This is a genomic window from Kitasatospora sp. NPDC022785, assembly GCF_055561295.1.
On sequence record NZ_JBVHHB010000023.1, the window covers coordinates 1 to 57671 of the forward strand.

Annotated in this window: 47 protein-coding genes (1 of these 47 running past the window's edge); 13 read left to right on the plus strand and 34 right to left on the minus strand. The window is 73.2% G+C overall.

Annotated elements, in window-relative coordinates:
* Nucleotides 1–276: 276 nt before the first annotated feature.
* The 3 genes from ACZ3YO_RS29410 to ACZ3YO_RS29420 all read right to left on the minus strand — a co-directional run bounded on the left by ACZ3YO_RS29410 (nt 277) and on the right by ACZ3YO_RS29420 (nt 2156).
* Nucleotides 277–1080, minus strand: a complete 804-nt coding sequence (locus ACZ3YO_RS29410) for a DUF3710 domain-containing protein (RefSeq protein ID WP_396323725.1) — start codon at nt 1078–1080, stop codon at nt 277–279.
* Between the two features lie 69 nt (nt 1081–1149).
* Nucleotides 1150–1617: a dUTP diphosphatase gene (gene dut, locus ACZ3YO_RS29415; RefSeq protein WP_396323726.1), complete on the minus strand. Its 468-nt coding sequence runs from the start codon at nt 1615–1617 to the stop codon at nt 1150–1152.
* Entirely contained in the window at nt 1614–2156 is a 543-nt protein-coding gene (locus ACZ3YO_RS29420; RefSeq protein WP_465575404.1) for a PaaI family thioesterase, read from the minus strand. Before ACZ3YO_RS29420 ends, dut begins: the two co-directional genes overlap by 4 nt.
* A gap of 207 nt (nt 2157–2363) precedes the next feature.
* Here ACZ3YO_RS29420 and ACZ3YO_RS29425 point away from each other — a divergent pair, with 207 nt between their 5' ends.
* Nucleotides 2364–2813, plus strand: coding sequence for a DUF3093 domain-containing protein (locus tag ACZ3YO_RS29425; RefSeq protein WP_465551916.1), 450 nt, complete (start codon nt 2364–2366; stop codon nt 2811–2813).
* 280 nt (nt 2814–3093) lie between these two features.
* On the opposite strand, the gene ACZ3YO_RS29430 is transcribed toward ACZ3YO_RS29425, so the two are convergent.
* From ACZ3YO_RS29430 to ACZ3YO_RS29445, 4 genes are all read right to left on the minus strand, one after another.
* Nucleotides 3094–3393, minus strand: coding sequence for a DUF4193 domain-containing protein (locus tag ACZ3YO_RS29430; protein ID WP_148642658.1), 300 nt, complete (start codon nt 3391–3393; stop codon nt 3094–3096).
* 539 nt (nt 3394–3932) lie between these two features.
* Nucleotides 3933–4916 carry an acyl-ACP desaturase gene (locus ACZ3YO_RS29435; protein WP_465575189.1) on the minus strand — a complete coding sequence of 328 codons (984 nt, stop codon included), beginning with the start codon at nt 4914–4916 and terminating at the stop codon, nt 3933–3935.
* A gap of 255 nt (nt 4917–5171) precedes the next feature.
* Nucleotides 5172–6473, minus strand: a complete 1302-nt coding sequence (locus ACZ3YO_RS29440) for a sensor histidine kinase (protein WP_465575192.1) — start codon at nt 6471–6473, stop codon at nt 5172–5174.
* Nucleotides 6474–6537: 64 nt separating this feature from the next.
* A complete protein-coding gene (locus tag ACZ3YO_RS29445; protein WP_148642660.1) occupies nt 6538–7191 on the minus strand; it encodes a response regulator transcription factor in 654 nt (217 codons plus the stop codon).
* Between the two features lie 453 nt (nt 7192–7644).
* Between ACZ3YO_RS29445 and ACZ3YO_RS29450 the strand changes: the two genes are divergently transcribed.
* The gene (locus tag ACZ3YO_RS29450; protein ID WP_030301315.1) at nt 7645–7830 is read left to right on the plus strand and encodes a hypothetical protein; all 186 of its coding nucleotides are present in this window, start codon (nt 7645–7647) and stop codon (nt 7828–7830) included.
* A gap of 210 nt (nt 7831–8040) precedes the next feature.
* Here ACZ3YO_RS29450 and ACZ3YO_RS29455 read toward each other — a convergent pair whose 3' ends face one another.
* Nucleotides 8041–8844, minus strand: coding sequence for an inositol monophosphatase family protein (locus tag ACZ3YO_RS29455; protein ID WP_465575196.1), 804 nt, complete (start codon nt 8842–8844; stop codon nt 8041–8043).
* A gap of 19 nt (nt 8845–8863) precedes the next feature.
* Nucleotides 8864–10021 carry a ferrochelatase gene (locus ACZ3YO_RS29460; protein ID WP_465575198.1) on the minus strand — a complete coding sequence of 386 codons (1158 nt, stop codon included), beginning with the start codon at nt 10019–10021 and terminating at the stop codon, nt 8864–8866.
* A gap of 128 nt (nt 10022–10149) precedes the next feature.
* Here ACZ3YO_RS29460 and ACZ3YO_RS29465 point away from each other — a divergent pair, with 128 nt between their 5' ends.
* Nucleotides 10150–11406 (plus strand): MFS transporter, encoded by a 1257-nt coding sequence (locus ACZ3YO_RS29465; RefSeq protein ID WP_465575201.1) that lies wholly within the window; start codon nt 10150–10152, stop codon nt 11404–11406.
* Nucleotides 11407–11509: 103 nt separating this feature from the next.
* Nucleotides 11510–12832 (plus strand): D-arabinono-1,4-lactone oxidase, encoded by a 1323-nt coding sequence (locus ACZ3YO_RS29470; RefSeq protein WP_465575204.1) that lies wholly within the window; start codon nt 11510–11512, stop codon nt 12830–12832.
* 103 nt (nt 12833–12935) lie between these two features.
* On the opposite strand, the gene ACZ3YO_RS29475 is transcribed toward ACZ3YO_RS29470, so the two are convergent.
* Nucleotides 12936–13850, minus strand: coding sequence for a hypothetical protein (locus ACZ3YO_RS29475; RefSeq protein WP_465575207.1), 915 nt, complete (start codon nt 13848–13850; stop codon nt 12936–12938).
* Nucleotides 13851–14367: 517 nt separating this feature from the next.
* On the opposite strand from ACZ3YO_RS29475, the gene sepH reads away from it, so the two are divergent.
* Nucleotides 14368–15444 carry a septation protein SepH gene (gene sepH / locus ACZ3YO_RS29480; protein ID WP_396323735.1) on the plus strand — a complete coding sequence of 359 codons (1077 nt, stop codon included), beginning with the start codon at nt 14368–14370 and terminating at the stop codon, nt 15442–15444.
* Nucleotides 15445–15610: 166 nt separating this feature from the next.
* Here the strand turns inward: sepH and ACZ3YO_RS29485 are convergent, their stop codons facing one another.
* Nucleotides 15611–16471 (minus strand): sulfurtransferase, encoded by an 861-nt coding sequence (locus ACZ3YO_RS29485; RefSeq protein WP_465575209.1) that lies wholly within the window; start codon nt 16469–16471, stop codon nt 15611–15613.
* Between the two features lie 155 nt (nt 16472–16626).
* On the opposite strand from ACZ3YO_RS29485, the gene ACZ3YO_RS29490 reads away from it, so the two are divergent.
* Nucleotides 16627–17379 (plus strand): VOC family protein, encoded by a 753-nt coding sequence (locus ACZ3YO_RS29490; RefSeq protein ID WP_465575212.1) that lies wholly within the window; start codon nt 16627–16629, stop codon nt 17377–17379.
* Nucleotides 17380–17389: 10 nt separating this feature from the next.
* Here the strand turns inward: ACZ3YO_RS29490 and ACZ3YO_RS29495 are convergent, their stop codons facing one another.
* The 4 genes from ACZ3YO_RS29495 to ACZ3YO_RS29510 form a co-directional block, all read right to left on the minus strand.
* Nucleotides 17390–18046 (minus strand): thymidine kinase, encoded by a 657-nt coding sequence (locus tag ACZ3YO_RS29495; protein ID WP_209415384.1) that lies wholly within the window; start codon nt 18044–18046, stop codon nt 17390–17392.
* A gap of 51 nt (nt 18047–18097) precedes the next feature.
* The gene (locus ACZ3YO_RS29500; protein WP_465575216.1) at nt 18098–19282 is read right to left on the minus strand and encodes an alkaline phosphatase family protein; all 1185 of its coding nucleotides are present in this window, start codon (nt 19280–19282) and stop codon (nt 18098–18100) included.
* A gap of 78 nt (nt 19283–19360) precedes the next feature.
* Nucleotides 19361–19960 (minus strand): DUF5998 family protein, encoded by a 600-nt coding sequence (locus tag ACZ3YO_RS29505; RefSeq protein WP_396323740.1) that lies wholly within the window; start codon nt 19958–19960, stop codon nt 19361–19363.
* Between the two features lie 94 nt (nt 19961–20054).
* Entirely contained in the window at nt 20055–22973 is a 2919-nt protein-coding gene (locus ACZ3YO_RS29510; protein ID WP_465575407.1) for a bifunctional acetate--CoA ligase family protein/GNAT family N-acetyltransferase, read from the minus strand.
* Between the two features lie 428 nt (nt 22974–23401).
* Between ACZ3YO_RS29510 and ACZ3YO_RS29515 the strand changes: the two genes are divergently transcribed.
* The gene (locus tag ACZ3YO_RS29515) at nt 23402–23683 is read left to right on the plus strand and encodes an HPr family phosphocarrier protein (RefSeq protein ID WP_396323741.1); all 282 of its coding nucleotides are present in this window, start codon (nt 23402–23404) and stop codon (nt 23681–23683) included.
* 120 nt (nt 23684–23803) lie between these two features.
* Here the strand turns inward: ACZ3YO_RS29515 and ACZ3YO_RS29520 are convergent, their stop codons facing one another.
* The 3 genes from ACZ3YO_RS29520 to ACZ3YO_RS29530 form a co-directional block, all read right to left on the minus strand.
* Nucleotides 23804–24997, minus strand: coding sequence for an RtcB family protein (locus ACZ3YO_RS29520; protein ID WP_465575219.1), 1194 nt, complete (start codon nt 24995–24997; stop codon nt 23804–23806).
* Nucleotides 24998–25318: 321 nt separating this feature from the next.
* Complete coding sequence (locus ACZ3YO_RS29525) at nt 25319–26686, minus strand: M16 family metallopeptidase (protein ID WP_465575409.1); 1368 nt, start codon at nt 26684–26686, stop codon at nt 25319–25321.
* A gap of 20 nt (nt 26687–26706) precedes the next feature.
* Nucleotides 26707–28080 (minus strand): M16 family metallopeptidase, encoded by a 1374-nt coding sequence (locus ACZ3YO_RS29530; RefSeq protein ID WP_465575222.1) that lies wholly within the window; start codon nt 28078–28080, stop codon nt 26707–26709.
* 224 nt (nt 28081–28304) lie between these two features.
* Between ACZ3YO_RS29530 and ACZ3YO_RS29535 the strand changes: the two genes are divergently transcribed.
* Together ACZ3YO_RS29535 and ACZ3YO_RS29540 are read left to right on the plus strand one after the other, a co-directional pair.
* Nucleotides 28305–30755 (plus strand): DNA gyrase/topoisomerase IV subunit A, encoded by a 2451-nt coding sequence (locus tag ACZ3YO_RS29535; protein WP_465575224.1) that lies wholly within the window; start codon nt 28305–28307, stop codon nt 30753–30755.
* Between the two features lie 88 nt (nt 30756–30843).
* Nucleotides 30844–31746 carry a sucrase ferredoxin gene (locus ACZ3YO_RS29540; RefSeq protein WP_465575226.1) on the plus strand — a complete coding sequence of 301 codons (903 nt, stop codon included), beginning with the start codon at nt 30844–30846 and terminating at the stop codon, nt 31744–31746.
* Nucleotides 31747–31791: 45 nt separating this feature from the next.
* Here the strand turns inward: ACZ3YO_RS29540 and ACZ3YO_RS29545 are convergent, their stop codons facing one another.
* From ACZ3YO_RS29545 to ACZ3YO_RS29555, 3 genes are read right to left on the minus strand one after another with little or no spacing between them, the layout of a single operon-like run.
* The gene (locus ACZ3YO_RS29545; protein WP_465575228.1) at nt 31792–32868 is read right to left on the minus strand and encodes an ABC transporter substrate-binding protein; all 1077 of its coding nucleotides are present in this window, start codon (nt 32866–32868) and stop codon (nt 31792–31794) included.
* Between the two features lie 48 nt (nt 32869–32916).
* Nucleotides 32917–33816, minus strand: coding sequence for an ABC transporter permease (locus ACZ3YO_RS29550; protein ID WP_465575231.1), 900 nt, complete (start codon nt 33814–33816; stop codon nt 32917–32919).
* Nucleotides 33806–34669, minus strand: a complete 864-nt coding sequence (locus ACZ3YO_RS29555; RefSeq protein WP_465575234.1) for an ABC transporter ATP-binding protein — start codon at nt 34667–34669, stop codon at nt 33806–33808. Before ACZ3YO_RS29555 ends, ACZ3YO_RS29550 begins: the two co-directional genes overlap by 11 nt.
* A 385-nt stretch (nt 34670–35054) precedes the next feature.
* On the opposite strand from ACZ3YO_RS29555, the gene ACZ3YO_RS29560 reads away from it, so the two are divergent.
* Together ACZ3YO_RS29560 and ACZ3YO_RS29565 are read left to right on the plus strand one after the other, a co-directional pair.
* Nucleotides 35055–36770, plus strand: coding sequence for an ATP-binding protein (locus ACZ3YO_RS29560; protein ID WP_465575236.1), 1716 nt, complete (start codon nt 35055–35057; stop codon nt 36768–36770).
* Nucleotides 36770–37459: a response regulator gene (locus ACZ3YO_RS29565; protein ID WP_465551954.1), complete on the plus strand. Its 690-nt coding sequence runs from the start codon at nt 36770–36772 to the stop codon at nt 37457–37459. The genes ACZ3YO_RS29560 and ACZ3YO_RS29565 overlap by 1 nt, the downstream gene beginning before the upstream one ends.
* Before the next feature lie 81 nt (nt 37460–37540).
* Here ACZ3YO_RS29565 and ACZ3YO_RS29570 read toward each other — a convergent pair whose 3' ends face one another.
* The 6 genes from ACZ3YO_RS29570 to ACZ3YO_RS29595 form a co-directional block, all read right to left on the minus strand.
* Nucleotides 37541–39250 (minus strand): solute symporter family protein, encoded by a 1710-nt coding sequence (locus ACZ3YO_RS29570; protein ID WP_465575240.1) that lies wholly within the window; start codon nt 39248–39250, stop codon nt 37541–37543.
* Nucleotides 39247–39582, minus strand: coding sequence for a DUF485 domain-containing protein (locus ACZ3YO_RS29575; RefSeq protein ID WP_465575243.1), 336 nt, complete (start codon nt 39580–39582; stop codon nt 39247–39249). Before ACZ3YO_RS29575 ends, ACZ3YO_RS29570 begins: the two co-directional genes overlap by 4 nt.
* 430 nt (nt 39583–40012) lie before the next feature.
* Entirely contained in the window at nt 40013–40744 is a 732-nt protein-coding gene (locus tag ACZ3YO_RS29580; protein ID WP_465575246.1) for a response regulator, read from the minus strand.
* Nucleotides 40714–41874, minus strand: coding sequence for a sensor histidine kinase (locus ACZ3YO_RS29585; RefSeq protein ID WP_465575248.1), 1161 nt, complete (start codon nt 41872–41874; stop codon nt 40714–40716). The genes ACZ3YO_RS29580 and ACZ3YO_RS29585 overlap by 31 nt, the downstream gene beginning before the upstream one ends.
* Nucleotides 41875–41908: 34 nt before the next feature.
* Nucleotides 41909–42394: a DUF1453 domain-containing protein gene (locus ACZ3YO_RS29590; protein ID WP_465575251.1), complete on the minus strand. Its 486-nt coding sequence runs from the start codon at nt 42392–42394 to the stop codon at nt 41909–41911.
* A gap of 160 nt (nt 42395–42554) precedes the next feature.
* Complete coding sequence (locus ACZ3YO_RS29595) at nt 42555–44666, minus strand: DNA gyrase/topoisomerase IV subunit B (RefSeq protein WP_396323757.1); 2112 nt, start codon at nt 44664–44666, stop codon at nt 42555–42557.
* 594 nt (nt 44667–45260) lie between these two features.
* Here ACZ3YO_RS29595 and ACZ3YO_RS29600 point away from each other — a divergent pair.
* The gene (locus ACZ3YO_RS29600; RefSeq protein WP_465575255.1) at nt 45261–45494 is read left to right on the plus strand and encodes a DUF7455 domain-containing protein; all 234 of its coding nucleotides are present in this window, start codon (nt 45261–45263) and stop codon (nt 45492–45494) included.
* 263 nt (nt 45495–45757) lie between these two features.
* Here the strand turns inward: ACZ3YO_RS29600 and ACZ3YO_RS29605 are convergent, their stop codons facing one another.
* From ACZ3YO_RS29605 to ACZ3YO_RS29635, 7 genes are all read right to left on the minus strand, one after another.
* The gene (locus ACZ3YO_RS29605; RefSeq protein WP_465575412.1) at nt 45758–46564 is read right to left on the minus strand and encodes a S1 family peptidase; all 807 of its coding nucleotides are present in this window, start codon (nt 46562–46564) and stop codon (nt 45758–45760) included.
* A gap of 417 nt (nt 46565–46981) precedes the next feature.
* A complete protein-coding gene (locus tag ACZ3YO_RS29610; protein WP_465575258.1) occupies nt 46982–48631 on the minus strand; it encodes an RNA polymerase sigma factor in 1650 nt (549 codons plus the stop codon).
* 462 nt (nt 48632–49093) lie between these two features.
* Complete coding sequence (locus tag ACZ3YO_RS29615) at nt 49094–50026, minus strand: FadR/GntR family transcriptional regulator (protein WP_465575261.1); 933 nt, start codon at nt 50024–50026, stop codon at nt 49094–49096.
* A gap of 153 nt (nt 50027–50179) precedes the next feature.
* Nucleotides 50180–51097, minus strand: a complete 918-nt coding sequence (locus ACZ3YO_RS29620; RefSeq protein WP_465575264.1) for a hypothetical protein — start codon at nt 51095–51097, stop codon at nt 50180–50182.
* Between the two features lie 3 nt (nt 51098–51100).
* Nucleotides 51101–52870: an ABC transporter ATP-binding protein gene (locus ACZ3YO_RS29625; RefSeq protein WP_465575267.1), complete on the minus strand. Its 1770-nt coding sequence runs from the start codon at nt 52868–52870 to the stop codon at nt 51101–51103.
* A gap of 276 nt (nt 52871–53146) precedes the next feature.
* Nucleotides 53147–53905 carry an NUDIX hydrolase gene (locus ACZ3YO_RS29630; protein WP_465575270.1) on the minus strand — a complete coding sequence of 253 codons (759 nt, stop codon included), beginning with the start codon at nt 53903–53905 and terminating at the stop codon, nt 53147–53149.
* 277 nt (nt 53906–54182) lie between these two features.
* Nucleotides 54183–56375, minus strand: coding sequence for a glycogen debranching N-terminal domain-containing protein (locus ACZ3YO_RS29635; RefSeq protein ID WP_465575415.1), 2193 nt, complete (start codon nt 56373–56375; stop codon nt 54183–54185).
* 759 nt (nt 56376–57134) lie between these two features.
* Here ACZ3YO_RS29635 and ACZ3YO_RS29640 point away from each other — a divergent pair.
* Nucleotides 57135–57671 carry the 5' end (the start) of an alpha/beta fold hydrolase gene (locus ACZ3YO_RS29640; protein ID WP_465575273.1) on the plus strand. Its footprint extends 777 nt past the window's final position, so only the first 537 of its 1314 coding nucleotides appear in the window; its start codon is at nt 57135–57137; its stop codon lies beyond the right edge, outside the window.

Here is a 57671-nt window from a genome sequence, read left to right on the forward strand (position 1 = left end):
ATATCTGGCGTTGACTTTTGGCACGCTGTTGAGTTCTCAAGGAACGGACACTTCCTTCGGACCGCCTTCCAGCGGGCCCTCCGGGCGCTTCGTTCTTTCGTGTTTGAAGCTTATCAGACGTTTTCCGCTCCGTTTTCCGGAGTTTCATTCATCGGACTTGCTTTCCGCCGCGCCTCTCGGTGCGACTCCGGAACTGTACGGGGACCGCCCCGCCACATGCAAATCGCCCCCGCCCGGGCATCCGGACGGGGGCGATCAGGAGAACTTCCGGCCTGCTCAGCGGACCTCGGTGATCTCCGGGCCGCGGGCGAACGGGTCGAGCGCGGTGCCGCCGAAGCGGTTCTCGCTCTCGCCGGCGGTGGCGGCCGCCCCGCCACCGTCGGCGACCATCTGCGCGTCCTCGGGGAGCTTCAGCACGATCGGGTCGCGGGGGGCCATCGGGCTCTCGCCACGGACGACGACCGTCTGCTGGAAGACCTGCTCCAGGATTCCGGCCATCTCGGGCTGCACGGCGGCCTGGCCCGAGATCACGCCGCGGAGGAACCAGCGGGGCCCGTCGCAGCCGACGAAGCGCACCAGCTGGACGCCCTGCGTGCCGTCCGGCAGCTGCACGGGGACCTGGGCGCGGAGGTGCCAGCCGAGCGGGCCCTCCTCCTCGTCCACGATGCCGCCCTGCGAGGTGATGCCGTTGGCGATCTCCTCGCGGACCTCGCCCCAGATGCCCTCGGACTTGGGGGCCGCGAAGGCCTGCAGCTGAATGGCGCTGTTGCCGAGGACCAGCGTCGCGGCCACGATCGCGTCGCCGGCGACCTCGACGCGCAGTTCCATGCCCTCGACACCGGGGACTAGCAGGCCCCCGAGGTCCACGCGGCCCTCTTCCGGATTCTCCAGCTCGGAGTAGTCCCACGGACCGTCCGGCCGCGGGGCCGGCGGCAGCCCGACCCGGTCCGCCGGGTCCAGGTCGGTCTCGTTCTCGCTCTCGGCGGAACCTTCGACGTCATCGGCCGTCTCGTCGGCGCTGATGGCGTCGTCGGCGAGCTGCTCGACAGCGTCCTCGCTCTTCTGGCGACGACGGAACACGGTCACTGTCCTTCCCGGTCCAAGACCGATGCGAATACCTGCTCGGCTTCCTGCGAGGCCGCGGGCAGCCTAGACCGCGGCGTGGCCGCCGGTCGACCCGAACCCGCCCTCGGCCCGTGCCGACCCGGGAAGTTCGGCCACCTCGTGGAAGCGGGCCTTCTCGACCTGCTGGATGACCAGCTGGGCGATGCGGTCCCCTCGACGGAAGCTGACGGCCTCGCGCGGGTCCAGGTTGACGACGATCACCTTGATCTCTCCACGGTACCCGGCATCGACCGTCCCTGGGGCGTTCACCAGAGCAACTCCGCAACGAGCTGCGAGCCCGGAGCGGGGGTGGACGAAGGCCGCGTAGCCGTCGGGCAGCGCGATGGCGATCCCGGTGGGCAGGACGGCCCGCTCTCCGGGGGCCAGCTCGGCGTCGACGGTGGTCCTCAGGTCGGCACCGGCGTCACCGGGCTGCGCGTAGGCGGGCAGCGGCAGCTCCGCGTCGATTCGCCTGATCAGAACGTCGACGGGCGGACGGGGGGTCGTGCTCAAGGGTTCACCTCAAAGGCTCGGGCGCGCTTCATCAGATCCGGGTCGTCGAGGACCTTCTCGATGTCCTCCGGACGACCGTGCTTGGTGAAGTGTTCCAGCTTCACCTGGATGAAGAGCGCCTGCGCACGCACCGCGACCGGCCCGTCCGGGCCGCCGATCCGTGCCTCGGCGGCGCTGTAGATCTTGCGGCCGTGCACGCCGGTGATCCACGCCCGCACGTGCAGCACCGAGTCGACCGGCACCGGGCAGAGGAAGTCGGTCTCCAGCCGGCCGGTGACGGCGGGGGCGTGCAGCAGCCAGTTCAGCGTGCCGAGCGTCTCGTCCATCGCCGTGGTCAGCAGGCCGCCGTGGGCCAGGCCTGGTCCGCCCTGGTGGGCCGAGCGGACGGCGAACTCGGCGGTGACGTCGAGCCCCTCGCCCGCCACCGCGTCGATCCGCAGGCCGCCGGGGTGCTGCGGGCCACAGCCGAAACAGTGCTCGTAGTGCGAGCCGAGCCGGGTGCCCGGGGCCGGGGCCTCGGGGGCGCGCGTCGGCAGCACGGCCTCCGGCGGCGGCGTGGTCGGCGACGGCGACCCGGCGGGCGCCGGCGACGTGGTCGGTGCCGGCGGCGTACTCGGCGCCGACTGGGCGGACGGGGAGGCGGGGGCGATGGAACCGGTCACGGCGCCCAACCCTACCGACCGGTAGGCGTAGGGGGGCCGGGGGTGCCGTCCCGGGCCGCCCGTCACGGCACCCACAATGGGGGCATGTACGACGAACGCCTCACCGTGCCGCGCTCCTGGTGGTTGCTCCCGGTCGCGATCGGGCTCACGCTCGCGCTGATCCTGCTGCGTCTCAGCGCGGTCGGCGCGTTGGTCGGGCTGGTGGTCGGCATCGCCGCCGGCGCGGCCGCGATCAGCAGCTACGGCTCCGCCCGGATCCGCGTGGTGCAGGGCTCGCTGGTCGCGGGCCCGGCCCGGATCCCGGTCGACGCCCTCGGCTCCGCGCACGCGCTCAGCCCCGCCGAGGCGGTGGCCTGGCGCGGGAGGAAGGCGGATCCGCGCGCCTTCATGCTGCTGCGCAGCTACGTGCCGACCGCCCTGCGCGTCGAGGTCAGCGACCCGGCCGACCCGACGCCGTACCTGTACCTGTCGACCCGCTCGCCGATGAAGCTGGCCGAGGCGCTCGACGAGGCACGCCGGGGCGCCCGCGCCTGACGGGGAGGGACGGACGCGCCCGGGCGTCCCCGGGAAACGGAGAGGGACGGTTCCGCGATGCGGGACCGTCCCTGTTGTCTCCGTGCTGCACGGGGTGCCGCCCGAGGTGCGGCACCGCGCGCAGCACAAGGTACTGCGCTGGTACTACCTGACTCCGTACTGCCGGTGCGGCCGCCTCGGCGGCCGCCGGAACTGCCGTCCGGCCCCGCTGCCCGGGGCCGGAAGGGGCGGTGTGCCGGTCTCGCTGGCTGCGAGCGCCGGACCATGGCCGCCCTCGTTCTCAGGCGCCGCAGTCCCGGCAGATCGGGTTGCCGTTCTTCTCGCTGTACAGCTGGCTGCGGTGGTGCACCAGGAAGCAGCTCATGCAGGTGAACTCGTCGGCCTGGCGCGGCAGCACCCGGACGGAGAGCTCCTCGTTCGAGAGGTCGGCGCCAGGAAGCTCCAGGCCCTCGGCCGCCTCGAACTCGTCGACGTCGACCGAGCTACCGGTCTTCTCGTTCCGCCGAGCCTTCAGTTCCTCGATGCTGTCCTCGTTGAGGTCGTCATCGGTCTTGCGTGGGGTGTCGTAGTCCGTTGCCATTTTTTCGCTCTCCCCCTCCGGGTTTGTGCGGTGTGTGCGGTATCTCCAGCGCACGTAACGCATGGGGGGTCGGTCTTGTGCCCGACCCGAGGCGGAGATTTTGCCTTACTTCAAGCCCTGTTACTCAATCGACACTCAGCCAGGGGTCCGTTGGGGTGATCCGCTCGGGGACGGGGGGCCTCACGCTGGGCCATCACCGGCCCGCGATCGGGGCCGCCCGGCGGACACGGACAGTGATCGGCGACCGCGGGGGCGTCCGCCCATTCCCTTGCCCACCAGGGGCGCCCGCCAATCCACCGGGGCGAAACGGGCCGCCGATTCCCTCACGGACGGCGACCGGGACGCCGTTCACCATGATCACGCTCCGGGGTCGGGCCGCCCCGCGGAGCGACACGGTGTGAGCTTGCTCACGTTCTGAATCTTCCGGGGCAAACCACGGAAAATCCACCCAAGCGGAGCGGCCGGATCCACGACCCGCCGTGCTTGCGGTTCGTGTCCGGCCACTACCGGGCACCCGGCGACGGCCGGGCCGCCGTCGGCTACTGGGCGGCCTTCCGCGCGGCCCGGCGGGCCAGCAGCGCGGCCTGCCGCTCGTCGAACCTGGTCGCCTGCGCGTCCAGCCCGCCGAGGAAGACGCCGAGCTCGTCCTGGGCCTGCTGGCCGTCCGGGCCGAGGCCGTCGATCTCCATCACCCGGAGGTGGCGCAACACCGGCTGCAGCACGTCGTCGTGGTGGATCCGCAGGTTGTAGACGCCGCCGATGGCGATCTGGGCGGCGGCCCGCTCGAAGCCGGGGATGCCGTGGCCGGGCATCCGGAAGTCGGTGACCACGTCGGCGATGGCCCGCATGGCCTGGTCGGGGGCGATCTCCAGGGCGGCCTTCAGCAGGTTCCGGTAGAAGACCATGTGCAGGTTCTCGTCGTTGGCGATCTTCGCCAGCAGCTGGTCGCAGAGCGGGTCGCCGGCGTGGTGGCCGGTGTTGCGGTGCGAGATGCGGGTGGCGAGCTCCTGGAAGGCCACGTACGCGACCGAGTGCAGCATGCTGTGCGCGTTGTCGGACTCGAAGCCCTCCGACATGTGGCTCATCCGGGCCCGCTCCAGCTCATTCGGGTCGACGGCCCGGGTCGCGAGCAGGAAGTCGCGGATGGCTATGCCGTGCCGGCCCTCCTCGGCCGTCCAGCGGTGCACCCAGGTGCCCCAGGCGCCCTCCCGGCCGAACATGCTGGCGATCTCGTGGTGGTAGCTGGGGAGGTTGTCCTCGGTCAACAGGTTGACCACCAGCGACACCCGGCCGAGCGGGGTCACCTGGGACTGCTCCACCGACCAGGCCTCGCCGCCGAGCACGCCGTCGAAGTCGCGGCCCTGGCTCCACGGGATGAACTCGTGGGGCATCCAGTCCTTGGCGACCTTCAGGTGGCGGTTGAGCTCCTTCTCGACGACCTCTTCGAGGGCCATGATCAGCCGCGCGTCGGTCCAGGCGCTCGATCCGAGGGAGGCGGTGCGCTGCACGGGGGCGATGGTCACGGTCTTGCTCCTGGGGGAACGGTCACGCGCGGGACGGGCGCGATGGGCGGGCACGTCGGGGACGACGGTCGGGCTGCACTTACGGTTGCGTAGGTTACGTAACCGTAAGTTGCTCGGGCCGGAAATGACAAGCCGCCCCCGCCAGGCCTTATGTCGTCTTGACAGGCCTGACGGGGGCGGCTTGAGATGGTCGGCGCACGGAGCGCGGGGACGCCCGAACGGCGTAGCGGGCCGAGGACGGCCCTGGGAGGCCGGTCAGGCCCCCGGGATGCGGACCCGCATGGTGAGGCCGCCACCGGCCCGCGGGGTGGCCTCGATGGTGCCTCCGTGCGCCCGGACCACCGAGCGCACGATGGAGAGGCCGAGTCCGACCCCCTTGTCGCTGCGGGTTCGGTCGGCGCCCTTGACCCGGCGGAAGGGCTCGAAGATGTGCTCCAGCTCGTAGCCGGGGACGACCGGGCCGGTGTTCGAGACCACGAGCTCGCCGCCACCGCCCGGCACCTCGGCGGTGGTGATCTCGACCCAGCCGCCGGCGGTGTTGTAGCGCACCGCGTTCTGCAGCAGGTTGAGCGCGAGCCGCTCCAGCAGGACGCCGTTGCCGCCGACCACGGCCGGGGTGAGCGTGGAGCGCACCTCGACCTCGCGCCGGTCGGCCTCGGCCCGGGTCTGCTCCAGGGCCCGGCCGGCCACCTCGGAGAGCTCCACCGTGCGGCGGTCGGTCAGCTCGTTCTCGCTCCGGGCGAGCAGCAGCAGGCCCTCCACCAGCTGTTCGCTGCGCTCGTTGGTGGCCAGCAGGGTCTTGCCGAGCTGCTGGAGGTCGGGCGAGGCCGCCGGGTCGGAGAGCTGGACCTCCAGCAGGGTGCGGTTGATCGCCAGCGGGGTGCGCAGCTCGTGCGAGGCGTTGGCGACGAAGCGGCGTTGGGAGTCGAAGGAGCGGTCGAGCCGGTCGAGCATGTCGTCGAAGGTGTCGGCGAGCTCCTTGAGCTCGTCGTCCGGACCGTCCAGCTCGATCCGCCGGTGCAGGTCGGAGGAGGCCACCTCGCGGGCGGTGCGGGTGATCCGCCCGAGCGGGCGCAGCACCCGGCCGGCCATGGCGTAGCCGGCGACGAAGGCGATCACCGCGAGGCAGACCAGCACCGTGAGGGACTTGCGCAGCAGGGTGTTGAGGGCCGCGTTGGAGGCGACGTCGTGCCGGGCGGCGAGGTACTGGTTGAACTGCTCGCTGGTCATCGGCACGCGGTTGACGGTGACGTCACTGCCGAAGACGAACGGCGGCGGCGCCACGTCGTGCAGGGCCTGCCGGACGAAGAAGTACATCAGCAGCAGCAGGACCACGCCGGCCATCAGGAACATCCCGCCGTACAGCAGGGTGAGTCTCATCCGGATGGTCGGGCGGAACGGCAGCCAGGCGAGCATGCCGTCGCCGGGGACGTAGGCGTCGTTCGACGCCTGGTGCAGCCGGGGCGCGCGGGGCGGTTGCACGGGCCTGGGCGGCACGGCGCGCGGGCCGCCGGCGGGCGCGCCGGAGGGCCCGCCGGCCGGGGGCGGGGTGGTCATGGTGTTCCTCTCGGAGCGTCCGCCGGAAGCGGGCGCGGAAGGCCGGCCGCGGGGGCCGGAGGGATCAGATCCGGTAGCCGGAGCCCGGGACGGTGACAATCACGGGCGGGTCGCCGAGCTTGCGGCGCAGCGTCATGACGGTGACCCGTACGACGTTGGTGAACGGGTCGGTGTGCTCGTCCCAGGCCTTCTCCAGCAGCTGTTCGGCGGAGACGACGGCGCCGCCGGCCCGCATCAGCACCTCCAGGACGGCGAACTCCTTGGGGGCGAGCTGGACGGGGCGCCCGTCCCGGATCACCTCGCGGCGGCCCGGGTCGAGCGAGATGCCCGCGCGCTCCAGCACGGGCGGCAGCGGAACGGTCGCGCGGCGGCCCAGCGCCCTTACCCGGGCGACGAGTTCGCTGAAGGCGAACGGCTTCGGAAGGTAGTCGTCGGCGCCGATCTCCAGGCCCTCGACCCGGTCGCTGATGTCACCGGAGGCGGTCAGCATGATCACCCGGGTGGCCAGCCCCTGGTCGACCACACTGCGGCACACGTCGTCGCCGTGGACCAGCGGCAGGTCGCGGTCGAGGACCACGACGTCGTAGTCGTTGACCGCGATGCGCTGGAGCGCGGCCTCCCCGTCGTACACCACGTCGACGGCCATCGCCTCGCGGCGCAGGCCGGTGGCGACGGCCTCGGCGAGCAGCTGCTCGTCCTCGACGACGAGAACCCGCACGGTCGTTGTCCCTTCTCCAGGCCGGCCCCGGAAGCGGACGCACGGCTCCGACGGTGCCTCCATCCTGCCTGGTCCTGCGGTAAAGCAGCGATAAGCTGCCCCGGGGGCACGGCCGTCCCGACGGCGCGATCATGGGGGAGAGCGCGGTTCGTACCGGGAACACTCCGGTTGGACTGTGACACAGGCAACTTTCTCGCCCCGGGAGGTTTCTCCCGTCCGGGGGTGGGGAGGACAGGTGCACACCCGCGATCTGGCTGTTGGCCGATCGCACCCACCCGCCGTGCGTTCATCCGCGCCGGCCCTGGGGCTGGGGCGTCACCGGGAGCGGCCGAGGGCCGTCTCCGCGCCCGACCGGAGATCTCGACCCGCCGGATCGGACGCTTCCGCTGACCACCACGACCCCGGGGCGGGGGACGCACGAACGTGCACGTCCGACACAGTAAGGGGGCCCGTATGGACGCCTTCACCGCCGGAATCCTGCAGCGCATAGCCAACGCCGAGCAGGACCTGCACCGCGCGATCGAGGCCGGGGACGAATTCCTGGCCGAGGTGGAGCAGTCCGAGCTGGACGATCTCCGCCGGCTCGCCGCCGAACACGGCGTGGACACGGTGCTGGAGCGCCACCGCACCGCCGCCTGATCCACCCGTCCCGACCGACCCGACGCCGGACTTCCGGCACCAGCGGCCCTCCGGAGGCCGTGAGCAACCTGCGAAACCCAAGCCCTGGCATCCCCTGTATGCCAGGGCTCTTCCTTGCCCGGCCGCCGACGACCGGCCCCGACACCCGCCCGACCGGCCCGGACACCCGCCCGTCCGGCCCCCGGCCCGTCGGCAGGGGGCCGCCAGGACCTAGTCCGCCCAGGCGCGCAGCCGCGCCAGCCGGTCCTGGAGCGGCTGGTACACGCCGGGCGCGGCGGCGACGGTGAGCTCGCCGTCCGGGCCGTGGCCCGGGCGGCCGCCGACCATGGCGCCGGCCTCGGCGGCGATCAGGCAGCCCGCGGCCCGGTCCCAGGGGGCGAGCCCGCGCTCGTAGTAGCCGTCCAGCCGCCCGGCGGCGACATCGCAGAGGTCCACGGCTGCGGCTCCGCCCCGGCGGATGTCACGGACCTCCGGCATGAGTGCGAGCAGCACCTCGGCCTGCCGGATCCGTACCTGCTGCACGTAGTTGAATCCGGTGCCGATCAGCGCCTGCCCCCACGGCGGGGCCGGGCGGGCGGAGACCGGCCGGCCGTCCAGGTGGGCACCGCGGCCGAGCACGGCGTGGAACAGCTCGCCGCGGGCCGGGGCGTACACCACGCCGACGACCGCCTCGCCGTCCAGCTCCGCTGCCACGCTGACGGCCCAGGACGGAAGCCCGTACAGGTAGTTGACGGTGCCGTCGAGCGGGTCGACGACCCAGCGGACCCCGCTGGTGCCGGGCCGGTCGGCCCCCTCCTCGCCGAGGTAGCCGTCGGCCGGGCGGCGGGCGCCGATCAGCTCCAGGACCAGCTTCTCGGAGGCGAGGTCCATCTCGGTGACGACGTCGACCGGGCTGCTCTTGGTGCCCGCCACGCCCAGGTCGGCGGGCCGGCCGTCGCGCAGCAGCGCGCCCGCCTGCCGGGCGGCGTCCAGGGCGACGTCGAGCAGTTCGTCGAGCAGTTCGGGGCTGGGCACGGGCTCTCCTCGGAGGGGGTCAGCGCTCGGCGGCGGCCGGGCGCGGGGTGCGCGGGTTGGGGCAGCAGGCCACCGCACAGACGTCGTGGCTGGGGCCGAGCGCGCCGAGGGCGCAGCGGGTCACGGCCTCGCCGCGCTCGGCGGCGGCCCGTTCCAGGACGAGTTCGCGGACGGCGGCGGTGAACCGGGGGTCGGCTCCGACGGTTGCGGCGCGGGCGACCGGCAGGCCGAGTTCGGCGGCCTTGGCCACCGCCTCGGTGTCCAGGTCGTACTTGACCTCCATGTGATCGGAGACGAAGCCGATCGGGACCATCACCACGGCCGGCGCGCCGTCGGCGTGCTGGGCCTCCAGGTGGTCACAGATGTCGGGTTCCAGCCACGGGATGTGCGGGGCGCCGCTGCGGCTCTGGAAGACCAGCTCCCAGGGCCGGTCCGCGACGCCGGTGCGCTCGGCGACGGCGGCGACGACCAGCCGGGCCACGTCCAGGTGCTGGGCGACGTACGCGCCACCGGGCCGGCCGCGGGCCGGGTCGTCCGGGGCACCGGAGGTCTCGGCCATGGTGTCCGGGACGGAGTGGGTGGTGAACGCGAGCCGGGCGCCAGCCCGGACCTCCTCGGGCAGCCGGTCCAGCGCGGCCACGGTGGCGTCGGTCATCGGCCCGACGAAGCCGGGGTGGTTGTAGAAGTGGCGCAGCTTGTCGACCCGCAGGGCGGGCTGCCCCTCCTCGGCCAGCTGCGCGAGCGCGTCGGCGAGGTTCTCCCGGTACTGGCGGCAGCCCGAGTACCCGGCGTAGGCGCTGGTGGCGAGGACGGCGACGCGGCGGTGCCCGTCGGCGGCGATCTCGCGCAGGGTGTCGACCAGGTAGGGCGCCCAGTTCCGGTTGCCCCAGTAGACCGGGAGGCCGAGACCGTGGTCGGCGAAGTCCTTGCGCAGCGCGGCCAGCAGCTCGCGGTTCTGCTCGTTGATCGGGCTCACGCCGCCGAACATGAAGTAGTGCTTGCCCACCTCCTTGAGCCGCTCCTTGGGGATGCCCCGGCCTCGGGTGACGTTCTCCAGGAAGGGGACGACGTCCTCGGGGGCCTCGGGCCCGCCGAAGGAGAGCAGCAACAGGGCGTCGTACGGCTGGGCCGCGATCGGAGCGGCGCCGGAGGGTGAGGGATTGCGCACGTCGGACATGCGACCGATCCTGCCATTGAGGGGCCGGACCACGTCGGCTGGGCCGCACCGGGCGACCGGAAAATACTGTTTGCCAACGTACGTAAGCTGTCTGGGCCAGCCCCGTTCCTTACCCCTGCGGAGCCACCGTGCTGTCCAGCTACCGCCAGATATTCGCCGCCCCCGGCAGTCTGGCCTTCTCCTCCACCGGCTTCATATCCCGGCTGCCGATCTCCATGACCGGCATCGGCATCGTGACCATGCTCTCCCAGCTGAGAGGGTCGTTCGGGGTCGCGGGCCTGGTGTCGGCGACCCTGGCGGTCTCCGCCGCGGTGCTGGGGCCGCAGGTCTCCCGGCTGGTGGACCGGCACGGGCAGCGCCGCATCGTGCTGCCGGCCATGGCGATCACCGTCGTCGCCGCCGTGGGGCTGCTGCTCTGCGCCCGGTTCGAGGCCCCCGACTGGACGCTCTTCGTCTTCGCCGCCGGCATGGGCGTCATGCCGAGCACCGGCGCGATGGTCCGCGCCCGCTGGGCCCACCTCTACCGGGACGAGGCGCCCAAGCTGCACACCGCGTACTCCTTCGAGGCCGTGGTCGACGAGGTCTGCTTCATCGTCGGCCCGATCCTCTCCATCGGCCTGGCCACCTCCGTCTTCCCCGAGGCCGGGGTGCTGCTCGCCGGGCTCTTCCTCGCCGTCGGCGTGCTGCTGTTCGCCGGGCAGCGCTCCACCGAGCCCCCTGTCCACCCGGCCGCCCGGCACACCGGCAGCTCGGTGATCCTCAACCGCGGGCTGCAGGTGCTGATCCTCACCTTCGTCGCCACCGGGGCGATCTTCGGCTCGGTGGAGGTCGTCACCGTCGCCTATTCCAAGGCCCAGGGGCACGAGGCCGTCTCCAGCGTGATCCTGGCACTCTGGGCGCTCGGCTCCTGCCTGGCCGGGGTGGTGTTCGGCACCCTGAAGCTCACCGGGTCGATGGCCGGCCGCTTCTTCGGCGGCGTCCTCTTCATGGCGCTCAGCATGGCGCCGCTGCTGCTGGTCGCGGAGTCGGTGCACGGGGTCGGCGGGCTGGTCGCGGTCGGCGTCGCGCTGCTGGTCGCCGGCATCGCCATCTCCCCCACCCTGATCACCGCGATGGCCCTGGTCGAACGGCTCGTCCCGGCCGCCCAGCTCACCGAGGGCATGACCTGGACGACCACCGGGCTCGCGCTCGGCGTCGCGCTCGGCTCCTCCACCGCCGGCTGGGTGGTCGACGCGGCCGGGGCCGCCGCCGGCTACTGGGTGCCGCTGACCGCCGGGGCGTTCGGCGTGGTCGCCGCCCTCGCCGGACTCGGCCGCCTGAGGGCCGGACTGTCGTCCGCCGAGGCCGCCCAGCCCGCCGGACAGACCGTAGACCTCGAACGGTGAACTGACTACTCTCCTCCCTACTCGCGGGCCTACCCGCGGGTAGGGCGGCGGCGCCGCCCCGGAGCGAGCCGACACCGTTCGGCCACGGAGCAGGAGGCACCGCATGCCCCAGGCCAGTACCGCACCCCGCACCCGCTGGACCAACTGGGCCGGCAACCAGAGCGCCCACCCGGCCAAGGTGGTCACGCCCGGCACGGCGGAGGAGCTGGCCAAGGAGATCCTGCGCGCCGCCGACCAGGGCCGCACCGTCAAGGCGGTCGGCTCCGGCCACTCCTTCACCTCGATCGCCTCCGCCGGGGACGGCGTCCTGGTCCGCCCGTACGCGATGACCGCCGTCCGCGAGATCGACCGCGAGGCCGGCACCGTCACCGTCGAGGCCGGCCTGCCGCTGGCCCGGCTCAACCGGCTGCTCGCCGCCGCCGGACTCTCGCTCACCAACATGGGCGACATCGAGGTCCAGACCGTGGCCGGCGCCACCGGCACCGGCACCCACGGCACCGGCCGGGACTCCGGCTCGCTCGCCGCCCAGATCCGCGCCCTGGAGATCGTCCTCGCCGACGGCAGCGTCCGGCACTGCTCCCCCACCGAGAACCCCCGGCTCTTCGAGGGCGCCCGGCTCGGCCTCGGCGCCCTCGGCGTGATCACCGCGCTCACCTTCGCCGTCGAACCGGCCTTCCTGCTCACCGCGCACGAGCAGCCGATGCGCTTCGACGAGGTCCTGGAGCGGCTCGACGACCTCACCGCCGTCAACGAGCACTTCGAGTTCTACTGGTTCCCGCACACCGACCGCTGCTCGACCAAGCGCAACAACCGCAGCCAGGGGCCGGCCGCCCCGCTGTCCCGGTTCAAGGAGTGGCTGGAGGACGACTTCCTCTCCAACACCGTCTGGGAGGGAGCCTGCCGGGTCGGCCGGCGCTTCCCCGGCACCGTGCCCGCCATCGCCTCGCTGGCCAGCCGCGCCTGGTCGGACCGCAGCTACACCGACACCGCGTACAAGGTGTTCACCAGCCCCCGCAAGGTCCGCTTCGTGGAGATGGAGTACGCGGTGCCGCGCGAGGAGGTCGCCGAGGTGCTGCGCGAGCTCCGGGCCATGATCGAACGCTCCGACTGGAGGATCAGCTTCCCCGTCGAGGTGCGGTTCGCCCCCGCCGACGAGCTCTGGCTCTCCACCGCCGGCGGCCGGGACAGCGCCTACATCGCCGTCCACCTGTACCGGGGCACCGCCGAACAGGGCTACTTCACCGAGGTGGAGAAGCTGATGACCGCCCACCGCGGCCGCCCGCACTGGGGCAAGCTGCACACCCGCGACGCCGACTACCTCGCCGGGGTCTACCCGCACTTCGCCGACTTCACGGCGCTGCGGGACGAGCTCGACCCGGAGCGCCGCTTCGGCAACGACTACCTGCGGCGGGTGCTCGGGGCCTAGGCGTCCGGCCTGTCCCGCCCGCCGATCCGGCAGGCCCGGCCGGAGAGGACCGAGGTCCTGTCCGGCCGGTCTCGCGCGCCCGGCAAGACCGGCCGGGAAGGGCCTAGTTCACCGGCTGTCCGGTGGGGGCGGCGGCCTGCGGGGAGACCGCGGCGGGCGCACCGCTCGGGGCGGGCGGCTGCGGGGCCGCCTCGCCGGACGGCCCGGCGCCGCCGCTCGGGCTCGCCGCACCGGACTCGCCCGCGGACGGCTCGGTGGAGGACCCGGTGGACCGACCGGCGGACGGCGTGGAGCTGGGGCCCGACGACGGGGAGGCCTCGCCGCTGCTCCCGGCGCTCGGGCTCGCGCCCGGGGAGGCCGGCGCCGAGGCGCCGCCGTCCTTCCCGGCCGACGGGCTTGCGTCACCCTGCGACGGGACGCCCGATGGCCCGCCCGTGGGGTCACCGGCCGGACGGCCGGACGGGGCCGACGGGGCCGGCGGCTTCGGACTCACCGTGCCACCCAGCGAGGTGCCACTGCCCGACTCGCCCTTCACCGTGGCCGACACCGGCTGCCCGGTGGCCAGTTCGAAGGCGACGATCGGCGTCATCGCCAGGAGGAAGACCAGCCCGGACACCGCCGCGTACGTCTTCCACGTCCACCGCCGACGCGCCCGGACCACCTGCGGCGCGTTCCACTCCGGGGAGATCGCCGGCACCGCCGCCGACGTGCCGGAGGCCGGCACCTGGCGGAGCCCGTTCACCTCCGGCCCGGGACCGGTCCGATCCACCGCGTCGCGCAGGTGTTCGCCGGTGCGCCGGAAGACGTGCTGGAACACCGCGCCTCCGGTGGTCGCCCCGAGGCTCACCACCGCCGCGCCCAGAATCGTGCCGTAGACACCGAGTTCGGAGGCGAGCAACGCCCCCACCACGGCGGCGAGTGCACTGGCCGCGACCTGAGCCACACTCAGATCAATTCGCCTGCGACCTTCCGCGCCGCCCTCCCCGGCGGCCTTCTCGGCGGACTTCTGCTCCGGCATCAACATCCCTCGGTCCGTACGACTGTTCTTCGAACAAGTCACTCCATCTTGCCCAAAGAAGGACACAAGGGGCGAAAATGCGGTTCTGCGCGGGAGATATATGTGAAGATGATCACCGTCCACCGGCTGATCGTCGGCGATCGGGGGTGCGCTCTCTTGAGATTCCCGTGAATCGCGGGAGACTTGAGCGGCGAGCCGCCCCTTTGGATGCCACGAATGGAGTACTGTTCGTAAAGCCTGAGCCCTGGGTCGACTTGTCGACTGGCCATCAACCGCCAGATTGACGAAGAGCCACGGCGCAGGCACGCACGGCGACGCCCGTCCCGGATCGTCGCGATCACTGCGCGTGCGAGGACGGTCGGGACACCCAGGCGCGACGTCAACAGGTGACGTGGCAAAAAGGCAACCGTGCCACAGCGGCGCGTCCGGGCCTAAGCCCGACACGCCGGGGAACTCAGCAAGGTTGTGGCCAGTCGCGAGCGGGCAGGCCACACTCAGTACGGGAGCAGCGACGCAGGTGACGTCGGCAGGCACCACCCGGGAGGTAACCGTGCCCGAACTGCGGGTTGTGGCCGTCAGCAACGACGGCACACGGCTGGTGCTCAAGGCTGCCGACAGCACGGAGTACACCCTCCCCATCGACGAGCGGCTGCGAGCCGCCATCCGTGGTGACCGTCCGCGCCTCGGCCAGATCGAGATCGAGGTGGAGAGCCACCTCCGCCCCCGCGACATCCAGGCGCGGATACGAGCCGGTGCCTCCGCCGAGGAGGTCGCACAGGCCGCCGGCATCTCCGTCGACCGCGTCCGCCGCTTCGAGGGGCCAGTGCTCGCCGAGCGCGCCTTCATGGCCGAGCGGGCCCGCAAGACCGCCATCCGCCGGCACGGCGAGTCCACCGGACCGCAGCTGGGCGAGGCCGTCGCCGAGCGGCTCGCGCTGCGGGGCGCCGAGAAGGACACCGAGCGCTGGGACTCCTGGCGGCGCGACGACGGCACCTGGGAGGTCATCCTCTCCTACCGGGCCGAGGGCGAGGGCCGCAGCGCGTCCTGGACGTACGACCCGCCGCGGCGCCTGGTCCAGCCCAACGACGACGAGGCCCGCGCGCTGATCGGCGAGAACGTCGAGCGCGAGGAGGAGTCGGTCTTCCCGTTCATCCCGCGGATCGCCCGGCTCCCCCACGACCGGCCGTTGCGCCCGATGATCGACCGGCCCTCGGCGGACCGCATCATGTCGGCCCGCGAGGTGCGCGAGGGCCGCGAGGCCACCGCCGAGTCGCGCGACTCGCTGACCAGCCTGCTCGACGTCGTCCCCGCCTTCCGCGGTGACCTCGCCGTCGGTGCACCGCCGCCGATCGAGCCGGTGCCCGCGGAGGTCGCCGAGGAGAGCGAGGAGCCGGCAGCCGCCGCCCCGGCGGTCGGCGCGGGCTCGGCGTACGCGGACATCCTGATGCCGCGGGCCGTCGCCCCGCACCGCGAGCGCCTGGTCGGGACGACCGACCGGCAGGCGGAGGCGGACGGCGTCCGGCCCGGACGCCGGGCCACCGTGCCGAGCTGGGACGAGATCGTCTTCGGCAGCCGGCGCAAGAAGCAGGAGTAGCCGTCACCGTCGGCGAAGGGGTGGAGGGCCGACCGGCCTTCCACCCCTTCGCCGCGTCACCGCACCCTCGTACTGCCGGCGTCGTACGACCGCGGCTCCGTACGACCGGCGTCGTACCGCCGACTCCGTGCCACCGGCGTCGCACCGCCGGCGGGACGCGGCCGGCTCAGCCCGGCTGGTCGGTGACCGCCACCGGGCGGCTCCCGTCGCTCGACCACTCGCTCCACGAGCCCGGGTACAGCGTGGCCGGCAGGCCCGCCACCGCCAGCGCCAGGATCTGGTGCGCCGCCGTCACACCCGAACCGCAGTACACCGCGGTCTCGCGCTCCCCCGCACCCAGCGCGCGGAACCGCTCGGCGAGTTCGGCGGCCGGCCGGAACCGCCCGTCCGGGCCGACGTTCTCGGTGGTCGGCGCGGAGACCGCCCCCGGGATGTGCCCGGCGCGCGGGTCGATCGGCTCGGTCTCCCCCCGGTAGCGCTCCCCGGCCCGGGCGTCCAGCAACAGCCCCGTCCGGGCCCAGGCCGCCGCGCCGTCCCCGTCCACCGTCGGCAACTGGCCCGGCGCCGGCTTGAAGTCACCCTCCTCCGGCGCCGGCACCTCGGCGGTCACCGGCAGCCCGGCCGCCTGCCAGGCGGCGAACCCACCGTCCAGCACCCGCACGTCCGGGTGGCCGGCCCAGCGCAGCAGCCACCAGGCCCGGGCCGCGGCCAGCGAGGTGGCGCCGTCGTACACCACGACCGGGCGGCCGGTGGAGACCCCGAAACGGCGCAGCGCGGCGCCCAACTCCTCGACGTCGGGCAGCGGGTGGCGGCCGCCGCGCCCGGGCGGACCGGCCGGGGCCGCGAGGTCGGTGTCCAGCTCGACGAAATGGGCGCCCGGGAGATGGCCGGCCGTGTAGTCCTCGATCCCGGGCGGACCGCCGAGCTGCCAGCGCACGTCGAGCAGGACCGGCGGGAGATCCGAGGCGAGCGCCTCCCGCAGGCCGGCCACCGAGAGCAGCGGGGAGTCATCGTGAGAAGTCGTCATGCCGGTCATTCTTGCGCAGGGCCACCAACTCGACGCTCTTTGTGCGGTCTTTGCCGGACTTTCCGCGCGGCCCGGGGGTTCGGCGCGCGCCAGGGTGGAACCATCACCCTCACGTGCGCAGCTCCGTGCGCCGTCCGCCCCGTGAGGAGGCCCGCATGCCTGCGGTGAAGCTCCGGCTGGCCCAGGGCACGCCGTGCTGGGTCAGCCTGATGACCGACGACCTGGCCGGTGCCCGCGCCTTCTACGGCGAGCTGCTCGGCTGGACGTACACGCCGGGCCCCACCCAGCTCGGCGCCTACGTGCGGGCCGAGTCGGGCGGCGCCCCGGTCGCCGGTCTCGGCGTCTCCGCGGCGACGGGCTTCCCCGTCCAGTGGACGACCTACTTCGCGGTGGACAGCGCCGACCGGACGGCCCAGCTGGTGCGCGAGTGCGGCGGCACGGTGGCGGTCGGTCCGCTGCAGGCCGAGCGGGCCGGCCGGCTGGCGATCGCGGCCGACGTGTCCGGTGCGGTCTTCGGGCTCTGGCAGGGTGAGGAGCACACCGGCCGGGAGGCGGGCCCCGAGCCCGGCGGTCCCGCCTGGACCGAGCTGCTCACCCCGGACGAGGAGGGTGCGGCGGTCTTCTACGGCGCGGTGCTGGGGCGCCCGGTGGCGCCGGGCGCCGACGGGTCGGCGCTGCTGGTGGACGGCCGGCCGGTGGCGGGCATCCGGTCCGGCGCCGAGCTGCGCGGGCATGCGCCGCGCTGGCGGGTTCATTTCGCCGTCCGGGACGCGGTGTTGACGGCCCGTCGGGCGGTGGAGCTGGGCGGCCGGGTGCTGGTGGAGCCGCACGTGACGGGGCTCGGCCGGCTGGCGCGGCTGGCCGACCCGCAGGGCGGGCACTTCTCCGTACTGGAAACGGGCCTCTGACCGAGGGCTCTCAGGCCTGCTGTTCCTCGAAGGGCAGCACGTCCGGGGAGAGCACCGAGGCGCGGGCGGTCGCGGCGGTGAGCCGGCGGCGGTGGTGGCGGCGGCAGAGCACCTCGTAGCCGACCTCGTCCTCGCGCACCGTGATGTCGCCGATCACGACCTGGGCGCCCTCGACCACCATCACGCCGCCCACCGTCCGGGCGTTGTGGGTGGCGCGCGCGCCACACCAGCAGAGCGCCTCGACCTGGAGCACCTCCACCCGGTCGGCCAGTTCGATCAGCCGCTGGGAGCCGGGGAAGAGCCTCGTCCGGAAGTCGGTGGTGATGCCGAAGGTGAAGACGTCGATACCGAGCTCGTCGACCACCCGGGCCAGCTGGTCGACCTGTTCGGCGGCGAAGAACTGGGCCTCGTCACAGATCAGGTAGTCCACCCGGCCGCCGGCCGAGAGCCGGTGCACGACGTGGGCGTGGAAGTCGAAGTCGTCGGTGACCTCGACCGCCTCGGCCTGCAGGCCGAGCCGGCTGGAGATGGTGGCCGCGCCGGCGCGGTCGTTGCGGGTGAGGATGATCCCCTGCCGGCCGCGGGCGGCGTGGTTGTGGTCCATCTGGAGCGCGAGCGTCGACTTCCCGCAGTCCATCGTGCCCGAGAAGAACACCAGTTCAGCCATGGGTGGAGCAGAGGCCTTTCAGAGAGGGGGAGTTCACGCGGAGCGGGGGGTTCACGCGCGGACTTCGAGCAGGGGCACGAACTGCTCGACCGGGGTCATCGAGCCGTGCAGGCCGATCATCGCGGACTCGCCGGGCTCGTTGCGGGAGGCGACCACGGCGATGTCGTCACGGGCCGCGGCGACCACGTCGCCGATCCGCTGGTAGACCCGGTCGTCCACCGAGGGGCCGAACCAGCCGGCGGCGATCGCCTCGTCCCGGGTCGCCACCCACATGCGGTCGCCGAGCACCTCGCTCCAGACCGTGTACACGTCGGCGGCGGCCCCCGGCACGGCGTACACGTGCCGGGCCCGGCCCTCGCCGCCGAGCAGCGCGACACCGGCGCCGAGCTCCCAGTCCTCGTCGAAGTCGACCCGGTCCTCGGGAGCGATGTCGATCATGCCGTGGTCGGCGGTGACGTACATCGCCGACCGCGGCGGCAGCTGCTGGGCCAGCCGCCGGGCCAGCCGGTCCACCGCGTCCAGCGTCATCCGCCACTCGTCGGAGTCCACCCCGAACCGGTGCCCGGCACCGTCCAGCTCGCTGACGTAGGTGTAGACGAGGGCGCGGTCGTGCTCGGCCAGCCAGGCGGCGGCCTGGTCCATCCGCTCCTCGCCGGTGGTCCGGCCGAGGAAGGAGCCGCCGGAGAGCGCCACCCGGGTCAGCGGGGTCTGGGCGAACAACGGCGAGGACACCTGGGCCGTCGCCACCCCGGCGGCGTCGGTCTGCTCGAACACCGTCGGGTACGGCTGCCAGAGCGCCGGATCGGTGTGCGGCTGCCAGCGCAGCTGGTTCATCAGGTAGCCGGCGCCCGGAACCGCCACCGTGTAGCCGGCCAGGCCGTGCAGGCCCGGCGGGGTCCCGGTGCCCACCGAGGCCAGCGAGGTCGCGGTGGTCGACGGGAAACCGGCGGTCAGCGGGCGGCCGGTGCCGCCCAGCGAACTGCCGGCCAGCGAGGAGAGGAACGGCGCGTACTCGGGGTGGCGCAGCAGCAGCTCCCAGCCGAGGCCGTCGACCAGGAACACCACCACCCGGTCGGCGGGCGCGATCGGCAGCGTCGCGGTGAACCCGGGCACACCGAGGCCGGCCGCCACCGAGGGCAGGAGGTCGCAGAGCGAGCCGCTGCCGTAGAGGGGCGCCGGGGCGGTGGCGGGGTCGAGGATCTCGAAGGCGTCGTAGCCGTCGGGGGCGAAGGACATGGGTGAGGGGCTGGCTTCCTGGCTTCGGTGGCGTCGTCGTGCGTCAGGTCCCGGCGCACGTCGTCGTGCGTCGCCGGCTCAGACCCGTGGGCTGTTGCTGATCGTCGCGTCGGACAGCGCCCGGGCGAACACCAGCGCCTGGGCCACCGTCTCGGGACCGTCGCCGGCCTCGCTGACCCGCAGTGACAGGTCGTCAGCGGTGGCCGAACCGGTGTAACCGTGGTCCGCCTCGCAGTTCGGGTCCGAACAGCCGGCCGGCTCCAGGTCCAGGCGCTGCACCGCGCCCCAGCCGATGGTCAGCACGACCTCGCGCGGCAGCGTGCCCGGGGTGTACGTCTCCGGGTTGGCGACCATCCGGCTCACCACGACCGAACCGATCCGGTCCAGCCGGACACTCTCGGTCGAGGTCGTCGCGTACGGCACGGCCGGGCCTGCGCCGTCGCCGGACTGCTCGTCGGTGTGGCTCACCACGAACCGGGTCGGGGTCAGCACCAGCACGGTCACGTGCCGGCGGACCTCGTTGGCGTCGAAGGTGGTCTCCTGGTGAACCAGGTAGGAGCTGATCGGCTCGGGACCCACCGCGGACTCGACCGCCTCGGACACCAGGGCCGGGTAGTAGCCGCTGCGCTCGATCGCCGAGCGCAGGTCCTGAGTGGTGGTGGTACCGGTCTTCGCCATAACTCCATCCTGGCATGGTCCGCCGACGAAGCGGGCGGCACGGCGCCGAGCTTCCGGGCAACAGCGCCCCCGGACAGGGCGCAACCAAGGAAGGTTACAGCGTGCTCATGGCGCGCGGGCCCAGATCGCTGCGGACGGGCAGGGGTGCGATCCGCACTCGCGCCCCCAGGATCGCCAGCCCGTGCGGGGCGACGACCACGGGTTCGAGATCCACCGAGGCGACCTCCGGGAGGTCGTCCACCAGGCGGGAGACCCGCAGCAGCACCTCCTCCAGCGCGTCGGTGTCCACCGCCTCGGCACCGCGCCAGCCGAACAGCAGGGGCGCCGCCCGGACCTCCCGGATCAGCCCGGCCACGTCCTGGTCGGTGGCCGGGACCAGCCGGTGGGCAACGTCACCGAGCAGCTCGGCAGGAGCGCCGGCCAGGCCGAAGGAAAGGATCGCGCCGACCGCCGGGTCCACGGTGGCGCCGATCACGGTGTCCACACCGCGCGGGGCCAGCCGCTGGACCACCAGCTCGGCCTGGGCGGCCCCGCCGAGCAGCGCGTCCAGCTCACGGTGGGCCCGGCGCAGCCCCGGCTCGCCGGTGAGGTCCAGCCGGACGCTGCCGAGGTCGGGGCGGTGGCGCAGGTGCGGGGCGGTGGCCTTCAGCGCGACGGGGTAACCGAGCGTCGCGGCCGCACGGACGGCGCCCTCCTCGTCGGGCGCGGGCAGCGTCGGCGAGACGTCGATGCCGTAGCGGGCGAGCAGCGCCATGGTGTCCGCGTCCGGCAGCGTGATCCGTGCGCCCCCCGGCTGGGTCCGGGCGGAGAAGGTGCGGCGCGTAGCGCCACGAACAAGGGTGGTGGTGGGCGAGGGGCGGGCGGTCCGGGTGCTCAGCACCGCCTCGACCAGGGCCCGGGCGCCCGACTCGTCGATCCGGTCCAGCTCCGGGACGCGGGCCGTCTCCTCCGCCTCGGCCATCCGGTGCCGCCACTGCGCGTAGTGGACGGCGTGCGCGAGGGCGCGGACGGCCCGCTCGGGCGCCGGGTAGGCGGGGATGCCGCCCGGCCGCAGCCGGTTCGGCAGATCGGTCAGCGCCAGATGGGCGAGCACCAGCGGCTTGCCCAACTCCCTCGCCCGCTCACCCGCTTCGAGCAGCGCGGCGGCGATCTCCGGGTCGTCGGAGCCCATCTCCGGATCGTCCGGGCCGGTCAGCCGGCCACCCATGAACGCATGCGCCGACGTGCCGATCGGCGGGATGGCAACGGCGATCACCGCGTCCACCCCCGGGTCGCCCAGCGCCACGTCCAGCGCGATCCGGAAGTTCTCTCCCGTCGCGGCGGTCGTCAGGTCGACGGGCGTCCGCGGCCGCAGCCCGGCGCTCAGGCAGGCGTCATGGGTGAGCAGGCCGAGCGAGTCCGAATTGCCGACCACCGCGACCCGGTCCCCGGACGGCAGCGGCTGCAGGGCGAGCAGTTCCCCCGTGTCGTACAACTCGGTGATCGTCTCCACCCGGGTGACGCCGGCCTGCTCGAACAGCGCGTCCACGGTGGCGTCGCGCAGCCCGGTCGCGGTGGCCGGGACGGCATGGCCCGGCGGCAGGCTGCCGGTGTGGCGGGCGCCCTTGACCACCACGATCGGCTTGGCGGCGGCCAGCCGGCGGGCGATCCGGGTGAACTTGCGGGGGTTGCCGAAGGACTCCAGGTAGAGCAGCACCACCTCGGTGGCGGGATCCTCCGCCCAGTACTGGAGGAAGTCGTTGCCGGAGACGTCCGAGCGGTTGCCGACCGAGGCGAAGGAGGAGACGCCGAGCCCCCGGCGGTGGGCGGCCTCCAGCAGGGCCACGCCGATCGCACCCGACTGGCAGAAGATGCCGAAGCCGCCGCGCCGTGGCAGGACCGGCGCGAGCGAGGCGTTCAACGGGCGGTCGGCGTCGGTGTTGATCAGACCGAAGGCGTTCGGGCCGATCACCCGCATACCGGCCGCCCGCGCCTGGCGGACCAGGGCACGCTGGCGGTCCCGGCCCTCCGGCCCGGTCTCCGCGTAGCCGGCGGTGACCACCACCAGACCCTGCACCCCGTGCGCGCCGCACTCGGCGACCGCGGCGGGGACGGCGGCGGACGGCACCGCGATCACCGCGAGATCCACCGGGCCCGGGATCTCCAGGATCGAGCGGTGCACCGGGACACCGTCCAGCTCGGTACCGGGCGGCGCGTTGCGGTTCACGGCGTAGACGCGGCGGTCGTCGTCCGCCTCCTCGGCCCCGGAGCCCTCGGCGTCGGAGCCCTTGGCCGCGGAGCCCTCGGCCCCGAGGTGACCGGCCCCGAGGGCATCGGCCCCGAGGTGACCGGCCCCGACGTCCTTGGCCTCGAATCCGCCGAGCAGATCGCGCAGGAGCGCCCGGCCGACGGTCTGCGGGTTGCGCGACACCCCGAGCACCGCCACCGAGCGCGGAGTGAGCAGCCGCTGCACGGACCTCGCCTCCGCGCGGTGCTCGCGCGCCCTCATCACCGCGAGCGAGGCCGCGGTCGGCTCCAGGTCGAACTCCAGGTGGACCACACCGTCGGCGAAGCTGCGGTGCTGGGTGTAGCCGGCATCGGTGAAGACCTTCACCATCTTGCGGTTCTCCGGCAGCACCTCCGCCTGGAAACGGCGGATACCGCGCTCCTGCGCCACCGCCGCGATGTGTTCCAGCAACGCGGAGGCGACCCCGCGGCCCTGGTGCGCGTCCTGCACCAGGAACGCCACCTCCGCATCGGTACCGGTGTCCGACGGACGGCCGTCGGGGTCGATCCGGTCGTAGCGGACGGTCGCGATGAAGCGGTCCCGGATCACCACGGCCAGGCCGACCCGGTTGACGAAGTCGTGGTGGGTGAAACGACGGACGTCCTTGTCGGACAGCCGCGGATAGGGCGCGAAGAAGCGGAAGTACTTGGACTGGTCCGACACCTGTTCGTAGAACTCCACCAGCCGCCCGGCGTCCGCGGGCGTGATCGGCCGGATCCGGGCCGTGCCGCCGTCCCGCAGCAGGATGTCGGCCTCCCAGTGCTGCGGGTAGTCCGGCCCGGCATGCTCGGGGTGGTGCGCCGACGCCGGCTTCGGGCCCTGCTGTGCGCCTTGCCTCGGGCCCTGCTTCGGGCCGTGCTGCGCGCCTTGCGTCGGGCCGTGCTGCTGGCCCTGCTCGGGGCGCGGTACCGCGGAGTCGTCCACATTCGTCAGGTTATCCGGCGGCAAGCCGAATGGCGCCGGGCGTGCGACCACGGCAGGGTGAGCAGGACCGCCCAGCGGCCCGGCAAGGCCGCTGGCCGGGGCCTATGCCCTCACTTATGCCCCCGAAAGAAACAATCACAAGTCCTGAACGCGGCGGCTCGAAGGGGTCGCCTGCATGCAACACTGGTCTAGACAACATGGCCGCCACCCCTAGCACGGCCGTGACCAGCTTCACCGGAAAGGCACGTCTCATGGCTGAGCGCCGCGTCACCATCGGTTGGGCCGAGGGCCTGCACGCCCGTCCCGCCGCCGTCTTCGTCAAGGCCGTCACGGCCACCGGCGTGCCGATCACCATCGCCAAGCCCGGCGGCAAGCCGGTCAACGCCGCCTCCCTGCTCGGCCTGCTCGGCCTCGGCGCCCAGGGCGGCGAAGAGGTCGTCCTCGCCTCCGACGCCGAGGGCGCCGACGAGGCCCTCGACCGCCTCGCCAAGCTGGTCCAGGAGGGCCTCGACGAGCTGCCGGCCGCCGCCTGAGCCAGTTCTCGACCGCAGAGCGCCTGGCAGTGACAGCACTGCCGGGCGCTTCTGTCCGTCCACGGGACGAACACCGCGAGGAGGGCCCCGATGCACCCGGGGCCCTCCTCGCGTCCGGGCTCACCCCTTGACGCAGACGACCTGCTTCAGGTGTGCCACGATCTCGACGAGGTCCTTCTGCTGCTCGATGACCTTCTCGATCGACTTGTACGCACCGGGAATCTCGTCCACGACTCCGCTGTCCTTGCGGCACTCCACGCCCTTGGTCTGCTCGACCAGATCACGCGTGGTGAACCGCTTCTTCGCGGCGTTCCGGCTCATCTTGCGGCCGGCGCCGTGCGAGGCCGAGTTGAACGCCGCCTCGTTACCGAGGCCGCGGACGATGTACGAACCGGTGCCCATCGAGCCGGGGATGATCCCGTAGTCTCCGGAGCCGGCCCTGATCGCACCCTTTCGGGTCACCAGGAGATCGACACCGTCGTACTGCTCCTCCGCTACGTAGTTGTGGTGGCAGCTGATCACCTCGTCGAACGCGACCTTCGCCTTGGCGAACTCACGGCGGACGACGTCCTGGAACAGTGCCATCATCACCGCGCGGTTCTTCTTGGCGTACTCCTGCGCCCAGAAGAGGTCCTGCCGGTAGGCACCCATCTGCGGGGTGTCCGCGATGAACACCGCCAGGTCGTGATCGACCAGCCCCTGGTTGTGCGGCAGCGAGCGGGCGACGCCCATGTGATGCTCCGCCAGCTCCTTGCCGATGTTCCGCGAGCCGGAGTGCAGCATCAGCCAGACAGTGCCGGTGTTATCAACACACACTTCGATGAAGTGATTACCTCCACCGAGCGTTGCCATCTGCTGCATGGCCCGCTCGCGCCGCCACTTCACCTCCGGCGCGACCCCGTCGAAGCGCTCCCAGAAGTCGTCCCAGCCCGCCGTCGCGAAGCCGTGCAACCTGCGCGGGTCGACCGGGTCGGTGTGGAGGCCGCGGCCGACCGGGATGGCCTGCTCGATCTTGGAGCGGAGGCGGGAGAGGTCGTCGGGGAGGTCCTTGGCGGTGAGCGACGTCTTCACGGCGCTCATGCCGCAGCCGATGTCCACGCCGACCGCCGCGGGGCAGACGGCGCCGCGCATGGCGATCACGGAGCCGACCGTCGCGCCCTTGCCCAGGTGGACGTCGGGCATCACGGCGAGGCCGTGCAGCCAGGGCAACGAGCTGATGTTGCGCAGCTGCTGCATGGCCTGGCCCTCGACGGTGGCCGGGTCGGTCCACATCCGGATCGGGACCCGGACGCCGGGTACCTCGGTGTACGACATGGTTGAACGACCTCCAAAGGTCGGTTGGTTCAAGCCTAGGTGTGGTGCCGCGCGAAGAGTCCCGGTGCGGCTCGGGGAAGATCTGGGGTGGCGGCGCTCAGGCGGCCAGGGGGCGGGCCGGGGCACACGGGAGGAACGGTCGTGGGGAGCGCACTGTGGTCGGCTCGACCCTCATGGTGACCGCCTCCTTTCCGTCGTCGTACCGGCTGCCGGGGGATATCTACCCACAGGGCGATCACGCCTCGCAAGGGATTTAACGACGGAGGGCCCGGCGGAGCGGAATGCTCCACCGGGCCCTTCCCGTACGGGGGTTCAGGCGGTTCAGGCGCTGATCACGGTGACCTCGCCGATGCCGAGCTTGCGCACGGGTTCGGCGATCTGGGCGGCGTCGCCGACGAGGACGGTGACCAGGCGGTCCGGCGGGAAGGCGGCGACCACGGCCTCGGTGGCGGCGGCCGTCGGGAGCTCGGCGAGCTGCCGGTAGACCTCGGCCTGGTAGTCGTCGGGCAGGTGCTGCTCGACCTGGTCGGCCAGGGTGCCGGCGACCGAACCGGCGGTCTCGAACTTCAGCGGTGCGACGCCGACCAGGAACTGCACGGCCTCGTCGCGCTCGGCGTCGGTGAGGCCCTCGGCGGCGAGGGTGCGCAGGATGGTCCAGGTGTCGGCGAGGGCGGGGGCGGTGGACGCGGTGTCCACCGAGCCGCTGACCGCGAGCAGCGCGCGCCCGGTGCCGTCGGCGGCGGAGCGCAGCGGCTGGGCGAAGGCCCGGACGCCGTAGGTGTAGCCCTTCTCCTCGCGCAGGACGCGGTCGAGGCGGGAGGTGAGGGTGCCGCCGAGGCAGTAGGTGCCGAGGATCTGGGCGGCCCAGGCCGGGTCGTGGCGGTCGGGGCCGATGCGGCCGATGAGCAGCTGGGTCTGGACGGAGCCGGGGCGGTCGACGATGACGACGCGGGCGGTGTCATCGGCGGTGACCGGGGCGTGGGTGCTGGGGGCGGCGGTGTCGGCCGTCCAGGCGCCGAGGGTGCTTTCGAGCAGGGCCGGCAGGTCGGTGCCGGTGAGGTCGCCGACCACGACGACGGTGGTGGTGGCGGGCCGGATGTGGGCGTCGTAGAAGGCCTTGACGGCAGCCCGGTCGATGGACTTGACGGTGTCGGCGGTGCCGCCGCGGGCACGGGAGAGGCGGTCGGCGCCGTCGAAGAGTTCGGCGTAGAGGGCCTTGGCGGCGCGGCGGGCGGGGTTGGCCTGCTCGTGGACGATCTCGTCGAGGCGGTTGGCGACGAGGCGCTCGATCTCGTCCTCGGGGAGGGCGGGGGCGCGCAGGGCGTCGGAGAGGAGGCCGAGGCCGCGCTGGAGCCGGCTGGCGGGGACTTCGAGGGAGACCCGGATGCAGGGGTGGTCGGCGTGGGCGTCGAGGGTGGCGCCGGCGCGCTCGAGTTCGGCGGCGAACTCCTCGGCGGTGAGGGTGTCGGTGCCTTCGTTGAGGGCGCGGGCCAGGATGCCGGCGACGCCGTCGAGGCCGTCGGGTTCGGCGGCGAGGGGGGCGTCGAGGAGGACGTCCACGGCGACGAGCTGCTGGCCGGGGCGGTGGCAGTGCAGGACGGTGATGCCGTTGCCGAGGGCGGCGCGCTCGGGGGCGGGGAAGGCCCACGGGCTGGGGGTGCCGGGCTGGGGCTGGGGGTGGAACGTCATGGCGGGGACGTAGTCGGTGCTCATGCGGCAGCGCCCTCCTCTTCGGTCGCGGCGGTGGCGGTCTGGTCGGCGTCGGTGTCGTCGGCCGTGGTGGGCTCGTAGACGAGGACGGCCCGGTTCTGCGGGTGGAGGCGGGCCCGGGCGATGTCCCGGACCTCCTCGGCGGTGACGTCGAGCACCTTGGGGAGGGCGTTGTTGAGGAGCTTGGGGTCGCCGAACAGGACGGCGTAGCGGCAGAGTTCGTCCGCCCGGCCGGCGACGGTGGTGAGCCGGTCGAGCCATTCGCGCTCGATCTGGGCCTGGGCGCGCTCGAGTTCGGCGGCGGTGGGGCCTTCGGCGGCGAAGCGGGCGAGCTCCTCGTCGACGGCGGTCTCGATCTGCTCGACGGTGGCGTCGCCGGAGGTCTTGACATCGAGCCAGCCGAGGCTGGGGGCGCCGGCGAGGCGGAGCAGGCCGAAGCCGGCGGCGACGGCGGTGCGGTCGCGGCGGACGAGCCGGTTGTAGAGCCGGCTGGACTCGCCGCTGCCGAGGATGGTGAGCGCGAGGTCGGCGGCGTCGGCCTCGCGGGTGCCGTCGTGCGGGAGGCGGTAGGCGGCCATCAGGGCGCGGGAGGGGACGTCCTCGCGGATGGACTCGCGGAGCTCGCGGCCGATGGTGTCGGGGAGGGTGCCGTCGCGCGGGGGCTGCTTGCCGTCGTGGGCGGGGATGCTGCCGAAGTACTTCTCGACCCAGGCGATGGTCTGCTCGGGGTCGATGTCGCCGACGACGGAGAGGACGGCGTTGTTGGGCGCGTAGTACGTGCGGAAGAACGCGCGGGCGTCCTCCAGCGTGGCGGCGTCCAGGTCGGCCATGGAGCCGATGGGGGTGTGGTGGTACGGGTGGCCGTCGGGGAAGGAGAGCGCGGTGAGCTTCTCGAAGGCGGTGCCGTAGGGGACGTTGTCGTAGCGCTGGCGGCGCTCGTTCTTGACGACGTCGCGCTGGTTCTCCATCGAGTTGTCGTCGAGGGCGGCGAGCAGGGAGCCCATGCGGTCGGCCTCCAGCCAGAGGGCGAGCTCCAGCTGGTGGGCGGGCATGGTCTCGAAGTAGTTGGTGCGCTCGAAGCTGGTGGTGCCGTTGAGGGAACCGCCGGCGCCCTGGACGAGCTCGAAGTGGCCGTTGTTGGAGACGTTGGCCGAACCCTGGAACATCAGGTGCTCGAACAGGTGGGCCAGCCCGGTGCGGCCCTTCACCTCGTGGCGGGAGCCCACGTCGTACCAGAGGCAGACGGCGGCGACCGGGGTGAGGTGGTCCTCGGAGAGGACGACGCGCAGGCCGTTGGCCAGGCGGTGCTCGGTGATGGCGATGGCAGCGCCATTTCCTCCGGTGGAGGCGGATGCGGGGGCCGGGTTGGCCATGCGCTCGGGTCCTTCCCGTCGTCGATGTCGGGGGTTCGTGTGGCGTCCCCCATTGTGGTGCAACGCGTGAAGGGCGCGGATGTGTCCGCGCGGACGGTGCGTTCGCCAGGGGCGGAAGAGGGGCGCTGGGCGGGAGTGTCGGCGGAAGGGTCCACAATGGGGGCGCTGAGCCGTGATCCGAAGCAGACAGACGCATCAGACAGACGCAAGGGAGCCCCGCCGCGATGGCCCGCCGCAGTTCGCAGACCCCGCCACCCGGAGATTTCGAGGAGCGGATCCTCGATGTCGACGTTGTGGACGAGATGCAGGGCTCCTTCCTGGAGTACGCCTACTCGGTGATCTACTCGCGCGCGCTGCCCGACGCGCGGGACGGTCTGAAGCCGGTGCACCGGCGGATCCTGTACCAGGCCAACGAGATGGGCCTGCGGCCGGAGCGCGGGCACGTGAAGTGCGCGCGCCTGGTCGGCGAGGTGATGGGCCGCCTGCACCCGCACGGTGACGCGTCGATCTACGACTCCGTGGTGCGCATGGCGCAGCCGTTCTCGATGCGGCTGCCGCTGATCGACGGGCACGGGAACTTCGGTTCGCTGGGCAACGACGACCCTCCGGCCGCGATGCGGTACACGGAGTCGCGGCTGACGGCGGCGTCGATGGCGATGGTGGAGTCGATCCACGAGGACACCGTCGACTTCGGCCCGAACTACGACGGCAGCGAGCAGGAGCCGCTGGCGTTGCCGGCGGCGTTCCCGAACCTGCTGGTGAACGGTGCGACGGGCATCGCGGTCGGCATGGCGACGAACATGCCGCCGCACAACCTGTCCGAGGTGGTGGCGGCGGCCCGGCACCTGATCAAGCATCCGAACGCGGACCTGGACACGCTGATGCGGTTCGTTCCCGGTCCGGATCTTCCGACGGGCGGGCGGATCGTCGGCCTGTCGGGCATCCGGGACGCGTACGAGTCGGGCCGCGGCACCTTCAAGATCCGTGCCACCACGACGATCGAGGCGGTCTCCGCCCGCCGCAAGGGCATCGTGGTCACCGAGCTGCCGTACAACGTCGGCCCGGAGAAGGTGATCTCGAAGATCAAGGACCTGGTCAACGCGAAGAAGCTGCAGGGCATCGCGGACGTCAAGGACCTCACCGACCGCGAGCACGGGCTGCGGCTGGTGATCGAGGTGAAGAACGGTTTCGTGCCGGAGGCGTTGCTGGAGCAGCTGTACAAGCTGACGCCGATGGAGGAGACCTTCGGCATCAACAACGTGGCGCTGGTGGACGGCCAGCCGCTGACGCTGGGGCTGAAGGAGCTGCTGGAGGTCTACGTCGACCACCGCTTCGAGGTGGTGCGCCGGCGCAGCGACTTCCGTCGCCGTAAGCGGCAGGAGCGGCTGCACCTGGTCGAGGGCCTGCTGGTGGCGCTGGTCGACATCGACGAGGTCATCGCGATCATCCGGTCGAGCGACAACGCGGCGCAGGCGAAGGAGCGCCTGATCGAGCGCTTCTCGCTGTCGGAGACGCAGACGGCATACATCCTGGACACCCCGCTGCGCCGGCTGACCCGGTTCGACCGTGTGGAGCTGGAGGAGGAGCAGGCGAAGCTCAACTCGGAGATCGCCGAGCTGACGGAGATCCTGGAGTCGGACACGCGGCTGCGCAGTGTGGTGTCGACGGAGCTGGCCGCGGTGGGCAAGCAGTTCGGCACGGAGCGGCGGACGGTGCTGCTGGAGGCGGGGGCGGTGCCGTCGGCGTCGCTGGCGGTGCCGCTGGAGGTGGCGGACGATCCGTGCCGGGTGCTGCTCTCGTCGACGGGTCTGCTGGCACGGACGGCGGACGGAGAGCCGTTCGAGCTGTCGGAGAAGCGGGCGAAGCACGATGTGATCGTGTCGGCGGTGCCGGCGACGGCGCGCGCGGACGTCGGTGTGGTGACGTCGGCGGGCCGGGTGCTGCGGCTGCCGGTGATCGATCTGCCGGCTCTGCCGCCGACGCCGTCGCCGACGCTGGCGGGCGGCGCCGCGGTGGGCGAGTTCCTGCGCCTGGAGGCGGGCGAGCGGGTGCTGGCGCTGACCACGCTGGACGAGTCGTCGCCGGGTCTGGCGCTGGGCACGGTGCAGGGCGTGGTCAAGCGGGTGGTGCCCGAGTGGCCCGCCAACAAGGACGAGTTCGAGGTGATCGCCCTGAAGGAGGGCGACGAGGTGATCGGTGCGGTCGAACTGCGCACCGGTGAGGAGGACTTGGTCTTCATCGCCTCGGACGCGCAGCTGCTCCGCTACCCGGCGGGCCAGGTCCGTCCGCAGGGCCGCCCGGCGGGCGGCATGGCCGGCATCAAGTTGTCGGACGGTGCCCGGGTGCTCTCGTTCACGGCGGTGGATCCGGCGGCGGACGCGGTGGTGGTCTCGGTGGCCGGTGCCGCGGGGACGCTGACCGGCGAGGAGCAGAGCTCGTGGAAGGTCACCCCGTTCGAGCAGTACCCGCGCAAGGGCCGTGCCACCGGTGGTGTCCGCTGTCAGCGCTTCCTGCGGGGTGAGGACGCCCTGGCCTTCGCCTGGGCCGGTCCCTCCCCCGCCCGGGCCGCCACCGCCAAGGGCGCCCCGGTCGACCTGCCCGAGCGGGACCCGCGCCGTGACGGCTCGGGTACGCCGGTGACGACGCCCATCGCGGTGGTCGCCGGCCCGGCGTAGCGGCGCCGGGCGGACGGAGGACAGGCTCGCGGCGGGGCACCTTTCGGTGTCCCGCCGCGGTCTTTTCAGTACGGGTAGCCTTACCTGCGTGAGCACTTGTGCGACGTTGTCGCGTGAACTGTCGGAGCCGTTGGCCGCCACGGCGGCGACCGCCACGACCTGGCTGCTGGTCGAGCAGAGCGGGCCGTGGGGGGCGAAGGCGCTGGGCGAGAGCCATCTGGACTCGGTGGTCGGGCGGGCGCTGGAGGCGGCCGCGGCGGGGACCGGGGTGCGGGTGGCGCTGATCCGGCGGCCCGGGCGGCATGCGGACTGCCTGCCGACGGCGCGCCACGAGGTGATCGTGGCGCACAGCGTGCCGGGCCGGGGCTGGGTGCGGCGGGCCGAGGTGGCGGATCCGGCGGAGCTGCTGGGGCTGGACTTCGCGGCCTTGGGCGCCGGGGAGCACGGCGGTCTCGGGACGGAACACGTCGGCGGGCCGGTCGCCCTGGTGTGCACCAACGGCCGCCGAGACCGCTGCTGCGCGTTGCTCGGCCGGCCGCTGGCGGCCGAGCTGGCGGCGGCCGGGCACAGCGAGGTGTGGGAGGTCACGCACCTGGGCGGGCACCGCTTCTCCCCCACCATGCTGGTGCTGCCGTACGGCTACGCGTACGGGCGGCTGACGGCGGAGACCGCCAAGGACGTGCTGGCGGCGACGGCGGCCGGGCACATGGTGCCGGAGTGGGCCCGCGGCTGCTCCGGCTGGGAGCGCCCGGGCCAGGCCGCCGACCACGCGGTACGGCTGGCCACCGGCGAGACCCGGGCCGACGCGCTGACGCTGACGCAGCAGCCGTCCGGTGACGGCCGCTGGCTGGTGACGGTGCGCCACGAGGACGGCCGCGCCTGGGAGGTCGAGGTGGTCGAGGGCGCGAGTGAGCCGCCCCGCCCGGAGAGTTGCGGCAAGGCCGCGGGGACGCCGTCCCGGATGGACGTCGTGTCCGTCCGGGAGCGGTGACGGCCCCGCGCCCGTGGGGGTGAGCGCGGGACCGTCGGCTCGGGTTCAGCCCGTGGCGGCCTTGCTGACGAACTCGGTGGTGTAGGTGCGGGCGAGGTCGATCGTGCCCTCCTTGCCCTTGACGTCGGGGTGGAAGGCGGCGAGCACCGCGAGGACCGTCGCGGGGCCGTCGGCGGGCATCACGCCGTCGGTGGTGAACATCGGCAGGGTCGCCTTGATCGCGGCCGCGTACTGGTCGGCGCCGCCCTGCGCGTAGTCGGCGGGCATCTTCGCGGCGATCTCCTCGGGGCTGTGGGTGGACATCCACTTGAGGGTCTTCACGAAGGCGTTGGCGAGCTTCTGGGCGGTGTCCTTGTTCTTCGCCACCCAGTCGGTGTTCATGTAGAGCGAGGACGAGGGGTAGAGCCCGCCGAGCGCGGCGCGCGAGCCCTCGGGGGTGCGCATGTCGTAGAGGATCTTGCCGAGGCCCTTGTCGAGGATGTTGGCGACGGTGGGGTCGGTGGTCATGCCGGCGTCGATGGAGCCCTGCTGGAGCGCGGCGATGAAGGTCTGGCCGGCGCCGACCGCGATCGGGCTGAAGTCGGCCACCGCGGTGCCGTTCTTGACGGCGAGGTACTTGGTGAGGAAGTCGGTAGAGGAGCCGATGCTGGTGACGCCGAGCTTCTTGCCCTTGAAGTCGGCGCCGGACCTGATGGCGTCGGCCTGCTTGGTGGAGACGATCTCGACCTCGCCGGGGGCCTGGGAGAACTGGACGACCGACTCGACGTTCTTGCCCTTGGCCTGGAGGTCGATGGTGTGGTCGTAGAAGCCGACCGCGCCCTGGACGTCACCGGCGAGCAGGGCGGTGGTGGCGTTGACGCCGGCCGGTTCGCTCATCAGCTCGACGTTGACGCCCGCCTCGGCGAAGAAGCCGAGGCGCTGGGTGAGCATGGCGGGCATGTAGATGACCTTGTCGAGGCCGCCGACCATGATCTTCACCTTGGGTCCGTCGACCTGCTGGCCGGCCGGGGCGGCGCCGTTGTGGGAGGTGGAGGCGGCGTCGTTGGCACAGGCGGCGAGCGGGAGGATCAGGGCGGCGGCGAGGGCGGCTGCGGCGGCTCTGCCGGTCGGGTTCGAGCGCATGGGGTGGGGTGCCTCTCTACGTACGACGGGAGGGGAGGGAACGGGGGGTCAGCGGCCGTCGCCGGAGTCGGCGGGCTTCCAGCGGAAGAGTTTCTTCTCGGCGAAGGTCAGCAGCCCCTCGGTGAGCAGCGCGACCACGGCGAGGATGGTCATGGCGGCGTACACGCCGGCGGCGTTGAAGGTGCCCTGAGCAGCGGCGACGAGCAGGCCGAGGCCCTTGGTGGCGCCGATGTACTCGCCGACGATGGCGCCGATCAGCGCGAAGCCGAAGCTGACGTGCAGGCTGGTGAAGATCCAGGTGGTGGCGGCGGGGATGACCACCTGCAGGGTGACCTTGCGGTTGTTGGCGCCCAGGATGCGGGCGTTGGCGACGAGGTTGCGGTCCACCTCGCGGGCGCCCTGGAAGGCGTTGAAGAAGACCGGGAAGAACACCAGCACCACCGCGGAGGCCACCTTGGAGGCCGGGCCGAGGCCGAACCAGATCAGGAAGATCGGGGCCAGCACGATGCGCGGGATGGCGTTCAGCACCTTGATGTAGGGCCCGAACACGTCGGCCAGGAACCGGATCCGGCCGAGCGCGATGCCCAGCAGCACACCGCCGGTGACGCCGATCACCCAGCCGGTGAGGGCCTCGTACAGGGTGTAGCCGATCTGCTCGCCCAGCGAGCCCTGGGCGGTGCCGTGGGTGATCCACTGCCAGATCTGCGCCCAGATCTTCGACGGCTGGGAGAAGTTGAACGGGTCGATGACCTCGGTGCGGGCACACAGCTCCCAGAGCCCGAGGAAGGCGAGGAGCACCGCGACCCGGGCCCCGTACACCCGCAACTTCCGGTTGCGGGCGGCCCGTTCGCGGGCCTCGGTCCTGGTGGTGGGGGCGGCCGTGGGCTTGCCGGCGACGGCGGAAGCGGTGGACGCGGTGGACGCGGTGGACGCGGTCTCAAGCGGCACGACCCGCTCCTCTCTCACGGGTGATGCGCACCTCTTCGCCGAGCGAGGCCCAGATCTCGCGGTACAGCTCGACGAACCTCGGTTCCAGCCGGACGGCCTCCACCGTGCGCGGGCGCGGCAGGTCGACGGTGAAGATCTCCTTGACGGTGGCCGGGCCGGCCGTCATCACCACGACCCGGTCGGCCAGTGCGATCGCCTCGTCCAGGTCGTGGGTGACGAAGACGACGGAGGCCGCGTCGCTGGAAGAACTGGTGCCGGCCCACAGGTCCAGCAGCTGGTCGGACATCAGGGCGCGGGTCTGCACGTCCAGCGCCGAGAACGGCTCGTCCATCAGCAGGATCTTGGGGTCGTTGACGAAGGTCTGGGCGAGCGCGACGCGCTTGCGCATACCGCCGGAGAGCTGGTGCGGGTAGCGGTCCTCGAAGGCCCCGAGGCCGACCCGGGCCAGCCAGTCGCGGGCCCGCTCCCGCGCCTCGGCGGCCGGGACTCCGCGGAACCGCGGGCCGGCCGTCACGTTCGACAGGACGGTGCGCCAGGGGAAGACGGCGTCCTGCTGGAAGACGAAGCCGACCTGCGGGTTGATCCCGTCGACCGCCTCGCCGTACACCCGGACGTCGCCCTCGGTGGGCTCCTCCAGGCCGCTGACCAGGGTCAGCGTGGTGGACTTGCCGCAGCCGGTGGGGCCGACGACGGCGACGAACTCGCCCTGCGCCACCGTCAGGTCGAGATCGCGGACGGCGGTGTGCAGGGTGCCGGACGGTGTGCGGAAGCGCTTGGTCGCGCCGGCCAGCTCGATCGCCGGTACCGCCTGCGCCGTGGGGGTTGTGGGGGCTGCCGCCGGGGTTGTGCTCATGTGACCTCCCGGGTCTGTGCTTGCTCCGGGAGGCTAGGAGCGGCCGGGGCGGTGGCGGGAGGCTTCTCGGCGTACTGCGGGTTCTCCGCTTTGAGGGGTGTTCTGCTCGTTTTGCTTCCGCTACAACAGCGGGGACGCGGCTGACAGAAACACCTCGGAAACATAGGGTGTGCCGACCACCCGCCCCACAACCCGCCGACCGGCCGGAAAGCCGGCCCACCGGCGGGCCCCCAGACCAGGCCGCCAGACCACCCAGCAACCCGCCGGAAAGCCCGGGAGACCGCCCGAAGCCCGCCCGGCCCAAGGCCTCACGAAGGCCCGCCCGAATGCCCGCCCACCTGCCCGAACGCCCGAACGCCCGAACGCCCGCCGAGAGGAGGCCCGGATGAAGCACCCCCGTTGGCCCCGCCGGGTCTTCGCCCAGCTGCTGCTGAGCCAGACCGTGGTCACCGTCGGCGTCACCATCGTCACCGCCGGCCTCTTCCTGGCGCCGGTCAGCTCCGAACTCGACCACGACGCGATGCAGCGTGCGCTGTCGATCGCCCAGGCCACCGCCAACGACGAGGTGATCGCCCGGGCCGCCGAGGCCCGCGACTCCGCGACCGCGCAGCGCAACGCCGAGCAGATCCGGCTGGCCACCGGCGCCAGCTTCGTCGTGGTCACCGACCTGGACGGGATCCGGCTCTCGCACACCGACCCGGACCGGATCGGCCAACGGGTCTCCACCGACCCCGAGCCGGCGCTCAGCGGCCGCAGCGTCACCGCCATCCAGCAGGGCACCCTGGGGCGCACCGCACGCGGCAAGGTGCCGCTGCGGATCGCGGACGGGCGGATCGTCGGCGAGGTGTCGGTCGGGATCAGCGACGGCTCGATCCGCCGGCGGCTGCTGAAGATGCTCACCGGCATCCTGCTCTGCGCGGGTGCCGGCCTGGCCGCGGGCACCGTCGCCACCCTGGCGCTGGCCCGCCGGCTGAAGCGGCGCACCCACAACATCGCGCTGGCCGACATCTCGGCGCTGCTGGTGGAACGCGAGGCGATGCTGCACAGCATCCGCGAGGGCATGGTGGCGCTGGACGAGCGCGGCCGGATCCGGCTGGCCAACGACGAGGCGCTGCGGCTGCTCGGCCTGCCCGAGGGCTGCACCGGCCGGCCGATCGACGAGGTGCTGCCGCCCGGCCGGCTGGCCGACGTGCTGGCCGGCCGGATCACCGGTACGGACCTGCCGGCCGTCCGGGACGACCGGGTCCTGGTGGTGAACCGGATGGCCACGGCCGAGGGCGGCGCCGTCGTGACACTGCGCGACCGCACGGAGCTGGAGTCGCTGGTCCGCGAGCTGGACACCACCCGAAGCCTCACCGAGGCACTGCGGGCGCAGGATCACGAGCACGCCAACCGGATGCACACCCTGCTGGGGCTGCTGGAGCTCGGCCGGCACGAGCAGGCGGTGGCGTTCATCTCCGAGCAGTCGGGCTCGCACGCGGTGGTCGCGGCGCGGATCGCCGAACAGGTGCAGGACCCGCACGTCGCCGCGCTGCTGGCCGGCAAGGCGGCGGTGGCGGGCGAGCGGGGCGTCCGGCTGGCGGTCGCCCCCGCCGCGCACCTGCCGGACGCGGTGGTCGACGCGCGGACGCTGGTCACCGTGCTCGGCAACCTGATCGACAACGCGGTGGACGCACTGGCGCCGGGCGGCGGCGGCCGGGTGGATGTGACGCTGGCCGCCGCCGGCTCCACTCTGCTGGTCGAGGTCGCGGACAGCGGCCCGGGCGTGCCGCAGGAGCTGCGCGAGCGGGTCTTCGAGGAGGGGTGGAGCAGCAAGGACGCGCCCGCGCACCGGCCGCGCGGGCTGGGGCTGGCGATGGTGCGGCGGCTGGTCGGGCGGACCGGCGGCCGGATCGTGCTCGACACCGGCCCGCTCGGCGGCGCCCGGTTCACCGTCGAGCTGCCCGAGGCGCTGCACGACGAGGCCGTGCACGCCGGCGCCCCGTTTGCCGATGCCCTGCCCACCGCCGCGGTTGCCGATGCCCCGCCCACCGCCGCGGTTGCCGACGCCCGGCGCCCCGAGGCCGGAGCCCTGCCCACCGCACCGCTCGTGGAGGCGTGATGATCGACGTACTCGTGGTGGACGACGACTTCCGGGTCGCCGACGTGCACGCCGCGTACGTGGCCAAGGTGCCCGGCTTCCGGGTCACCGGCACCGCGCACTCGGCCGCCGAGGCGCTGGCCTCGCTGGAGCGCCGCCCGGTCGACCTGCTCCTCCTCGACCACCACCTGCCGGACGAGACCGGCCTCGCCCTGGTCCGCCGGCTCCGCGACCGCGACATCACCTGCGACGTGATGATGGTGACGGCCGCCCGGGACGTCTCCACCGTGCACGCGGCGATGCAGCACGGCGCCCTGCAGTACCTGGTCAAGCCGTTCACCTTCGCCGGCCTGCGGGAGAAGCTGGTCGCCTACGCGCAGCTGCGGCACGCGCTGGCCGGCCCGGCCGCCCGCGAGGCCGGCCAGGACGAGGTGGACCGGCTGTTCGCGACCCTGCGCAGCGCGACGGCCCCGGCGGCGGCCCTGCCCAAGGGCCATTCGGCGCCCACCACCGACCTGGTCCTCGGGGTGCTGCGCCGGGCGGGCCGGCCGCTCTCCGCCCAGGAGGTCGCGGACGCCACCGGGTTGAGCCGCTCCACCGCCCAGCGCTACCTCAAGCAGCTGGAGCGTGAAAGCCGGCTGCGGCTGACCCTGCGCTACGGCGACACCGGACGTCCCGAGCACCGCTACGTGCTGGCGGCCCGCGCCTGAGTGCCGACGGCCCGCGCCCGGGCCCGGACACGCCGGACCCCGGCGGGCCTGGGCCCGCCGGGGTCCGGGAAGGGGCGCCGCTCAGGCCGCTCCGGCGCCGGTGAGGGAGCGGACCTCCAGCTCGGCGTAGCGGTCCGCGTCGGCCGGCTCGGGCGAGGTGATCGTGCCGATCCAGCCGGCCAGGAAGCCCAGCGGGATGGAGACGATGCCCGGGTTCTCCAGCGGGAACCAGTGGAAGTCCACCCCCGGGAAGAGCGCCATCTTGGTGCCGGAGACCACCGGCGAGAAGGCCACCAGCACCACCGCCGGGATCAGCCCGCCGTAGACCGACCAGACCGCGCCGCGCGGGGTGAACCGCCGCCAGAACAGGCAGTACAGCAGCACCGGCAGGTTGGCCGAGGCGGCGACGGCGAAGGCCAGGCCGACCAGGAAGGCCACGTTCATCTGCTGGGCGAAGAGGCTGAGCGCGATCGCGACCGCCCCGATCCCCACCGCCGCGATCCGTGCGACGCCGACCTCCTGGCGTTCGGAGGCCTCGCTCCCCGCCGCGTCGCCGTCCGCCCGGCCGGCGCGGACCCGCCGGGAGGCCGGGACGGCGGCCCGTCGGCCCCGGGGGCGGCGCGGACGGCCGCGCCAAGCGCCCGCCCAGATGTCGTGGGCGAAGGCCGCGGAGGAGGCGAGGGTCAGCCCGGCGACCACGGCGAGGATCGTGGCGAAGGCGATCGCCGAGATCAGCGCGAACAGCACCACCCCTCCGGTGGAGCCGTTTCCGCCGCCGAGCACCAGGGCCAACAGCGGGACGGCGGTGTTGCCGGCCGGGTTGGCGTGCCGGACCTCCGCCGAACCGACCAGGGCGGTGGCACCGAGGCCGAGCGCGATGGCCATCAGGTAGAAGCCGCCGACCAGCCCGATCGCCCACATCGTGGAGCGCCGGGCGGCCCGCGCGGTGGGCACGGTGTAGAAGCGGGAGAGGATGTGCGGGAGCCCGGCGGTGCCCAGGACCAGAGCCAGGCCGAGGCTGAAGAAGTCCAGCCGGCTGGTGAAGGTCTTGCCGTACTTGAGCCCGGGCTCGAGGTACCGCTGCCCCGCGCCGCTGTGCTGGGCGGCCTGGCGCATCAGCTCGGCGACGTCCCCGTGGAAGCGGACCATCAGCAGCACGGTGAGCAGCACCGAGCCGGCGACCAGCAGGACGGCCTTGACGATCTGGATCCAGGTGGTGGCCCGCATCCCGCCGATCGTGACGTAGACGATCATCAGGGCGCCGACCGCGACGATGGTCCAGGTCCGGGCCTCGGAGCTGTTGGTGCCGAGCAGCAGGGCGACCAGGCTGCCCGCGCCGACCATCTGGGCGACCAGGTAGAACAGGGTGACGACGACGCTGGCGCCGCCGGCCGCCGCCCGGACCTTACGACGGCGCAGCCGCAGCGCGAGCACGTCGGCGAGGGTGTACCGGCCGGCGTTGCGGACGAGCTCGGCGACCAGCATCAGGACGACCAGCCAGGCGACCAGGAAGCCGATGCTGTAGAGCACGCCGTCGTAGCCGTACAGCGCGATCAGCCCGGCGACGCCGAGGAAGGAGGCGGCGGAGAGGTAGTCCCCGGAGAGCGCGAAGCCGTTCTGCAGCGGGGTGAAGTCCCGGCCGCCGGCGTAGAAGTCCTCGGCGGCGCTGCCCCGTCGGCCCACCCAGAGGGTGATGCCCAGGGTGACCAGGACGATGACGGCGAACAGCACGACGGCCAGGTCGTGGTGGTCCCCGGTGGGGGCGACGGGGGGCGGGGTGGCGGTCCTCATCGCAGCTGGTCCTGGGTGTCCCAGCGGAGCCCCAGGGCGGCCCGGTCGCGCTTGGTGCGGGCGTTGCGGGCGTAGAGCCAGGTGAGCACGAAGGTCGAGGCGAACTGCAGCAGCCCCAGCAGCCAGGCCACGTTGAGCGGTCCGGCGATCGGGCTGCGCATCACGCCGGGCGCACCGGCCTGGGCGGCGACGTACAGCAGGTACCAGCCGAGGAAGGCGCCGCTGATGGGGAAGACGAAGGCGCGGTAGCTGCGCTTGATGTCCTGGAAGGCGTCGCTGGCCTGGACGGCCCGGTACACCTCGGTGCTCGCGTCGACGACCGGCGGTTCCACGACGGGCGGGACCGGCTGCGGGGGCGCCGCCTCACCGCGGACCGGCCGGGCCGCCGGCTCGGCCGGTACCGAAGCCGATACCGAGGCCGAAGCCGAAGCCATGGTCGAGGCCGGTGCCGACACCGGGTTCGATGACGGGGCCGGCGTCGACGCCAGGGCCGGCGCCTGGGCCGAGCCCGACGGGCCCGGGGCAGGGGCCGGTCTCGGTGTCGGTGTCGGCCGACCGGGCCGGGGTGCGGCGGCGGGAGCGGCCCACCAGTCGAATCGCTGCCCCTGGCCGGGGCTGCTCGTCTGCTGCTGTGGCACTGCTGCTCCTGGACCGAGGGGGGTGCTGACCGAACCATGATGGAGGCCTACAAACCCCGCCAACTCCCATTGCAGATACGTTCACTCGATGAGGTGATCGATGATCCGACAGACACTCATGCGACTACTGCTGCGTACCGGTGATTCCGTGTCGGAACGCGTACGCGACCGCCTGCGCCCGGTCCCGGACGGCGGTCTTGGCGAAGAGGTTGTTGATGTGGGTCTTCACCGTGGCCGGGCTGACGAACAGCCGCCGGGCGATCTCGGTGTTGGAGAGCCCCTCGGCGATCAGCGCCAGCACCTCGGCCTCGCGGGCGGTCAGCCCGTCCGGCAGCACGCCCGAGGGCGCCGCCGGGGAGCCCGCCGCGCGCCCCGGCGAGGGTGCGGGGCCGGCCGTGGGGGCCGCGTCCGCCAGCCGCTCCAGCAGCCGCAGCTGCACCTGCGGTGAGAGCCCGGCCGCGCCCGAGCGGACGTCCGCGATGGCCCGGGCGATCTCCTCGCCGCTCGCGTCCTTGGTCAGGTAGCCGCGCGCCCCGGCCCGCAACGCCGGGAACAGCGAATCGTCGTCGGCGTAGGTGGTGAGGACGACCACCTCGGTCTCCGGGTGGGCGGTCCGGATCCGGCGGGTCGCCTCGACTCCGTCGCAGCGGGGCATCCGCAGATCCATCAGGACCACGTCCGGGTGGTGCCGCTCGACCAGGGCGACGGCCTCCTCCCCGTCGCCGGCGGCGCCGACCACCTCGATGCCCGGCAGCAGCCCGAGCAGCATGACGATGCCCTCGCGCACCACCGTCTGGTCGTCCGCGACCACCACACGGATCACGCTCACGCCGGAACCCGCAGCAGCACGCGCCATCCCCCCTCGTCAGGGCCCGCCAGCAGGGTGCCGCCGAGCAGTTCCGCGCGTTCGCGCATCCCCAGCAGACCGTACCCGCTGCCGCTGGCCGCCAGCTCGCCGGCGGACCCGCCGCGCGCCGGGCGGGTGTTGTGCACCTCCAGCTCCACCTCCTCCGGCAGGTAGCGCAGTTCGACGGTGCAGCGTGCGCCGGTGGCGTGCTTGCGCACGTTGGTCAGCGCCTCCTGCGCCGTACGCCGCACCGCGAGCCCCGCCTCGGCGGCCAGCGGGCGCGGCGTGCCGGTGACCGAGAGACCGGCCCGCTCACGCCCCGTCAGCTCCACCAGGAACTCCCCGACCGGGGTGAACTCACCGCGCAGCGCGGAGAGCGCCTGCCGGGTCTCGGCCAGGCCGTCCTGTGCCATCCGCCGGGCGGCCACCACCCGTTCGCGGATCTGCTCCCGGTCGGTGCCGGCGTCCAGCATCAGCCGGGCCGCCTCCAAGTGGACGAGCTGCGCCGAGAGGCTGTGGGCCAGCACGTCGTGGATCTCCCGGGCGATCCTGGCCCGTTCGGCGAGCGCCACGCTCTCCGCCTCGGCGGCCCGGGCCGCCCGTTCCTGGGTGAGCAGCCGGCGGGCGGTGCCGCGCGCCTCGGTGTCGAGCCGCAGCAGGTAGCCGAGCACGCCGAGCCCCCCGATCGTGGCGCAGACGGCGAGCCAGCTCTCCCAACTGGCCGCCGCGTAGGAGCCGAACGCCGCCACGGCCGTGACCAGCGCGGCGACGATCGGCAGCCGGACCAGGGCGGTCACCGCGAGGCCGGCCCAGGTGAAGTCCGCCAGCACATAGGCGTGCCCCCACTCGCCGAGCCAGGCGGAGCCGATCAGGGTGGTGGCCAGCACGAACGTGGGCCGCGCCCGCTGCTCCCGGCTGACCTTCAGGAAGGCGAACCACTGCGCCACGACGGCGACCAGCCCGGCGCTGACCGCGACCACGCCCCAACCGGCGTACGTCCCCCGGGAGTACGTCCCCCAGACCAGGGTGACGAACAGCACCGTCCGGCCCAGCACGGTGAGGGTCCGCCGTGCCGGGCTCTCCGCGTCCCGCTCCAGCCCCTCCCGGGAGGGCCAGCGGGTCCAGCTCCACCCGGGCACGGGCACTCCTCCTGGCTCGACGGATCGGCGGCGGTCAGCCGGTCGTGGTGGCGCGGTACGAGGGCTCCAGGTTCCGCGCCCTCCAGTTCACCACGAGCGACCTGACCAGCAGCAGGACCGCCAGGCCGAGCAGCAGCGCGCTGCCGCTCTGGCGGACGTGCAGCGCCGAGCCGATCCCGAACAGGCCGAGCCGGATGGCGACCATGCCGGCCCAGGCCGCGACCGTGGCCTTGGTGCCCTGCGCCCAGAGCTCGCCGTCCTTGCCGTGCCAGAGCCGGACGGTCCAGCCCCAGACGGAGCCCGTGGCCAGCACCACCAGCAGCGAGGCGACGAGCAGTGCGACGGCCGGGGCCGGATGAGCGTGGTCGACCAGCTGCGGGTCACGCAGCGCGAGTGCGGCGAGGATCAGCGGCACGAGCCAGAAGCGGCGCTCGGTGTCCAGGCGCTGGGCGCGCATCTGGCGCTGAACCACCAGGACCATCACCGCGATGATCACGAGGATGTTGACGAGGCCGCTCATCGGTCTCTCCGTTCCGGCGGAAGGGGCTGGGCTGACCTCTCCGACGCTACGGACACGGCGCCGTCCGCTGATCGGAGCCGGGGTGGACCAGGGGTGGACCGGAAACGCGAGGGCCCTCCACCCACGGGTGGAGGGCCCTGCCGCGGAGGGGTCCGGCTGCTCAGGCGTCGATGCGCGAGCGGTCCAGGGTGGCCGCCGAGTCCACGATGAACTCCTTGCGCGGGGCGACGTCGTTGCCCATCAGCAGGTCGAAGATCTTCTCGGCCTGCTCGAGGTCGCCCAGGTTGATCCGGCGCAGCGTGCGGTGGCGCGGGTCCATGGTGGTCTCGGCCAGCTGGTCGGCGTCCATCTCACCGAGGCCCTTGTACCGCTGCACCGGGTCCTTCCACCGCAGGCCCTTGCGCTGGAAGTCCAGCAGGGTGGAGCGCAGCTCGGCGTCGGAGTAGGTGTAGTGGTACTTCTCCTGGCCACGCTTGGGGTTGGTGAGCTCGATGCGGTGCAGCGGCGGCACGGCGGCGAAGATCCGGCCCTGTTCGACCATGGGGCGCATGTAGCGCTGAAAGAGCGTCAGCAGCAGGATGCGGATGTGCGAGCCGTCGACGTCGGCGTCGGCCATGAAGATGACCCGGCCGTAGCGGGCCTGGTCGATGTCGAAGGTGCGGCCCGAACCGGCCCCTATCACCTGGATGATCGAGGCGCACTCGGCGTTCTTGAGCATGTCGCTCACCGACGCCTTCTGCACGTTGAGGATCTTGCCGCGGATCGGCAGCAGGGCCTGGAACTCGGAGTTGCGGGCCAGCTTGGCGGTGCCGAGCGCCGAGTCTCCCTCGACGATGAAGAGTTCGGTGCGGTCGACGTCGTCGCTGCGGCAGTCGGCGAGCTTGGCCGGAAGCGAGCTGGTCTCCAGCGCGGTCTTCCGGCGCTGGGCCTCCTTGTGCTGGCGGGCGGCGACCCGGGTGCGGGCGGCGGCGACGACCTTCTCCAGCACCGCCCTGGCCTGGACCTTCTCGTCCTTCTTGCCGGAGGTCAGGAAGGCCTTGAGCTCCTTGGCGACCACGGCGGCGACGATCCGGTTGGCCGCCGAGGTGCCCAGCACCTCCTTGGTCTGGCCCTCGAACTGCGGCTCGGCGAGCCGGACGGTGACCACCGCGGTGAGACCCTCGGTGGCGTCGTCCTTGGTGATGTCGTCCTCGGCGACGCGCAGCAGCTTGCCGGCGCGCAGCGCCTCGTTCACGGTCTTGGCGAGCGAGCGCTCGAAGCCGGTCACGTGGGTGCCGCCCTTGGGGGTGGCGATGATGTTGACGAAGGAACGCAGCGTGGTGTCGTAGCCGGCGCCCCAGCGCAGCGCGATGTCCACACCGAGGTGCCGGGTGACCTCGGTGGGCGTCATGTGGCCGAGCTCGTCCAGGACGGGGACGGTCTCCTTGAAGGTGCCCTCGCCGCGCAGCCGCAGCACGTCGCAGACCGGCTTGTCGGGCGCGAGGAACTCGCAGAACTCGGCGATGCCGCCGTCGAAGCGGAAGGTCGACTCCTCGACCTTGTCGCTCTCGGTCAGCCGCTCGTCACGGACGACGATGGTCAGGCCGGGGACGAGGAAGGCCGTCTGCCGGGCCCTGCTGTGCAGGTGCTCCAGCGAGAGCTTGGCGTCCTTGAGGAAGATCTGCCGGTCGGCCCAGTAGCGGATCCGGGTGCCGGTGCGGGCCTTCGGGACCTTGCGGGCCTTGGTGAGGCCGTTGGCGGGCTCGAAGGGGGCGTCCGGGCTGGTCTCGGTGAAGATGCCGGGGGTGCCACGGCGGAAGCTGATCGCGTGGGTGTGACCGCCCCGGTCGACCTCGACGTCCAGACGGGCGGAGAGCGCGTTGACGACGGAGGCGCCGACGCCGTGCAGACCGCCGGAGGCCGCGTACGAGCCGCCGCCGAACTTGCCACCGGCGTGCAGCTTGGTCATCACGACCTCGACGCCGGAGAGGCCGGTCTTGGGCTCGACGTCCACCGGGATGCCGCGGCCGTTGTCGCGCACCTCCACCGAAGAGTCCTCGTGCAGGACGACGTCGATGCGGTCGCAGTGGCCGCCGAGCGCCTCGTCGACGGAGTTGTCGATGATCTCCCAGAGGCAGTGCATCAGGCCGCGGCTGTCGGTCGAGCCGATGTACATGCCGGGACGCTTGCGGACCGCCTCCAGGCCCTCCAGGACGAGCAGGTGCCGAGCGGTGTAGTTGGAACCGTCGTCGCCGGCCAGCAGTGCGGACGGCACGGTCGTTTCGGCACTCACGCGGCACTCTCCTCGGTGAAGTTCTGTCTCATCGGTCACATCCGAGCCGGCCATGTCCGACTCGGTCACATCCGGCTCGGTCACATCCGGGGTGGCATCCGGCCGCAGCCGGATCGTCCGCCAGTGCAGCACACCGCACCGACAGCCGTTCCCCTGCGTGTGCACACCGCTCCGCCGAGTGCACAGCACGGCGGTCCGGTCCCGCGCAGCTTGTACGCGCTGCGCGAACAAGCGCCGCACTGGACGACGGACGCCGGGGCGCCATCTCCTCCCGGTACCACCGGTCCTGGCGGATCGTGGGGCCGGGCGCAGGCTCCGGAACTGCCGTTATGCAGGCTACCGGGGCCCGGGACGGGGCTTATGCTCCAACCCAGCAGAGGATTATGCTACGCGGACCTCGCACCCGGTCCCGATCGGGCGTTCGAGCGAGAGGCGGATCCTGGGATTCGGTACGCATGAACCACCGGCCCCCGGGGCACGTCCTCATCAACACAGCAGAATCCTCAAAGAAGAAAAGCCACGAGCGGGAACGTTTTCGGCCTGGTTGGATGTTGACCCTGGTACGACAGCTCGTCGAGCTAGAGAAGAGGCGACGTGACTACTGTTCTGACACCTGCGAGCCCGCTCACCGCGGCTGACCGCTGCGACCGCTGCGGCGCCCAGGCCTACCTGCGCGTCGTACTCGCCAGCGGCGGAGAGCTGCTCTTCTGTGCCCACCACGGCCGGAAGTTCGAGCCCGAGCTCAAGAAGATCGCCGTGGAGATACAGGACGAGAGCGGCCGTCTCAGCGGCACCAGCACGGCCACGGCCAGCGACGAAGAGCGCTGAGTCCAGGCGCCACAGCAGCACTCAGCGACGAGCTGTGTCCGGCCGCGCACAGCGCGCGACCGGCGAGCCGGGCGACAGGTCCCCTTCCGGGGCCGGTCGCCCGGCTCTGCTGTTCTCCGGCCATCGCTCCCGGGTGCGTCCCGCTCCCCGCACTGCCCACCCCCGGCACGGCCCGTTTCCGGCAACCCCCGTTTCCAGTGACTCCCCCGTCTCCGGCGACTCCTCCGAGCCGGCCGACGCCGCGTCAGAACGTGACGCCGCCGCTACAGTGCGGAGCGCACCGTGTCCGAGACCGCGCCCAGCCTGGTGTAGACGCCCGGGTGTGCCGCCTCGGCGCAGCCCGTTCCCCAGGAGACCAGCCCTGCCAGCCGGCCCGCGACGACCAGCGGGCCGCCGCTGTCCCCCTGGCAGGCGTCCTTGGCGCCCTTCTCCTCCCCGGCACAGACCATGCCGCGGGCGTCGAACCGCCCGTCCGACCCGCCCGGGTAGGCCTGCGCGCAAGTCTGGTCCGGGATGATCGGCACATCGACACTGCGCAGCGTGGGTGAGTAACTACCCGTCCCGGTGGTGTCCCCCCAGCCGTAGACCTGCGCCCTGGTGCCCGGCTGGTACGGCTCGGTCTCGCCCTGGCCCACCAGGTCGATGACCGGCCGGGCACCCTGCGACTCGGTGAGCGTGAGCACCGCCACATCGTTCATGTTCGCGGCGAAGGCGTAGTCGGGGTGGATCCAGACCGACTGGACCGCCACTTCGCGGCCGGCGGAGCCGCGCAGATCGTCCCGGTCGACCACCACCTTGAGCCCGGGCCGGTCCACCCGCCGACCCTTGGACTCGTCGTAGAAGCAGTGCGCCGCCGTCACCACCTTGGTCGGGGTGACCAGCGCGCCCCCGCAGAACTGCCCGGACCGGCCGTTGCCGAACTGCTGGCGGCTGGCGAGCGCCACCATCCACGGGTGGTCGCCGGTGCTCGAACCGGCCCCGCCGACGATCCTGCCCTGTGCCCGGGCGGGGGCGGCCCCCGGGCCGAGCGCGATCAACGGCGCGGGCAGCGCCGCGATCAGGGCCAGCACGACGGCCCGGTGGCGGCGTGCCGGCCGGGCGGCCGGGCATGCCGGTGTCGAGGCGGCGGTCGACAGATCCGCGCGGTCCGGGTTGGGCAGCACCGTGTCTCCAGTTGGCTCGGCAGCAGGCAACCGGCACAGCGTAGGTGATCGACTACGCCCTGCGACCACTTCCCGCGGTGCCGCCACCCGGACGAGCGACAACGGCCACCCGGACGCTGACGCACCCGGCCCCGGACGTGCGAAAAGGCCCCGCGGACGTGCAAAGTGGCCCGACGGGGACGCGGCGGACGTGCGACGTGACCCGACGGGGACGGGCGGTGTCGCACGGACATGCGACGGAGGCCGGGCAGGCATGCGAAGAGGCCCGGAGCGGTGTGCTCCGGGCCTCTTCCGCAGGGCTACGGCCCTACATGGTCCTGCCGATCAGTCCAGGTAGTCGCGCAGCACCTGGGAGCGCGACGGGTGGCGCAGCTTCGACATGGTCTTGGACTCGATCTGGCGGATGCGCTCACGGGTGACCCCGTACACCTTGCCGATCTCGTCCAGCGTCTTCGGCTGACCGTCCGTCAGGCCGAAGCGCATCGAGACCACGCCCGCCTCGCGCTCGGACAGGGTGTCCAGCACCGAGTGCAGCTGCTCCTGGAGCAGGGTGAAGGAGACCGCGTCGGCCGGCACGACCGCCTCGGAGTCCTCGATCAGGTCACCGAACTCACTGTCGCCGTCCTCACCCAGCGGGGTGTGCAGCGAAATGGGCTCGCGGCCGTACTTCTGGACCTCGATGACCTTCTCCGGGGTCATGTCGAGCTCCTTGGCCAGCTCCTCCGGGGTGGGCTCGCGGCCCAGGTCCTGGAGCATCTGGCGCTGGACGCGGGCCAGCTTGTTGATGACCTCGACCATGTGCACCGGGATACGGATGGTGCGGGCCTGGTCGGCCATCGCGCGGGTGATCGCCTGGCGGATCCACCACGTGGCGTAGGTGGAGAACTTGTAGCCCTTGGTGTAGTCGAACTTCTCGACCGCGCGGATCAGACCGAGGTTGCCCTCCTGGATCAGGTCCAGGAAGAGCATGCCGCGGCCGGTGTAGCGCTTGGCCAGCGAGACGACCAGTCGGAGGTTGGCCTCCAGCAGGTGGTTCTTGGCGCGGCGGCCGTCCTCGGCGATGATCTCCAGCTCGCGCTTGAGCTTGGGAGCCAGCTTGTCGGCGGCCGAGAGCTTGTCCTCGGCGAACAGGCCGGCCTCGATGCGCTTGGCGAGCTCGACCTCCTGCTCGGCGTTGAGCAGCGGGACCTTGCCGATCTGCTTCAGGTAGTCCTTGACCGGGTCGGCGGTGGCACCGGCGACGGCGACCTGCTGGGCCGGGGCGTCGTCCTCGTCGTCGTCGGAGAGCACGAAGCCCTGCGACTCCTCCTCGGGCTCCGCCTCCTCGCCCGACTTGTCGCCGGGGAGGGCGACGTCCTCGAGCAGCTCCTCCTCGCCGATGACCTCCTCGTCGCCCTTGCCCGCCTTGGCGGACGCGGTCTTCTTGGCGGCGGCCTTCTTGGCCGGGGCGGCGGTCTTCTTGGCCGCGGCCTTCTTGGCCGGGGCCGCCTTCTTCGCCGCGACCGCCTTCGCCTCGGCGACGACGGTGGTCGCCTCCTCGACGGTGATGTCGGCGGACACCGTGCTGACCGTGGCCGCGGCGGCCACGACGGCCGGAGCGGCGACGGGGGCACCGGGGGCGATGCGCACGGGCGGCTTGGTCGGGGCCGCGGGGGCAGCCGGGTTCCGGGTGGTGACCGCCTTGGTGGCAGTGCGCTTGGTGGGGCTCTTGGCCGCGACGCTCTTGCGCTTGGCGCCGGCCGGTTCGGCCGCGCTGACCATGAGATCCACCCCCTCCTCAATCAGAACCTGGTTGAGGCTGCGCATGACGTTCTTCCACTTGGTGACCGGGATCTGGTCCGCCTCGAACGCCTGGCGCACGTCGTCACCGGCGATCTGCCCCTGGGCCTTGCCCCGCTCGATGAGCGCCAGCAGAGCCGCGGACTCGGCGATCTCGGGGGGAAGCGAACGGGATGTGCTGGCCGACACGAACAACCTCTCGGACGATGAGTGGACTCGAACCCGTACCGGCCGCCCGAGCGGGCGGGGAAGGAAATCGCGCGTCAGGCACGCGGTGTCGATTCCGACCGACTCGGGCTTGAGGACTGGGTTTGCAGGACGGCAGCAGCGCCGCAGACCAACACAGCATTCTGACATGTTGGGGTATTCCGGAGCTGCTTCCGCTCTGGAGACATCGCTGCTACTCGTCAAGTGTTACGCATGGCCTTCGTGTCGCGGGTCACACCACTCGGCGCCCGCGGCCCGGGGCCGGCTTCCATCATCGCGCACTCGCGCCGAAGTCGGTTGGCATGGGCAGGACATATCGGCGTGGCGGGAGGCCGGGGACCGAGGCGGGCGGATGGGCGGCCCGGCACACAAGGGCCCTCCGACCGCGCCGTGGGGTGCAGCCGGAGGGCCATGGGTTCGCCGGGGTCGCTCGGTCGCAAGGTGGGCGGCTCAGTGCTCCCGGGGGGCCGGGACGGACGGCTCGATCTCCGGGTGGACGGTGAGCAGCGCCCGCATCGCGACCTCGCCCGCGGTGCCGTCACCGGTGCCGAGCGCGTCCACCAGCCGGGCGTGCAGGCTGACCGAGGCCTCCGAGGGGCGCTCACAGGCGGTGGCCGGACCACCGGACACCTGGAGCGCTCCGGAGACGATCCCGGAGAGGTGCTCCAGCATCCGGTTGCCGGCCATCTGCAGGACGAGGGCGTGCAGCTCGGCGTCGGCCCGCGAGAACGTGGAGAGGTCGGCCTGGGCGGAGGCGTGACCCATGATCTCGATCAGCTCGACCAGCCGCTGCTGGACGTCCTCCCGGCCGTGGCCGGCGGCCAGCCGGGCCGCCAGCGGCTCGATCGCCCAGCGGAGCTCGAACAGCTCCCGGCGCTGCTCGTCGCGCTGCGGCCCGAAGGCACGCCACTCGATGATGTCCGGGTCCAGCAGGTTCCAGTCACCGACCGGACGGACCCGAGTGCCGACGTTCGGCCGGGCGCTGACCAGGCCCTTGGCCTCCAGCACTCGCAGCGACTCGCGGACCACCGTGCGGGAGACCTCGAAGCGCTGGCCGATCTCCTCGGGGACGAGAGGGCGGTCCGCGCCGAGGTCACCCGAGACGATCATCTGACCGAGCTGCTGCACCAGCTGGCCGTGCAGACCGCGGCCCCGGCTGCTGGTGGTCTTGCGGCCGACCCGGGCCAGATCCGACTCGGCGCCCTCCCAGCGGGGCGCCGGCGGGATCGGCCGGTCGGCGTACGAGAAGCGGTCCAGGTCGCCGGAGCCGGGGACGGCGCCTTCGGCGGAACGGGCGGGGGTCATGGTGGGGTGCGCAAGGGTACTCACAGGTCCTTTGTCGGCGATCGGCGGGCACAGCTTGAGGATTCTCGTGAAAAGCACACGAAAGGGTGATCGACCGTGACTGGATAATTGACTTCTTATCAGGAAGAACCGCGCATTACGGTCGCAGCTGGTCGATCTTGGCGGACCGTCAGCGACGGCCGGGCCCCGGCGGGGCTTCCCGCAGGAGCCGGGGCCGTGGCTTCAGGGGCCTCAGAGAGCCCGGCGACGGGCCTGGACCAGAAGGGTCGCGATCAGCAGCACCAGGGCGGGCGCCGCCACCGCCGCCAGCAGCGCGGGATCGGTCAGCGCCGAACCGCCCGCCGCAACCCGACGGTCCCCGCCGTACACCCATCCGTACGCCCACTCGATGCCGGACTGGAACGGCAGCAGCTCCGCCGCGCGGATCGGCCAGGCCGTCCCCGTCTGCCGCAGCAGCAAGGCCACCCCGGACTCCAGCAGCGCCGGCAGCGCGCAGAGCAGCAGCACACCGGCCGCGGCACTGCGGGTCAGCGAGGCCGTCAGGACGCCCGTCCAGCCCGCCACGACGACCAGCCCGACGAAGGCCAGCAGCGCCCCCGGCACCCCGTGGCCGGCCCCGAGCCCCACCGGGGCGAGTAGGCCCGGGAGGTCTGCGAGCCCCGTCAGACCCGCCGAGGACAGCGCCACCGACACCCGGTCCGAGAGCGCGGCCGGGTCCGACCAGGCGGCGGCCGTCACCCCCGCGGGCAGCGCGAGATGCACGGCCACCGCGTCGACCAGCAGGGTGGCCAGCGCCAGCAGCCCCGCGACCGGGCCGATCACCACCAGCTTGGCCAGCAGCAGCCGCACCCGCCGCAGGTAGGACACCTGCGAAGCCGGCAGCCCCGGATGGCGCACCTCGTGCCCGTAGGAGAGGGCACCCAGCAATCCGGCACCGAGCGCCGCGAAGGGCAGCGGGATCAGCGGGACGGTCGCCGTCAGCAGCCGGACGCCTGCCGGGCCGGACAGCGGACCGGACAGCGGACCGGTCGGCGTCTGGGCGGCCAGCACGGCGGCCACGACGGCGTCGCACAGCAGCACCGCGGCGAGAAGCAACCAGGTGGAGCGAAGGCCGCGCAGCCGGCGCAGCTCGTAGGCCAGGGCACGCACGGTTCACTCGCTCCGGTGGTCGGGGGTGTGGGCGGACGCGGGGGTGGGGGTCGGGGTGGGACTGGGGGCGGCGGTGGGACTGTGGGCGGGGCTGGAGCTGTGGGCGCTGCAGGTGGGGGCGGCCTCCGGATCCAGGCGGCCGAGGCGGATGGTGTCGGCGGTCAGCAGGTATCCGGCGGCGGCCTCCTCGGACCGGTCGCGGGGAGCGGTGGCGGCCTGACCGCCATCACCGGCGGACCGGACCAGAGCACTGAGGCCGTCCCGGAAGAGGCGGTCCACGGCGACGGTCGGGGAGGTCTCCGCAGGGTCGGCCGGATCTGCCGGATCGGCCGGGTCCGGCCCGGAGGGTGGGGCGGGCGGGGCCGGCCGTGTCGCTCGGGCGGCCGCCGCCGACAGCGCGGTCGCTGCGGAGGCGGAGGAGGAGCCGGAGGATTCGGCGGCGGGAGCGGCTGGGGTGAAGGCGGCTGGGGCGGAGGAGGCGGCAGGGGCAGGCGAGGAGGGGAGCGCGAGGGCGGGGAGCGCGACGCCGCCCGGTGTCCCCGTGCTCGACTGGGGCACGTGGGCGTGTCCGGCCCCGCCCTCCTCCGATGCCCGGGGCCGCTCCGGCTCCGGCCTCGCCGCCTCCTCGCTCGCCACCGGCATCGCCTGGGTGACCATCGCCTGGCCCACCGCTTGCTCGTCGGCCGACCGACGGGCCTTCACCGGGTGGGTCCTGACCGGACGGTCCGGCACGGGTCCGGCCGGCCTCCGACCGGCCGGGGCCTGCTCCCCCGGTGCCTGCCCGCCCGGCTTCTGCCCGGCCGGTGTCTGACCCTCCGTTGCCTGCTCCCCCGGTGCCGGGTGGACCTGGAGGTGGCCGGAGCGGCCCGAGGCCACGGGCAGCGTGGCGCGGGGAGCCGGCTGCTCGACCACCCGGTCGGCGAGTTCGTGCAGCAGGATGCCGTGCTGGTAGGCGAGTTCGCCGATCTCGGTGCGACCGATCCCCGCCACCGCGAGGCCCGCCCCGCCGTCTCGGCGCACCTGCGCGCCCTGGCCGACCAGAAGATCGGCGAGCCGGGCCATCTGCGGCCCGCGTACGGCGACCTCCGGGCTGAGCCGGGTACGGCAGAACTCCGACACCGGCTGGTCGGCCACCATCCGGCCCTGGTCGAGCGTGATCACCCGGTCGGCGAGCCGGGCGGCCTCCTGCGGGGTCCGGGTGGTCACCAGAACCGTCCCGCCCGCCACACCGAACGAGCGCAGGAAGGAGTGGAACCACTCCACGTTGCGCGGCGACAGGCCCTCGGTGGGCGCGTCGAGGATGAGGGTGCCGGGGTCTCCGAGCAGGGCGGTGGCGAGCGCCAGCCGACGGTGCATGCCGGGCGAGAAGGTGCGCAGCCGCTGCTCGCAGACGCTGGCGAGCCGGGTCTGCTCCAACAGCTCGTCGGCCCGCCGGGCCGGGACTCCGAGGGCCGCCGCCAGCATCCTGAGGTGGCTCTGGGCCTTCCGGCCGGGGTGCCCGGCTACTGCACCGGCGGCCCCGCCCGGGCCGGGCAGCAGCACGCCGACCTCCCGCTCGGGGCGCCGCAGCCGGCGGTAGGTGCGGCCGTCGAAGAGTGTGACGCCATGGCCGCGTTCGAGTTCGAGCATCAGCCTCAGCGCGGTGGACTTGCCCGCGCCCTCGGGGCCGAGCAGCGCCGTCACCACGCCCGGACGGGCGTCGAAGGTCAGATCGAGCACCGCCGGCGGACCGCCCCTGCGGTAGACCTTGGTCAGTCCGGTGATCTGGATCATCGCTGGCTGCTCCCATGCCCTCGGCCGACCTGCGTCCCTGCACGACGCGGGGCCGTGCCCGCACGGCCCCGCGCCAGCACATTAGGGGGCCACCACGAAGATTCCGGGCATTACGGGAGCGGCACGGGCTCGCTGCCCGCACACCTCACCCGATCAGGGGACAATCCGATCCTGCGACGCCACCGGGCCGGGGGCGAGCAGGGGTTGGGCAGGGACTGGGGCAAAGCTTGGAGCAGGCAGCAGCCGGGGCGGCAGAGCAGGCCGCGGGCCGTCGGCTCAGGACTCCGGCCGCAGCATCGGCGGGTTGAGCACGGTGGCCCCTCCGGCGGTGAACAGCTGCGCCGGACGACCGCCCTGACGCGTCGTCGTGCCGCCGGAGGGCAGCAGGAAACCGGGGGTGCCGGTGACCTTGCGGTGGAAGTTCCGTGGGTCGAGGACCACACCCCACACGGCCTCGTAGACCCGACGCAGCTCGCCGACGGTGAATTCGGGCGGGCAGAAGGCCGTGGCCAGTGAGGAGTATTCGATCTTGGATCGGGCGCGCTCGACCCCGTCGACCAGGATGAGGCCGTGGTCGAAGGCAAGCGGGACTTCGTCGGCCGGGTTCTTTCCCAGCAGTTCGGTGACCGGGGCCCAGCGGGCGCTGCTGGCGTCGCCGCCGGCGCGCGGGGTCGGCAGGTCGGGCGCCAGGACCAGGTACGCGACACTGACCACCCGCATCCGGGGGTCGCGCTGGGGGTGGCCGTAGGTCGCGAGCTGTTCCAGGTGGGCGCCGGCCGTGCCGGGGCTCGCCGCTTCGTGGCCCGGGGCGGAGTAGGCACGCAGGCCGGTCTCCTCCGCCAGCTCCCGGGAAGCCGCCTCGGCCAGACCCTCGTCCGGGCGGACGAAGCCACCGGGCAGGGCCCAGTAGCCCTGGAAGGGGGGCTCGCCCCGTCGGACCAGCAGGGCACACAGCGCGTGGTCCCGCACCGTCAACACCACCAGGTCAACCGTGACAGCGAACGGGGGGAAGGCCGACGGGTCATAACGCGACATGGCGACGATCATAGTCGTCTCTCTGACGATAAGCACAGGCCCGTGCACGGACTGTGCAGTGACGGTCCGGTGACCGCCCTGCCCGTGGCGCGCGCCCCGGGCCGAGGCCGTGGCAGGGTCCTACCCCCGGGTGGTGGGTCCCCGGGGGGGTCGGGCCTTCACGGGGCTCCTTCCCCGGGGTGGAACCTGGGGGGCGAGTCCTTGCCGGGGGTGGGCCGGTGCAGGCTCCTTCCGGCAGCCGCCCGCCCCGGGTGCCACCCGCGTGGCGGTGGCGGCGTCAGCGGGCGACCAGTTGCAGCTCCGCGGACGCCTCCTCGACCATCGCGACGCCGATCCGGCTCACCCGGACCGAGAACGGCTCCCCGGCGACCCGCAGGCCGGTCAGCTGCAGCTCGCCGAGCGGCGCCGTGCTGGCCGGGCGGACCAGCACCCGCCCGCCCGGGACGTCGGGGCGGACCCCGGCGAGCGCGAACACCGCGTGCACCGCGCCGGCCGCCGAGACCGCCGCCGGGCGGCAGGCCGCCGGGTGCGGCACGGGCGGGCAGCCGAGCGTGCGCTGCTCCCCCGCGTACATCTCGGGCAGTCGGCCCTCGAAGTGGGCGGCGGCGCCGAGAAGGCCCTGCAGCAGGGCGCCGGCCTCGTTCTCGTGGCCCGACTCGGCCAGCCCGGCGATCGCGAGGGCGGTCTCGTGGACCCGCACGGCTCCGCTGCGGTGGCCGAGCGGGTTGAACCGGGGTGACTTGGCGCTGAGCGTGCGCAGGCCCCAGCCGCTGTCCAGCTCGGGCGCGGCCAGGCGCTGGGCGAGCAGCCTGGTCTGCTCGCGCTCCAGCAGGCTCTCGTGCCGCCCGCCGTCTGCGGAGAGACCGGGGTCGAGGAGGTGGACGAAGGAGGAGGCGACCGCGGGCAGCGGCTGGCCGCCCGGCCCGAGGCCGAGGCCGGCCGCCGGGCGGCCGCCGAAGAGGTCGTCGATCCAGAACCGGTCGCGGAAGCGCCCGCGCAGCGCGGCCGCCCAGCCGCGCCACTCCCCGGCGCCGGGACGGCCGAAGGCCTCCAGCAGGTCGGCGCCGTGCAGGGCGGCGCGGTGCGCCTGGGCCTGGACCTCGGCCCGGGCCGCCACCGGGTGGGTTGCGCGGTCCTCCACCGGGCGGCTCAGATCGGTGACGAAGCCGTCGACCAGGCCGTCACGGAGTGCCCCGAGCGCACGCTCGGCGGCCGGGAGCAGCTCGGCGACCTCCTGCCGGGGCAGACCCCAGCGCCAGGCCTCGGCCAGCACGGTGACGAACAGCAGCGTCGCCTCCGTGGCGGTGCAGGTGGGCGGCAGCTCCGGTCCGCCGTGCCGGAGGGCGCCGGGCAGCAGCCCCTCGGGGCGACGGCCCGGCCCACCCTGACCGCCGCTCTGGCCGCCCGGCCCGTGCACCGGCCCTGCCGGGCCTGGGACGGCGCCGAGCTGCTGACGGCGGGCCAGCGCCCGGAGGGTGCCGGCGGCCAGCCGGGTGCCCAGCGGGAGCATCAGCCGGGCCGCCCACAGTGCGTCGGCCGGGGCGAGCCCGAACCGCCAGGGCGCGCCGGAGGCCGGGTAGAGATCGGTGGGGCGGTCCGGGTCGGCGAACAGCAGGCCGCCGAGGGCGTCCAGGGAACGCGGCACCAGCAGCTCGACCCGGGGGTCGTCGCTGCGGACCTCCGGCTCCGCCCAGGGCAACGGGACACCGGTGCCGCGCCCGCCCGGCGGCCGGGGGCCGGGGAGGGTGCTCTCCAGCTCGGTGCGGAGCTCGACCGACCAGCGGGCGCCGGGCTGCACCTCCAGGTCCCAGCGCAGTACGCCGGCGCCGGCCAGGACGGCGTGCGGCGACGGCTTGGCACTGACGACGGCACTGTGGGTGGGGCCGACCCAGCGCAGCCCCGCGGACTGCACCTGGCCGGGCAGATCCGGCGAGCGGTGCCCGGCGGCGATCTCGCCGACCGGGCCGAGGTCGGTGCCGAGCGCTATCTCCAGCGGCAGCCGGGCGGGCCGGCTACCGGTGTTTCGGACGGTGACGGTCTCGACTCCGTCGGCGTGCCGCAGCCGCTCGACGGTGAGCGCCGGGTCTGGGTCAGGGTCCCCGGGGATCCGGACGGCACCGAGGAAGCGGGCCTGAGCCGCCGTGGTCGAGGTGCCCTGGAGGGGCAGTGGCTCCATGCCGCCGAGCCGCAGCTCCATCCGGGCCAGTACCCGGACGCCGGAGCGGTAGAAGCCGTGGAGGCCGTGGCCGCGCAGCTGCCCGTCCGGGCCGGAGGCGGCCATCGCGGGCGCGTTGACGCAGAGCACCGCGTGGTGGACGGCGGCAGGCTGCGGGCGCGGCGGCGCCGCGGGCCGGGCCTGGCCGGCGGGGGCGCCTCCGGGGACCTGGTCGGGACGGCCGACCGGTCTCGGCGCGCCGACCACGCTCTCGGCCGGCATGGCCTGTGGCGGCCTCGCCTGTGGTGGCCTCATGGCGGTCACCGGACTCTCCTCCCCTCGGCGGTCCGGTGGCCGGTCAGGCCGGTGGGCCGCGAGCATGCTCGATCGCGTGCTGATGGTGCCTGGCCGGCGGAGGTTCCCGTCGGCGTCTGTGCCGTGTCTGGCCGTACCCGGCGCCGGGTCGTGCCATGCGACGCGCGGTACCGCTCCGGTACCGGCCCCGCCTCGCCCCGGGCACGCCGTTGTGCCCCGGGCGTCGTCGTGTCCGGCGTCCGGCCGTGCCCATGACGCCCTGTCCCGGCCGGTGCCCGGACCGGCCGTCGCCGGGCGGCGGCAGCACGCCGTACGTGCGCGGGCGCCTGTCCGCCTGGCTCCGCCGCCGTCGGCGCCCCGGCGGCCGTGGGCGCGCCGCGACTCCGTCCGCCTCCGGGGCCCGGGGGCCGTTCCGGCGCAGTGCCCCCGGGGTGAACGCTGCCGACCGGTCGCAGGTAACGCCCGGCGCGCCGGTTCGGCCTGCCGGTCGGCACTGGCGGGCGGTCGTGCCACTGCCGTCGACGGAGCCCTGCCACCCCGTGCCGGTGTCGTTCCGGGCCGAACGCGCCCCCGCCGGGGTTGCCGGCTGGTCGCGCCCGGCACCACGGGCTGACGGCGCAGCAGGCGGGTGACCGGGAGTGGCAACCGCCGGACCGGCCCGACCGCCGCCAGGATACGGTGCGGGGGTCGCGGCGCCCGCACCGGCAACACCGTGGAGAGCGACGTGACCGCTGTGACCTGCACGCACCGAGGAGTTGTATGTCCACCGCCAGTCGGCTGCCCGGGATCGTCACGACCGACCACGTCTTCCAGCTGCCCCTCGACCACACCGCCCCACAGGGCGAGCAGATCGAGGTGTACGCCCGTGAGGTGGTGGCTCCGGGCCGCGAGAAGGACGACCTGCCCTGGCTGCTCTTCCTCCAGGGCGGGCCCGGTGGGAAGGCCGGACGCCCGCTCGGCCGTGACGGCTGGCTGGAGCGCGCCCTCGACGACTACCGGGTGCTCCTGCTCGACCAGCGCGGCACCGGGCGGTCCACGCCCGCGAACCGGCAGACCCTCGCCCGGCGCGGCGACGCCCGGCAGCAGGCGGACTACCTGGCGCACTTCCGCGCGGACTCGATCGTCCGTGACGCCGAGCTGATCCGCCGCCGGCTGCTCGGCGACGACCGGCGTTGGAGCGTGCTCGGGCAGAGCTTCGGTGGCTTCTGCACCCTCACCTACCTCTCGATCGCACCCGAGGGCCTGCACGAGGCCTTCATCACCGGCGGCCTGGCCAGCCTGCACAGCTCGGCCGAC

Bases quoted from the DNA above. Each gene is read 5' to 3' on its own strand.
- ACZ3YO_RS29470 (WP_465575204.1), top strand. From the start codon at position 11,510: ATGCCCCAGGCCAGTACCGCACCCCGCACCCGCTGGACCAACTGGGCC.
- ACZ3YO_RS29490 (WP_465575212.1), top strand. From the start codon at position 16,627: ATGCCTGCGGTGAAGCTCCGGCTGGCCCAGGGCACGCCGTGCTGGGTC.
- ACZ3YO_RS29590 (WP_465575251.1), bottom strand. From the start codon at position 42,394: ATGAGCGGCCTCGTCAACATCCTCGTGATCATCGCGGTGATGGTCCTG.
- ACZ3YO_RS29500 (WP_465575216.1), bottom strand. From the start codon at position 19,282: ATGTCCTTCGCCCCCGACGGCTACGACGCCTTCGAGATCCTCGACCCC.
- ACZ3YO_RS29565 (WP_465551954.1), top strand. From the start codon at position 36,770: ATGATCGACGTACTCGTGGTGGACGACGACTTCCGGGTCGCCGACGTG.
- ACZ3YO_RS29580 (WP_465575246.1), bottom strand. From the start codon at position 40,744: ATGGCGCGTGCTGCTGCGGGTTCCGGCGTGAGCGTGATCCGTGTGGTG.
- ACZ3YO_RS29525 (WP_465575409.1), bottom strand. From the start codon at position 26,686: ATGACGTTCCACCCCCAGCCCCAGCCCGGCACCCCCAGCCCGTGGGCC.
- ACZ3YO_RS29430 (WP_148642658.1), bottom strand. From the start codon at position 3,393: ATGGCAACGGACTACGACACCCCACGCAAGACCGATGACGACCTCAAC.
- ACZ3YO_RS29450 (WP_030301315.1), top strand. From the start codon at position 7,645: ATGGACGCCTTCACCGCCGGAATCCTGCAGCGCATAGCCAACGCCGAG.
- ACZ3YO_RS29425 (WP_465551916.1), top strand. From the start codon at position 2,364: ATGTACGACGAACGCCTCACCGTGCCGCGCTCCTGGTGGTTGCTCCCG.
- ACZ3YO_RS29485 (WP_465575209.1), bottom strand. From the start codon at position 16,471: ATGACGACTTCTCACGATGACTCCCCGCTGCTCTCGGTGGCCGGCCTG.
- ACZ3YO_RS29555 (WP_465575234.1), bottom strand. From the start codon at position 34,669: ATGAGCACAACCCCGGCGGCAGCCCCCACAACCCCCACGGCGCAGGCG.
- ACZ3YO_RS29460 (WP_465575198.1), bottom strand. From the start codon at position 10,021: ATGTCCGACGTGCGCAATCCCTCACCCTCCGGCGCCGCTCCGATCGCG.
- ACZ3YO_RS29515 (WP_396323741.1), top strand. From the start codon at position 23,402: ATGGCTGAGCGCCGCGTCACCATCGGTTGGGCCGAGGGCCTGCACGCC.
- ACZ3YO_RS29505 (WP_396323740.1), bottom strand. From the start codon at position 19,960: ATGGCGAAGACCGGTACCACCACCACTCAGGACCTGCGCTCGGCGATC.
- ACZ3YO_RS29625 (WP_465575267.1), bottom strand. From the start codon at position 52,870: ATGATCCAGATCACCGGACTGACCAAGGTCTACCGCAGGGGCGGTCCG.
- ACZ3YO_RS29440 (WP_465575192.1), bottom strand. From the start codon at position 6,473: ATGACCACCCCGCCCCCGGCCGGCGGGCCCTCCGGCGCGCCCGCCGGC.
- ACZ3YO_RS29560 (WP_465575236.1), top strand. From the start codon at position 35,055: ATGAAGCACCCCCGTTGGCCCCGCCGGGTCTTCGCCCAGCTGCTGCTG.
- ACZ3YO_RS29630 (WP_465575270.1), bottom strand. From the start codon at position 53,905: ATGTCGCGTTATGACCCGTCGGCCTTCCCCCCGTTCGCTGTCACGGTT.
- ACZ3YO_RS29495 (WP_209415384.1), bottom strand. From the start codon at position 18,046: ATGGCTGAACTGGTGTTCTTCTCGGGCACGATGGACTGCGGGAAGTCG.
- ACZ3YO_RS29570 (WP_465575240.1), bottom strand. From the start codon at position 39,250: ATGAGGACCGCCACCCCGCCCCCCGTCGCCCCCACCGGGGACCACCAC.
- ACZ3YO_RS29535 (WP_465575224.1), top strand. From the start codon at position 28,305: ATGGCCCGCCGCAGTTCGCAGACCCCGCCACCCGGAGATTTCGAGGAG.
- ACZ3YO_RS29545 (WP_465575228.1), bottom strand. From the start codon at position 32,868: ATGCGCTCGAACCCGACCGGCAGAGCCGCCGCAGCCGCCCTCGCCGCC.
- ACZ3YO_RS29475 (WP_465575207.1), bottom strand. From the start codon at position 13,850: ATGCCGGAGCAGAAGTCCGCCGAGAAGGCCGCCGGGGAGGGCGGCGCG.
- ACZ3YO_RS29520 (WP_465575219.1), bottom strand. From the start codon at position 24,997: ATGTCGTACACCGAGGTACCCGGCGTCCGGGTCCCGATCCGGATGTGG.
- ACZ3YO_RS29530 (WP_465575222.1), bottom strand. From the start codon at position 28,080: ATGGCCAACCCGGCCCCCGCATCCGCCTCCACCGGAGGAAATGGCGCT.
- ACZ3YO_RS29635 (WP_465575415.1), bottom strand. From the start codon at position 56,375: ATGAGGCCACCACAGGCGAGGCCGCCACAGGCCATGCCGGCCGAGAGC.